Source organism: Oxobacter pfennigii (assembly GCF_001317355.1).
Lineage (GTDB): Bacteria > Bacillota > Clostridia > Clostridiales > Oxobacteraceae > Oxobacter > Oxobacter pfennigii.
In genome coordinates, this window is sequence record NZ_LKET01000024.1 from 1 (window position 1) to 42,524 (window position 42,524).

Below are 42,524 nucleotides of genomic sequence, written 5' to 3' on the forward strand. Positions count from 1 at the left end.
ATGTGTTAGGCACGCCGCCAGCGTTCGTCCTGAGCCAGGATCAAACTCTCATGTTAAGTTTATTTCCTAGCTAGACTTAACTAGCTATTAATTACTGTTCTAGGTTTCTCAAAAGATATTGTGACTAGTTATCGAAGATAACTCATTATCCATGATAATTAGTTTGGGTTGTTTCAGTCTTACCTGAAACGCTTCACACAATCTCTCACACTGTTCAATTTTCAAGGACCATAAAATAAGCTGTTTTGTAACAGCCTATTAATAGTAACATACCTATAAAATCTAGTCAAGTTGTTTATAAAATTTTATGATAATATTTTATTCTACCTCGATATATAATATACAATATTTTTATGGGCCATATAAATTATTATTAAGGTGCGGGGATTGGAACGATATTGGGTACATTGAATCCTCCCGGTGTGGTATTGAAATAACTGCCTGGGACCTTTCCCACTATAAGAGTTTCTGCTATGGGAACTGTAGAGACAACATCTATTCTTTCCTTAACGGTTGGTATGACAATCTGAAGGCTGGTACTTATGGTTATAAAGACCCTGTACCTGGTTTGATTTATCCCCGCCGATTCCAGTTCAGACCTGAAATCTGCCATTACATTTCCTGTAGGTATGACATCTACCTTAAGCTTTGGCCCCATATATGAAAGCAGGCTGCTTTTTGTAAGCACTCCTAAGGGTATACTTATACCCTTACCCCCCAGAAACTTCATTTCATCCTGTACTCTTAATACCACGTTGTTTCCGAATTTGTTCATTTCTATGGTGTTTAATTCAATGGCTATTATCTCACCGCTATTATTGGTTTTCACATTGACAAAATCACTGTATTCAATGTTTTTTGACAGCTCATCCTTTACAGTTTTGCTTATGGCTTCAGTAGCTGCTATTCTTAACTCGCTGTCAGATAGTGCTATAAGAGTAGGCTTTAATTGGCTGTCGACTGTATAAAATGAAAAAATAATAAAAACAAAAAATGAAAAGAATATGACCAGACCTTTTATTGCTCTTCTCTTGGAAGGTAACATAAAAACACCCCCTTTTATTAATTCTATGATACAAGGGGGTGCCAACTTGCAACTATTTTATAATTTAATATTTTAAAATTTAATTATGCAAGACTCTCTTTACCGTTTTCACAGGAATTTTCAATATCTTCAATACTTATTTGACGGGTGTGTATTGTATGGGTCCATTCCTTATTGTTTTTATTCATAATACCTGACAATGCTATAGGTATCCAGGTCAATACATATAAAGGATAGATAATATACCAAAGGCTTATCCTTAAATCCAGTTTTCTGTCCAGTAAAAGCAGTGCCGGCGTATAGAAAAACTGAATAATCATTATTATATTCCACATCTCATCGCCAATTCCCAGCGCGCTGCTTAAAAGGAACTTTATGAGAAAAACATTTAAGGGAATATTCAGGCTGCTCTGGGTAAAAGTCAATATTGTTGAAACTCCAAATACAATTAATATATAGGGCTGTATGGTATATAGAGCACAATCCAGCGCTGTAATATCAAAATCTTTTATGCCCTTTATAAGCAACTTAAAGAAAAATCTTCCTGACACATCTGCAAATCCCTGCATCCATCTTTTTCGTTGTTTCCATGACTGTTTGAGAGTTAAGGGCTTTTCATCGTATATAACAGCATCATGAGCCCATCCTATTTTTTCTCCGTTTAAAATAAGCTTGCAGGAAAATTCCAAATCCTCCGTAAGGCAGGTTGCCCCCCAGCCCAACTGCTTAAGAAGTTCAACATCGACACAAAAGCCTGTTCCGCCTATTTGGCTTGAAAGGCCTAAATTGCTTTTTGCCAGCTGAAACATCCGGTTAGAGCTCCAGAAGGCTATGGAATATGAAGCCGTAATCCATGAGTCATTAGGATTCTTGCTGTCTAAAAATCCCTGAACTACTTTATAGCCTTCGCATAGCTTGTTATTCATTTCCCTTAAGAAATTTTTTGATACAAGATTATCGGCATCAAAGACTGCTATACAATCATACTTCTTTTTCATTGAAAATATATTTTGGAACATCCATTCAAGGGCATAGCCTTTCCCTCGCTGTTTATCATTTTGCCTTTCAAATACGTAAGCCCCATGTATATCTGCAATCTTAGCGGTTTTATCCGTGCAATTATCCGCAATCACAAAGACATCATACATATTATGAGGATAATCTAGATCCATAAGACTATCTATTATATGACCTATTACCATTTCCTCATTATGAGCCGCCACTATTATGGCAAACTTTTTCTGAGGCTCAAATTCTTTATGCCTTTTTCCTTTATATATACCAAAAATGGAAATAATAATGTAATAAAGAGTTATAAAAAAAACCGGAATCTGGATTAATGCAGTGAGGTAAAAAACATATTTCATATTAACGCCTCCTGAAATTATTGTTCCACAAACAAGCTATTATTATCTTTATAAAAAATTTTAGCAATTTACATATGTAAGGATTCTATCCATAGAATCTTCTCAATATACTTATTGGGCTAGTTTTCATTAACATAACACTTTTTTTATGTTATAATGGTTTAGAAGTCTGCCTATACTTTAGATAATTGCTTAACTCTTTTCAGGGAGGTTAACATGAACAACAAACAAAATACAGATAAGAATAGAAAGAAAAAGAAATTTAAGGCATGGAAAGTTGTCTTATTGACAATAGTATTAGCCATGCTGGTTGCTATAGGTGCCACAGGCGGTATTGTACTTGCTTTCATCAATACTGCGCCCCAGGTTAATATTGATAATTTTACCAACCTGGCACAAACCACAAAGATATATGATAAGGACGGAAAATACATAGAAAGTCTTCACGGAGTTGAAAACAGGACATATGTAACACTGTCAAATATTAAAAAATATACTCAGGATGCATTTATAGCTATTGAAGATGAGCGCTTTAGAAGCCATTTCGGGGTGGATATAAGACGTATTTTCGGTGCTTTATGGGCAGACTTGAAAACAGGCAGATATGATCAAGGTGCTTCAACCATCACACAGCAGCTATTGAAAAACACGGTTCTTACGTCCAAAAAGGAATGGCGTAGAAAGATTCAGGAGGCTTATCTTGCTATTAAGCTTGAAGAAAAGCTTTCGAAGGATATGATATTGGAATATTACCTTAATACTATTTTCTTAGGCGGTTCTGCCAATGGAGTTCAGGCCGCCGCAGAATACTATTTTGACAAGGATGTAAATCAGCTTACCATAGCTGAAAGTGCTTTGATTGCCGGTATTACCCAGTCTCCTTCAAGGTATAATCCTTATCTTAATACTGATACCCCTGAAGTTTATAAAGACAGGGCATCCATCGTTCTTTCAAAAATGATTGAGCATCAAATGATAAGCAATGAGGAATATGAAGAAGCCAAAGCAGAATTGATGGCTATGAATGAAACATCTTTTAAAAAGAGAAGTGATAATACCACTTTGAAATATCAATGGTTTATTGAGGCCGCATTATCCAGCGTTGAAAAAGACTTGACAGATAAATATGGTTACACCAAAGATGAAATACAGCAGTTAATTTATTCAGGCGGACTTAGAGTATACACTACCATTGATACCAGGATACAGGATATCGTTGACAGAGTTGCAAATGACCCTAAATTCTACCCTCATTTAAGCGAGGAAATTGCTTATTGGGGAAAAGAAAATATAATACAGCCCCAAATAGGTGTTGTAATTACCGATTATAAAACAGGCCAGGTAAATGCAGTTTTAGGAGGCAGAGGTGACCAGCCCTTAAAATCCCAAAACAGGGCGGCCGATCCTATATACGCAAGGCAGCCGGGTTCGGCTATGAAACCTCTTGCTGTATACGGACCTGCCTTTGACATGGGGTATTCGCCAAGTTCAGTCATTGATGATACTCCCTTCACACCCGAGATGAAAGCTGCAACTGGAGGATGGGAGCCGTTAAATTACGATAGAAAATATTCCGGTTTGACTACATTGAGAGATGCTGTCAAAACATCAAAAAACGTAGTTGCCGCAAAGCTTATGCTTCAAATCGGAACAGGTAACAGCGTTCAGTATTTAAAAAAATTCGGCCTGTCTACGATAGTTACTTCTGGAAAATTGAATGATATGGGTCCTGCAATTTCTTTAGGCGGTCTTACAAAAGGTGTAATTCCCCTTGAAATGGCTTCTGCTTACGGGGTATTCGGAAATAGCGGCGTATATATTGAACCTATTTTATATACAAAAGTCGTTGACAGCGAAGGAAACACCCTTCTTGAAAAAAACTCCGAAAAGCATCAGGTATTATCATCCCAGGCCGCTTATCTTACCGTTGATGTTTTAAAAGGCGTTGTAAACGGAGGTACCGGTTCTAAAGCTAATATTGGTTCCATGCCGGCGGCAGGAAAAACAGGTACTACAAACGATGAAGCCGATGCATATTTTGTAGGACTTACACCTTATTATTCAGGTGCCATTTGGATGGGCCATGATAAACCAAGTATAGCACCAAAACCCGGAGTTAACAGCGACAGAAGACTCACAAGCGGTGAGACAGCATGGATGTGGTCAGAGATTATGAAAGAAGTTCACAGCAATCTCCCTGTTAAAAATTTTGATAAACCAAGCGGAATTGTAACTGCCTCAGTTTGCAAAGACTCGGGAAAAATAGCTACGGATTTATGTGCTCAAGATCAGAGAGGTTCAAGAGTAGTAACGGAAATATTCATAGAAGGAAAAGTTCCTACAGAATATTGTGATGTACATGTAAAAGCAAGGGTAGACATTTTAAATAATAAACTGGCAAGCGAATACTGTCCTCCTGAATTGGTAGAGGAAAGAGTATTTATAAAGAGGCCATATGCTGTTGACAGTTCGGTATTGGATTCTCAGTATCAACTTCCGACGGATACCTGTGACATCCATAATCAAAGTAATGGCGGATATAATCCTGCCCCCGGTTTTGGCGATGATGATGACGATGATGACGATGATTATGAGGATGAAGACTCACCTTATCCCACTCCTCCCATAACGCCTACTAAAAAACCGGCAACACCTTAAAATCAAAGGTCTGTGTCTTTAGAAAAAACTAAAGTCACAGACCTTTTTAATTTCTGTCCCTGGGATTTTTGACTGCTTCCATTAAATCATTTCTTCTTATTATCTCCAGCATAGCTTTAGTCAGAATAGGTGAACCAATCAATATACTGTCATATCCGTCCATTTTCCCAGGGTCACCTATTCCCAGTACAACGGGAACTTTAATATCGTTAAGTATATCTACCGTGTCCCCTTTTATAATCTTATCTCTCTTTTTCTTTCCGAATTTGTCTACGGCTCCCTTTACCAATTTTCCTTTCTTATCTATGGAATGGCCCACTTTTATGCCTCTTATATGATTTGTGTTTGAGGCTACTGCCACCACACCCATAACAAAAATATCAGGATGATTTATAATATAGTTCATGGCCTCCTCGCCAAACCCCATTCCCTGATGGCCTTTATCATCCACCATCAATATCACAGGATCATAGGGAGTCTTTTTTATATGTTCTACTATTTCTTTGCCGGATATTGGTGTAGGATTGCCTGCTGTTTTTGATATGCATCTGCCCCCGATATTTTTAGCAGCTTCTTCAACTGCCTCTCTTGCAATATTATCCCCGTCAGTTACTATAATTACCTTTCTTTTAGCCATTTGCTACCTCACTGTCACTTTTTAGTCTTGGGGCTGAAAATTACTGCTATGATATATCCGAAAGTAATGGCAGCAGATATCCCTGCAGCAGTACCCTTAACACCTCCTGTAAATACTCCTATAAAACCTTTTTCAGTGACTTCCTTTATGACGCCTTTTGCCAGTGAATATCCAAAGCCCGGAAGAGGAATTGTTGCACCTGCTTTACCGATATTTACAATAGGCTCATAAATCCCTATGGCTGTGAGTATTACTCCTGCAGTTACAAAGATCACGAGGATTCTACCTGATGTAAGCTTGGTTTTATCAATTAGAATCTGCCCTATCACGCAAATAATGCCTCCTACAATGAACGAGCTTACATAATCCATAAATGAGCTACACCATCCTTTCAATGGTTACTGCATGAGCTATTCCAGGTATGGATTCGCCCTGCTGAGTGCTTGTAGGACTTAACAGAGCGCCGGTTGATACCAGCATTATTCGGTTGTATTTTCCTTGCTTTAACATTTCATAGAAATAACCGCTAAAAACGACTGCCGAACATCCGCAGCCGCTGCCGCCTGCATGGGTATCCTGCTTTTTAGAATCAAATATCTCAACACCGCAATCGGTGTAAATATCCGATATATTAAAGCCTTCTTTTTTCAGTAAGTCATCCGTAAGTTCCATCCCCAAGCTACCAAGGTCTCCGGTGGCAATTACATCATAATCCTTAGTGCTAAAACCTGTATCTTTAAAATGCTGGCTTATGGTGTCTGCTGCGGCAGGTGCCATGGCAGCTCCCATATTGTTCGCATCCTTTATTCCAAAATCAATTACTTTTCCTGTTGTCACGTGAGTTATATAAGGTCCGTTGCCCATAGTAGAAATTACAGCTCCTCCGGAACCGGTAACCGTCCACTGGGCTGTAGGGGTTCGCTGAGTCCCTAGTTCTAAAGGAAATCTGTATTGCCTTTCAGCAGAGCTGAAGTGGCTTGATGTTATGCATAGTATATAATCCGCATATCCTCCGTCTATTAACATGGAACCCAGGCTTAAGGATTCACTCATGGTTGAGCAAGCCCCGTAAAGCCCAAAAAATGGTACGCCTATGTCCCTCGCTGCAAAGCTGGCGGTAATTATTTGATTTAATAAATCTCCTCCCAGCATATAATCAAGCATATCTTTTTTCAACCCGGCTTTTTCTATGGCTAAATTAGCTGCATCTTTAAAAATGCAGCATTCTGCCTTTTCATAGCTCTTTTGTCCGCATAAATCATCGCCTAAAATTGTGTCAAAGTATTTAGCCAGCGGTCCTTCTCCTTCCTTTGGACCTACTATGGATGCCGTGGATATAATTGAAGGCGGGTTGATAAATTTCACAGTTTGCTTTCCGAGCTTTTTTAATGCCATATTATCCACCCCTTATTTTATCAGATAATAAATCAAACCCACTATAACGGATGAAGTGATGCCATAAACAAGTACCGGTCCAGCTATTAAAAACATTTTTGCTGCTACCCCGAATACATATCCCTCTCTTTTAAACTCCATGGCAGGTGAAACAATAGAATTTGCGAAGCCTGTGATAGGTACAATGGAGCCAGCTCCCGCAAACTTGCCTATATTATCATACACGCCCAACCCAGTCAGGAAAGAACCTAAAAACACCATGATAAGAGACGTATATCCCCGGGCTTCATCAAGAGGCATTCCCGAATTCATCAGCATATTTACAAAAAACTGTCCGATATCGCATATTAATCCTCCTACAATAAATGCCATAAAGCAGTTTTTAAGAAGATTGGATTTTGGGCTGCTCTCCTTAACCTTCTTTTGAAACTCTTTTTTTTGTTTTTCATTATTATTGTTTATGCCGGTTACCCCCTTTACCTTATTTCTTTCCTTTTGCTATGGATGTTTTTAATCAGCATTTTGTCCACATCGTCAAGTACATTGTTTGTAACTTCCAGTCTTTCTTCATTTTCTTCCATATTTTTAGAAGAAACTACATCATATCTTTTATTGCTGATATAAAGTAACATAGGACACCTCTTTTACTTTAGTATTATGAGGCTTAAATCTGCTGAACCAGCCTTTTTGACTTTGATTCCACGAAGAGCGCCCTTACTGGGATTTTGGAATTATTTTTCATTACAAAATATATTCCTCCCGCTACTATTGCCAATATCGCTAAAATCATCATAACATTTGCTGCCGTAAAAATTGCTTTTTTCATAAAAACACCTGCTTAAAGATTTTAAACTTAGTATTTGCAAAATACCTTTTTTAATACAAAATACAGTAATATAAAAAGCAGCAGTAATCTGCCGCTTTAGGTCATTATTTCTTTCATTTTTTCAAGTACTTTTTTCTCAATTCTTGATACCTGCACCTGTGAAATTCCCATCATTTTTGCAATTTCAGTTTGTGTCTTGTCTTTAAAATATCTTAATATAATTATCTGACGGGCTTTAGGCTCGAGCTTATCCAAAACTTCTTTAAGAGCTATTCTGTCCGTTATTTCGCTGTCTACATCTTTTTCTTCGCTGAGTTTATCAATTAGTAAGACCGGAGAACCGTCGTCCTGATGAATGACATCGTAAAGATATTCAGGGCTTATAGCGGAATCCATGGCTACGACCAAATCTTCTGTAGTAATACCAAGCTCTTCTGAAATCTCGGCAATTGTTGGTTCCCTTCCCAGTTCCTTTGCCATTCTCTCTTTGGCTACCTTAGCTTTTTTAGCCACATCTTTCATGGATCTGCTGACTTTGATTATTCCGTCATCCCTTATAAACCTCTTTATCTCACCCATTATCATAGGCACCGCATATGTAGAAAATTTTACGCTGAAAGTTGTGTCAAAATTTTTTATGGCTTTTATTATTCCTATGCTTCCGATTTGAAACAGGTCTTCAAATTCATATCCCCTGTTCATAAACCTTTTGGCAATGGAAGATATCAAGCCTACATTTCTTTTTATAAGTATTTCTTCGGATAATTTATCGCCTTTCTGGCTTTTGCTGATAAGTTCAAGAGTCTCTTCATGACTTAGTATTTCTGAAATGCCTTTGCTATTTGCCTTTGAACTCATAATAGTTCTCCCATCTAAGCTACAGAGTTGAATTTTTTAGTCATCAATACTCTTGTACCCTTTCCAAGCTCAGAAATGACGTCTACGCTATCCATGAAGGTCTCCATAACGGTAAATCCCATGCCCGACCTTTCTAATTCAGGCTTTGATGTGTAAAGTGGCTGTCTTGCCGCTTCTATATCCTCTATGCCCTTTCCGTTATCAATTACTTCCACAGTCAATAAATTATCCTTTATATCGGCTTTTACTGTAATTATGCCCTGAGTATTTTCATATCCATGTATTATTGAATTTGTCACGGCTTCAGATACTGCGGTCTTTACATCGGATATTTCATCTAATGTGGGATCAAGCTGCGATGCAAATGCAGCCACGACTGTCCTTGCAAATGCTTCATTCTGTGATAAACTGATTATTTCAAGTTTCATGCTGTTTTCAAAATCCATTATTTTCCCCTCCTCATTACATCTCGGTTATTGCAGTGTCCATTTCTTCATACATGCCTACAATTTTATGGACGCCCGATATTTCAAGAAGTTTCTTAACATGAAGACGGCTGTTTACAATCGCAACCTTTCCATCCATATCCGAAACCTTCCTGTACCGGCCTATAATCACTCCTATTCCTGCGCTGTCCATAAAATTTACATTGGTGAAGTCAAATATTATATTCCTTATGGAGTGATTATCAATAAACCTGTCTATTCTTTCCCTCATTTCGTCTGATGAGTGATGGTCAATGTCACCGAAAACTGTTATAACCAGTGTTTTATTTATAGTTTTTAAATTAAGCCGCATACAAAAACTCCTCCTTATTCCCTAAATATCAGTATGCAAATAAAGTATTAAATGTATTATTCTACAATTAACATTTTTTTCCTTCTATTTACAATTAAATAATTAATGAAGTTTTTGTGAAAAAATGCAGATTGTTCATAGACATTTTAAGCTTAAGCCCTTTATATTCTTGTCCAATTTACAATATATTATAATATTATTCCCTATTATATTTTTACTTATAAATTTATTTTATAGTAATGTGAAATATTATGTTGAGAGCTTATGTTGATTTGAAGCAGTCATAAAATGCATAAGAAATAGTATAGATTTATTAAGGAAGTCCATATATGGAGGTTAAAATATGAAATCACAGCTAAGCGAAATTCTTAAAATGCTGGAAGAAGGCAAAATAACGGCTTCCCAAGCCCAAGCTATGATTGAAGGTTTAAATGATAAACAAGATTTATATAAACAAAATCAAGATTCCAAGACTCCAAGGGACCCAATAAACAAAACCCTTGAGGAATTTATGATAAAAAGCTCCTCTGTTACTAAAGAAATAAATGAAAGCCTTAATAAAATTCATGAATCAATGGAGAAAAATCTGCAATTTGATACTAAGAAATATAATGAAATTTTTAAAGACTTGGAAGTAAATTTGGAAGGTAAAATTAATAAGATTGCAGGAGATTTAAATAAAAATACTGAAATACTGGATACAAAAATTGCTGAAAAGGTTCCTCATATTAAGAAAGCTTTTGAAGATACCAGGGAATTCAATGATATAGCTGACAGCCTTAAGACTTCCTTTGGGAATATTTCATCCAATGTTCCTGAATTTGATGATTCCCTTATAAAGATGATAAATAACTTCAATAATATAAATAATGAGGAAAGAGCTTTGGTATCTGTCATTAGTAAAAAGACAGATAATTTGCCCCTATTAAGCTTAAGCTTTGAAAATATGTACGGCAATATATTCTTAGACGGCTATGATGAAGACATAATAAAGATCCGTATTTATTGCAGTCCGAAAGAAAACAAAATGGATAAACTGCTTGATATTGTTGATAGGCCTAATTTTTATTCTATTAAAATTAAAAAAAGGAATAATACAAATGTGAATTTTAAGATTGAGATTCCGAGGGAAAAATTCAACAAGGTTAAATTAATAACCTCAAAGGGTAAGATAAACGCATCTTACCTTCAATGCAAAGAGCTTTCATGCATATCCAATAGCGGAAAGATATCAATAGCGGGTACGGAATTTGACTCAGGGGAAGCCTTTACATCGTCAAATAAGATAGAGTTCTGTGATATTACCTGCAACAAACTTTATGTGAAGGCTTCAAAGAGCCCTGTTATAATTGAGAACTTAAATTGCAGCAATTGCGAGATCATTACCTCGTCGGAGAGAATTGACATATCCTTATCAGACGAATGGAAGGATTATTTAGAATTGAAGCTTAAAAACAGTAATGGTACAATTGAAGCAGATTTGGCATTTCAGGATGGCACCGCAGTTTTTATTGAAGCTTCCACTAAAAACCACAATATAATAATAGATATACCCAATTTTATTTATTCAAATGATTACTTAAGTTCAGATGAAAGACACAGACAGATAACAGGGAAAAATTCATGCTATGATTCATCAGCCAGAAAGATAGATGTATCGGCATGTACGGAAAATGCGGCAATAGAGATAAGATAGGAGGTTTATCCTTTGCTTAAAATAATTAAAGATATTGAAGTATACAGCCCGGAGTATTCAGGAAAAAAAGATGTGCTGCTGATTAATGACAAAATAGGAAAGATTTCAGATAATATTGATTTGCCTTCTGTGAGCTTTTATGATATTGAAGTAATTTCAGGCGAAGATAAAATACTTACACCCGGCTTTATTGACGGCCATGTTCACATAACAGGCGGAGGCGGTGAAGGCGGCTTTACCACCCGCACTCCTGAGGCCATGCTTACAGATATAACTTCTTTTGGCATAACGACCGTCGTAGGGTGCCTGGGTACCGACGGTACTACAAGGCACATGGCCGCCCTTCTTGCAAAGGCAAGGGCATTAGAGGAAGAAGGCATAACAACTTATATATATACCGGTTCCTATGAAATCCCAACCAGGAACATAACTGACAATTCAAGAAATGATATCATACTAATAGATAAAATAATTGGAATAGGGGAGATTGCCATATCGGACCACCGTTCGGCTCAGCCCACAACTCAGGATATACTAAGGCTGGCAGCAGAAGCACGTGTCGGCGGAATGCTCTCAGGAAAAGCCGGGGTACTGCACCTTCATGTAGGCGATGGCAAGAGAAAGCTTTCACAGCTTTTTGAAATCACAAATATAGGCGAAATACCGCCGGAACAGATGGTACCCACACATATAAACCGTACTCGTGAACTATTGTATGATTCTATAAAATATGCAAAATCAGGGGGCTATGTTGATATAACTTCCAGCATAAAGCCTGTATTAGATGGCTCTATTGTAAAACCCAGCACCGCTTTAAAAATGATGCTTATAAACGGCGTTCCTCAAGAAAAAATAACCATGAGCTCTGACGGCAACGGAAGCTCACCTGAATTTGACTCGAAGGGAAATCTTTTAAGGCTTGGAGTTGGTTCCTTAAGGGATAATCACAGTGAATTCTGCGATGCCGTATTTAAAGAAAACATCCCGGTTGATACAGCGCTTATGCCTTTGACTTCAAATCCGGCAGACGTTTTAAAGTTAAGTAATAAAAAAGGCCGCATACAGCCTGGCCTGGATGCGGACATAATTTTGATGAATAAAGAGGACCTGTCCATCGATACTGTAATTGCAAAGGGCAAAGTCATGGTAAAAGAGGGAAAGCCTGTCGTCTTCGGTACCTTTGAAAAGCTGATTTAGTTCGTGCTTTTTTCAATTAATGCAATTTCTCCATCTGTAAGTTTAAAGTAATCATATACCAATTCATCAATGCGCCTTATATATGTATTAAGAGCCCCTTCATCCTTTGAATAAATTATTTTATTTACAAGTTCTTCTATATCGCAGTTTGCCAAACAAGGGATTTTAAGGCGCATTACTGTATTGGGATAATAATCATATAGGTTTTCTCCAAGCTTTTTGGCATAGCTTTTAAAATAAAATTCATATAATTTGCTGTTTAATAGCCCCAGTAAAAATTCATATGATATTTTATCCTTAAATTCGTCTTTTATAATAATACCGTAGATGTCAGCGCTGCTATAGCTTCCTTCATCTAAAGCAAATCTGTTATTTGAGGACTTATACGGGAATATAATCTTTTTCCCGTCAAAACGCTTTGCTTCCCTGCCCCACTGCAGTTCATACCACTTTCTTACACCGTTTTTGCATTCTCTTCTTTGCATAAGCTTATCCTTATATTGTTCAATATGTGATATGGCGCCTTTGAATTCTTCAACATTCTTGATATCATTCGCATATATCAGGTACTTGCTATTATTATCAGTAACATATTTTTTAATATTGCTGTTCTTAATCCATCTTTTTAACAGAGCTTTTTCAATGTTAAACTTATTTATAATGTTTTTGTCCACTATAAAAGCTTTATCACAACCAGTTATTATCCCCTGAAAGCTTATACAAGCCTCTGAAAGATTACACTTTAATTGGGATTGGATTTTTTCTATTATTGATGCACTTTCATCGTTTATCAGGGACCATCCTGAATCAAGGAGGGTGTGTTGATTAACAGTAAAAAAATCATAGTATCTAGCATCTTTGATGTTAATGGCAGTGAATATAAGTTCACCGTCTAATTTTTTAAGCTGCGGTTTTGCTTTAGCTACATTTATCTTATTAGATTGAGTGCTTTTCTCTTTTATGATTTCAATTATTACAGGGTCTACTGAGATACCCTTTATAATTCTGACACCGTAAAAATCTATTATTTCATTTAATTCAGTGTTTTCTTTTAAGAAATTTCTTAAAGAAAAGCCGCTGGGAGACTCCATGAAATATCTTGATGTTATAAAGTTCAGCACTCCTTTTTCATTTAGCCTGTCTATGGAGCTCTTGATAAAGCAAAAGGAAATATCGGCTTTGTCTTTGAATATATCCTCATATATGCCGTTTAAGAGTTTTCTGTATTTCCCCCCCATTTTCTTATGACCTATATAGGGAGGATTTCCTATTATCAAATCAAACTTATTGCTCCAAAAATCTCTATGTTCTAAAAAAGTATCCTCCCAGTTTAATAGGCTGTCACAGCATATAATTTTAGGCACAGCAAGGGATTTCGGACTTTTCATTATCAGATTGATTACAGAAAGTTTAACTCCATATTCATCTGCATCGGCAGCGAAAATATTATTATTTATTATATGTTCATGTATGGTGTTTTTCTTTAAGTTCAACTCCGGATTTTTTTCATTTATAATATCAAGATTATCTTTATATATACACCTAAGCCTGTTATATATCTCATCTAAAAAGTATCCGCTTCCGCAGGAAGGATCCAGAATTTTTATGTATGGATTTTTAGATAAATCATATTGGCTAAGTGCTTTATCCACCATATATTTTATAATGAATTTTGGAGTATAAAAGCTGCCTGAGGCCTTTTTTCTCTCTGTTTCCATCAAGTCTTCATATTCTCTCGCAATGCCATTTACATTATGTTCTTCTGTTAAGACACCGTTATTTTGAATGAGTTTATTATAAATTACATCTATTTTTTCTTTGTTATTGCCCATGTTAATCCCCTTATATTGGTCTGTAAACTTAGAATGCTTTCTAGCAAAATATTTTTTTCATATATACATTATAATAAAATTCAATATAAGAATACATTTTTAATTATTTTCCTACAATATAAAATGGAAATAACGTTATAATATAATTATAAAGTGAAAATGGAGTGATAATATGAAGAAAGCTGCGATAATGATTTTAGCACTTTTTACATTATTGAATTCAGCATCCTGCGGTTTAATCGGTCAAGATAAAATCGTTTCGGAAAAGAATCCTGATTTTGTATTTGATGATGAAATTTCATCGGTAAGCAATGAGGATAATGAAGATATAAAAGAAACTGCAAATGAAGATACAGTTACACCCACCACACCTACTGTCCCTACTCCTAAGGATAGTATAGATTATCCTATAGTGGATATTTCAACTTTAAGCAATGAAAAGATTGTTAATTGGATGCCGGGTAGGAATAAGGAACATAAAGTGCCTATTTTGAGTTCCAAATTTAAAAATATTCTTGATAAATATGAAGGCTACTTTACTGGAGATACGGAAAACAAGGTAATATATTTAACCTTTGATGAAGGGTATGAGAATGGCTATACAGGTGAAATTCTTGATATTTTAAAGCAAAAAGGAGTCACAGCAGCGTTTTTTGTGACTTTGCCATATATAAAGAAAAATCCCGAGCTTGTAAAACGTATGGTAGATGAAGGTCACATTGTGGGAAATCACAGTGAAACACACCCTTCCATGCCCGATGTTTCCGATGAAAAGGTATTAAGCGAGATTAAAAATACAGCTGATTATTTCAAAGAGATTACAGGCAAAGACATGCCCGGCTTTTTCAGGCCGCCAATGGGGGAATGGAGCGAAAGGACCCTTTATCTCACCAATTCCTTAGGCTATAAAACAATACTTTGGAGCATGGCTCACAAGGACTGGGATACTAACAACCAGCCAGGCAAGGCTGCCACTTTGGACTTTGTTAATACTTATTACCACAATGGCGCCATTTTACTTTTGCATGCTGTATCTAAAAGCAATACAGAAGCTTTAGGAGAAATAATACAAAATCTCCAAAACAACGGATACCGTTTTGCTCCCCTTGATGAATTAAAAAAATAAAGCTTTTGTTATTTTGAGCCTTCTCCTGAGTTGACTTTGGAACCCCACTTAGCCAATTGATTCAGTATTGGTATCAGATCGTCACAGGCCGAAGTTAACGCATATTCTACTCTTACAGGCATTTCATCATATTGTCTTCGGCATACCAAGCCATCGTTTTCCAGCTCCTTTAATGAACTGGCCAGCATGGTATTGGTTATGCCGTTTATTTTACGTTTAAGCTCATTATATCTGGTTGTCCCATCCTGATGCAAAGCACATAGTATTGGTATCTTCCATTTGCCGCCTATTAGTTTCAAAGCACTTCCCAAAGGGCAGTATTCTTTGCAGGGACATTTATTGGCACATGAGTTTTCGCAGTAACTTTTTTCTTCTATAATCATAATTTTCTTACCTGCTCATTATATTCTGCGTAATTGTATATGAAATATCGCAGTAGTATTATTATACCAGGTAGTAATTACATAGTGAAGAGCTGCCAAATAACTTTTTCAGGGGGTAAAAAAATGATTATCAGTGAAGATGTAAAAAAAGTACTTGAAGGTTCGGCATTTCTGTCAATTGTTACTGTGGATTCAAACGGAACGCCACACCCGATTATAGTGGGAAAAGGTGAAGTCTCTGACGACAAAGTAGTTTTCGGCATTTATAAAATGGAGGAAACCCGTAAAAATCTTGAAACAAACAGCAGTGCCTGGGTTGTAGGAGCAACTAAAGACGGCGGTCCAAAGGGCTATCGCCTTGCAGGTACTGCAACAACACAGGACAAGCAGCTTATATTCACAGCAGCAAGTGTAGAAGCACTCATTTAAGCTTTAATGGACAATAAAAATCACGCGTAAAACGCGTGATTTTTATTTATTTCAAAACACCTATCTTATCTTCAACAACTTCAACAACCCGATTTGTTATGATAAGTTCAACACACTTGTTGATATCAATATACATGATCCGGTCTTCCTTAAGAGGCGGAACTATACTGCGAACCAATTTATAAGCTTCGTCTACACCTTCTCCTCTCTTTCCTTCCTTGCGGTATTCCAGAGCCTGGGCTGCTGCTAAAAGCTCTATTGCCAGCACTCTTTGAACATTTTTCAATATTTCCCTCGCTTTTCTTGCGGCAATTGTTCCCATACTGACATGATCTTCCTGATTCGCAGAAGAAGGTATGGAATCCACGGATGCCGGATGCGCAAGTACTTTATTTTCAGATACAAGGGAAGCAGCAGAATATTGAGCTATCATAAATCCTGAATTCAATCCCCCCTGCTCCGTTAAAAATGGAGGCAAATCGTTCAATTGATAATTAACCAGTCTCTCTAATCTTCTCTCAGATACATTGGCAAATTCAGATAAAGCTATACCTAAAAAGTCCATGACAAGGGCTAATGGCTGGCCATGGAAATTACCTCCCGATATAATCTCGCCATCATCGGGAAATATCAGAGGATTATCCGTAGCCGAATTAATCTCTATATCAATTACACCTTTTATATACTCAATTGAGTCTTTACCTGCACCGTGAATTTGAGGTATGCACCTTAACGTATAAGCATCCTGTACCTTTAATTCACCCTGTTCTGTTATAAGCTCACTGTATCGAGTTAGTCTTGCCATGTTTTCCATAGTATTAATAGAACCCTTATGGGGCCTCACCATTCCGATTTTATTGTCAAAAGCGGTTATTATTCCCCTTAGAGCTTCAAAGGTCATTGCAGACACTATATCTGCTGTCTTTGATAAATTTAAGCTGTCGTATATAGCCAAAGCTGCAATAGCCGTCATAACCTGGGTGCCGTTTATAAGGGCTAAGCCTTCCTTCTCAACCAGCTCAACGGGCTCAATTCCAGCTCTCTTAAGAGCCTCCTTGCCTACAAGCCTTTCACCTTCATAAAAGGCCTCACCTTCTCCCATCAAAACCAGAACCATGTGGGATAAGGGCGCCAAATCTCCGCTGGCACCTAAAGAGCCTTTTTCAGGAATTACAGGATGCACTTTTTTATTAAGCATTTTTATAAGAGTCTCTATCGTTGACAACCTTATACCCGAATAGCCCTTTGAAAGCGCATTTATTCTTAAAAGCATTATGGTCCTGACAATTTCAATATCCAGTGGGTCGCCTACACCGCAGGCATGGGAAATTATAAGGTTTCTCTGCAAAGTCCTGGTTTCTTTTTTTGAAATGACCACATCGCTGAATTTTCCAAAGCCTGTAGTTATACCATATTGAACTTTTTCAGCTTTAACCATATCATCAATAAGAGCTCTTGATTTATTTATTCGCTCCTTAGCCTCATTTGAAATTTCTACGCTATAATTATTTCTCGCTACATTTACCACATCCTCAACTGTCAGGCTATTTCCGTCTATGATTACTCTTTCCATTAACCCTTCCCCTTTCGATACTTAGTAATATTCTTTGAAAAAATAAATTTATTATTATATAATTGCCTTTTTAATTATTCACACATTTATCAATTCACAGGTTTATTACAGTAAAGCAAATTAAAAACACCTGGCAAATTGCAGGTGTTATTCTCTCATCCCTATTTTCCTTGCCGGCACGCCGCCGACTATTGAATATTCTTCAACGTCTTTGGTTACTACGGCCCCGGCGGCTATAACCGCCCCATTTTTAATATTGACTCCCGGAAGTATGATGGCTCTTGTGCCTATCCATACATCGTCGCCTATTCTTACATTTTTCACTTTAATCCCCTGATTTCTTATTAATTCATTTCTTTTCATTTCATGATTGGAGGTAAAGATCATAATCTCAGGCGCCATTAAAACATCATTTCCTATTATGATTTCTCCTATATCCTGCAAAAAGCTGCTATCTCCTATGCCGGAATTATCTCCTATGGAAATATTATAACCCTTTGCAAATTTAATGCCCGGCCTTATGTTCACGTTTTTGCCCATGCTTTTAAATATACCCTTTAGTATATGATATTTAATTTTATTGACAAAGCCCCGGCTGCTGTTTGTTGTTGGGATATTATTAACTGCAGCCATAAAAATAATTTTTCTTATATTCATTTTATCCCCTTCGTTTAAAGCTATTATGAACCCCTGTTATAATAATTTGCGCTATTTAGCCAACTGGTATATAGCCTGGCTGTATATCTCGGTACATTTTATAAGATTATCTATATCCATGGATTCATCCGGCTTATGAGAGGTTTTGATTTCGCCTGGGAACAGCGGTCCAAAGGCTGCCATATTGTTAAATGCCTTTGCATATGTTTGGCCATTTACAGAAACAACGCTGCCTTCTTCACCCACAACAGAATTATATGTATTTAAAAGTGTGGAAATCAAAATACTGTCTTCGGGAATATAAAGAGGTGCTCTATGCCTTAAAATATCCATATTTACCTTTTTGCTGGCAGCATCATTGGTTATAAATTCCATTAATTTATCATAGCTTGATTCAATCGGATATCTTATATTAATAACAGCTTTTGCAGTATCCTCATCTATATATAATCCAGTCAAATAAACAGTATAATTCAAATTATGTGAATCGGCATATTCTATATGCACCTTCTTGCCTGAATTCTCTGAAGTAGAAAATTTCGATATATACTTAATAAAATCCGATACATCATTTTGGCCAAGGCTGAATTGTGCAAGGAATTCAATTAACTGGCCTATGGCGTTTTTGCTCATGCTGACATCTTTATTATTGGATGCATTGCTTTTTGAAATTATTGTATACATATCAACAATCTCGTTTATTATCATATTTGTCTTTTTAGTTTCATCGTAAAGCTCCAATATATCCTTTAACATATATTTAGCCATGCCCTTTAGCTTTAACTCACAGGTACATTCATTGGGGATTGTATTTACATTATCGTCACATTTAATGGATTTTATTTCAATCATTCCCTTTGACTTTCTGGCTATTTCCTTACTAAATTCAATATCAATGGACCCTATTTCCGAATTTACCGCGGGAAAGAATCCATCAGGGACAAAACCAATGTCCGGAGCTTTTTCCTGCTCAAGGTATTTTTTTATATCTTCCCAGCCATTTTCTTCATCGGTACCGAAGATTATTCGAATCTTTTTGCTTAATGAAACTGCCGAATCTTTAATCGCCTTTAATGCGTATAATGCTGCAATAATGGGTCCTTTATCATCAATTGCTCCCCGGCCGTAAATCCTGTCAGCATGAATCTCCCCGGTAAATGGAGGATAAGTCCATCCGCTTCCTTCGTGAACTACATCAAGGTGACCTATTATACCTACAGTCTCCTCACCTTGTCCATATTCTGCATAACCTATATATCCGTTTAAATTCTTTGTCTTAAAACCCATGGAGGCTGCAATATCCAGTGCATACATAAGAGCCCTGTTTATACCTTCTCCAAAAGGTGCATCGTCTTTGGGCTCATCCTTTACACTCCTTATTCTTACCATATCCTGTACTGATTTAACTATATCCGGTTTCATTGAATGTATGTATTCATTAAAATTCATATACTATACTCCTTAATAAGGATGCCAAGCTTTAACCTTGTATCCTTTCATGAAAAACATAGCTAATGTATATTATATAGATATTTTCTGATAATTTCTATATAAATTGAATATAATGCATTTCCGCCAAATTAAAAAGGCATTCATTATGAAAATGAAGCCTAATTTATACCACAAAGATTTCAAATATTATTAAACCCAATATTGCTTTCCCATTTATTATAGTAGGTTATATCCTTAATTCCTACCTTCTCCTTATCTTCCGGCATTTCATCTCCGTACCCTAAAGGCGTTATTCCAACAATCCTAATCTGGGAAGGGATTTTTAGAATTGATTTTATATTATCCTCATCAAACAGCCCTATCCAGCAGGTTGCAAGACCCTCATAAGTTGCTGACAGCATTATATGTTCCATGGCTATGCCGCAATCAGCCATGTAATATTCCTTATCATCTATTTCCTCCGTATCCACAGGGTTGGCACAAATTATAACTATCATGGGAGCATGTTTTAATGCATCCTGAGCCGGATTAGACTCATCCACGGCTTGAGATATCATAAGCTTGGTCTCAAGTTCGTCTACTATTATAAATCTCCAGCAATGTTTGCATGACCAGGAGGGTATCAGTGTTGCTGATTTAAAAATTCTATAAAGTTTTTCCTTTTCGACCGGTATATCCTTATACTTGCGTATACTCCGTCTTTTTTCAATAATGTCGTACAATTCCATACATACCACCTTCCATACAGCAAGTCTATAAAAATAGTATGTGCGGAAGATAGTAAATAATTACACAAATGCTGAGTTTTAAAAAATTAATTAGTGGAAAATGCCTATTTCCCTCTCTTTCGGATCTTGTCAATTATGGTTTTAACCTCATCAACTTTAAATAATATAATCAATGCAAAATAAACTGATACCCCTGCTAATATCAATATTGCCACTGTAATTGTATGAGAGGATATTGAAATAATATTATTTAAAACTGTAATTACACCAGACATAACTGCAGCTGCTGCACATATTTTTATAAGGTTTTTTAATAAATACGTACCCATGGAAATGCTTATTTTTTTCTTCAGCATCCAATATGCCATACCAAACTGGAATACCGCCACCAATGAAGTGGCAAGGGCTAATCCCAAATGCCTCATAGTTTTCATGAAGAAATAATCCATGAGAGCATTAAGAAATATGGTAAAGAGGCTTATGTACATCAAGGTTTTTGTGTCCCTCATGGAATAATAGACCTTTGAAATAACTGCCGTTCCTCCATAAAGTATAATAGTGGGGCTGTATCCCAATAATGCCAGTGATGTATTAATGGTATCTGAGCTTGTAAATACATTTCTCTCATATAAAAGCTTTACTACATCCATCCTTAATGTTATAAGCCCTGCAAAGGATGGTATAAGAAAAATAAGACTTATTATAAGGGCTTTATTTAAATAAATTTTAAGATTTTCTCTGTCTTCCTTGTTAATATAATCAATGAGGTCAGGAAAAATAATAGTTGATATAATTCCGGCAAACAGTGTTATGGGAAGCTCAACCACTTTGTTTCCATAGCTCAAATAAGACATACTTCCTTCAGCAAGGTATGATGCAAAAATTCTGTCTACAAAAACGTTTACCTGGCTCATGGATGTAGCTATCAATATTGGAAGGAGCATTCCAAAGAATTTTTGTGTAAATTCAGGATACATTTTTAAATTAAGACTAAATCTCTTATCAATGCTTTTAAGCTTCATAAATTGGAGTATAAGCCCGATGGCTGCACCTGTCATGTAACCGTAAGCTATTGAGTTAATATTAGTACTTCCACCGAACAAAAAAACCCCTGCAATTATGCCTGCAGATAAAAGGCTTATTGCAATCAGCGGATATATAAACTGCCTGTAACAATTTAAAAGGGCTCCTTCTATGATTGTACCGCTGTATATAAACACTCCTATAAAGAATATCCTGGATATTGATGCTGCAGCCTCTATGTTTTCCGGAGTGAACCCGGGATATAAAAGCTTTATTATTTGTCCGGAAAACACTATACCGATAACCGTCATAAATAAAATCAGTATCAGCAAATATGAAGATATGCTGTTTATTTTTTCCCAGGCCATATCTTCGTCGGCTTCCTTCTCCGATAAAAACAATGGCGAATATACATTAACCAATCCGGCATATAATAGCGCCATTATAAAATACGGTACAAGATATCCCCCAATATATGCATCCGTCAGACCGGTGGCTCCAAACTGGCTGGCTATTACCATCTCTCTTCCGAATCCCAATGCTTTTTCAATTATTGTAGCTAGGACCATCAATATTGCGGCCCTCTTTATACTATATTTACTCATATAATTTCATCCTCAATTCTTGGTAGTATCGCTTGAGATGGCTCCATTCACTGCTCCATGACCTAGAGTTATGCATCATCTTATTGTAAAGGGCTCTCCGGCCCAAAACCATCCTGCTTTTGACGGCCGCTTATGCTCGCTTGACGCTTCTTTACAATAAGATGCTCAGAGTTCTTCGGATATCACCTCTACGGTCGCTCCGCAATGTCCCTGTCATCATCCCAAGCTTATGCTATGAAAAGTAAATTGACTAACACTAATAGTCCCTAACCTTACTCCACATAAGGCTTATAAACAGCAGCAATATGAAGTTGCGCCAGTGGTAGAAAGTTGCCATGGTGATGTTCGTAATAAGTACTGCCAGTACCGATAGATTTACTGACATAGCATAGTGACGGACCATGGTGCTTGTGCTTTTTCTTATAATGTCTTTTAATGTTGCAACAAAAATATAGATGTATAATGATAAATGTGCCAGCAAGCCTAATGCACCGTAATTTCTCAGTATGTGTATATATTCATTATCAACGGATGAATAATATACTCCTATAACCGGTCCGATACCTACAATTGGATGAAACTTGAATAAGTTTATTGCCTCTATCCAGTGTTTAATACGGTCGTTTACGCTGTTTACATCAAATTTATATTTTATTATATCAAAAATATAATACAGGTCCATATATTTGACTGCCAGTGCAATTACTATAAGTATGACCAAAAATGCAATCAGATACTTTATTATATTTTTTCTGCCGCCTTTTATAGTCTGAACAATCATAAAATAAAAGAATACCATAATAACTACGGCAATGCCTGTCCTTGACTGGGTAAATATAAGTGATAAGAAAAGCATTATATCTATAATCAGGTTTACAGCTTTATGTTTCAAATCATCTGCATGTACGATATTGGAAGTAATACAAGCCATTAATACCATAAGCTGGAGAGAATAAAAATTGGGATTTGACAGAGTCCCTAGTACCCTCCTCCACTCCTGCTTTTCAATGAGGGAATCGATTACCGCTCTTCCGCTTTCGCTTGATATATAATATCCTGTGAACCACTCATTAAAATTAAACAGATTTGTTCTTTGCATTATCCCGACAAGAGCTATTAAAAAAGCCAGCGCAGGCAGGAATTTATAAAGAAAAAATCTATGATTATCTTCATCTATACCTGCAGGCAAAATAGCAATGGCTAATAGAATATACAATCCCACTTTGATATTAGGTACAATATTTGAAATTATATTTACAAAGCCATTATGTATTATGAAATTTACTATGGAAATCGTATCCGTTAAAAATATAGCCGATAATAGCAATGCAATGATCCTTATGCTCCTGTTTTTCTCATAAAAGCTTTCCTTTACAGCATAAGGCAGAAGAAAAACAAAAAGAATGGTGAGTATAAATGTCACTTCAAAATTCTCTCTTCCTGCTATTTTTATATAAGGTGTAAAAATCACAAGTGTAATATAAATCAATAATAATATAAAAAGAATCCCGTTATTTTTTATGTTTTTAATTATGCCCATCATAAAAAAGCATCTCCTCTAATAGGCACCCTGGCCTCGTAATACTACCGATATAGTTTTAAAAAGAATTTTTATATCCAGCCATATGCTGTAATTTTCAATATATTCAATGTCATATTTAATGGTTTCATCAAGTTCTATTTCTCCTCTGCCGCTGACCTGGGCAAGACCGGTAATACCCGGCAAAACTTTAAGGCGCAGCTTCTGCGTTTTGTTATAATAATCGGCTACGGAAGGAATTTCAGGCCGCGGTCCCACGAGGCTCATATTTCCGATGATTACGTTCATAAGCTGGGGCAGTTCATCCAGGCTGGTTCTCCTTAAAAAAGCACCTATTTTGGTCACCCTTGAATCACCTTTATCCTGAAATACCAGGCTTCCTAAATTGTCCTTGTCAATATCAAGCTTGAACAGCCTTTCTGCATTTTTTACCATTGTCCTGAATTTATAAATTTTAAAAGGCTTTCCGTCAAGTCCTACTCTTATCTGAGTAAATATTGCAGGACCTTCAGAATCTTTTTTTATGGCAATCGCAATTATAAGCAATGCGGGAATAAGCAATATAAATAATATCAAGGACGCTGTTAAATCCATAATTCTTTTCAATATCAAATCAAAAGACTTATTTTTAAGCCTTTCATTTATTTTAAATTTGTGTTCATTCCATTCCATGGAACAATTCCTCCACTAGCATGTTTATTTCTTCATAATATCTATAAGCAGTGATTCAAATCTTTTTGTTATGGTCTGTCTTGAATAGTTTTCCATTACATATTTTCTGCCGTTTTCCCCTAATTCTTTGCAGAGCTCAGGATTTTCATAGAGCTTTAAAACTGCATCTTTAACTTCCATGTGATTTTCCGGCTCAACACAAATACCGGCCTTTGCCTTTTTTATCAATTCCTCAGCTTCACCTTCAACGGATAAGATGATGGGTAGCTCTGATGACAAGGCTTCAAACATCTTAGAAGGCAAAGCGCCTTTGAATAAATCAAGCTTTTTCAAAGGTATTATTGTTGCATCCATTGATGCTATTATGTTTGGCATATTCTTTTTAGGCTGTAAGGGATAAAACTGTACATTATCAAGTTCAAACTCCTTGACCATGGACATGAGCTTTTCCTTTTCCGGGCCTTCGCCTATGAATACAAAGGATATATCCTTGTAACCTTTAAGCTCTTTTGCAGTATTTATGATTATTTCAAGTCCTTGGGCAATGCCGTGGATGCCTGCGTAACATACTGCAAACTTTCCTTCTATGTTAAACTGTCTTCTTGTTTCATCATTTCTGTTTTGAGGCTTGAAAAGCTCCGAATCAACACCGTTAGTAATTAAGTGTACCTTTCCATTTCCAAAGCCCCTGTCTATAATATTATTTACAATTCCCATGGTCTGGCCTGTTATCAAATGGGATTTTTTATAGCTGAATTCCTCCAGCCAGGTAGACAATCCTATTAAAAGCTTGTCATTTAGCACTCCAAGCTTTATTGCCGATTCCGGCCACAAATCCGATACATTGAATACATATTTAGCCCCTTTAAGCCTGGATATCAAGAATCCGGAATATCCTAAAAACAAGGGCGGGGATTCGGTTATTACAACATCCTGCTTTCCTGTCATGGGAAGTCCAAATATTACAGAGGTTATGGTAAACGACAAATAATTTATTATCCTCGGGATAAAACCGGTATTTTTAGTGGCATATATCCACGTCCTTATTATATCAATACCTTCTATTGTTTCCCTTAATGTTAATTTGCCTTTGTAGCCTTCAAATATTTCACCCTTTGGATAATTAGGCATTGCAGTTAATATAGTAATATCATGACCTAACTTTTTAAGCTGCTTTGCAAATTCAAATATTCTGTTTTGAGGTGCACCCACCTCCGGCGGGCAGTATTGGGTCAAAAATAAAATTTTCATGATTTTAGCCTCTATTGCAGCGTATTATAAAGTATCTCACTTATTTTTTCACTGGCCTTGCCGTCACCGAAGGCCTCTTTTTGTTCCATAGCCGGTGTGAAATTTTTTATGGCATCAACTATCTTTTTTTCATTGCTTCCAACGATTATGTTCCAGCCGTTTTGTACCGTTTCCACCCATTCGGTTTCATCCCTCAATGTAATGCAGGGAACCTTCAGGAAAAAGGCTTCCTTTTGAACACCGCCGCTGTCTGTTATAATTTTTAATGCATGGCTTTCAAGGCGGATCATATCAAGATAGCCAACAGGGTCGATTATTTTTATGTTGCTGCTAGTTTCAATGCCGTATTCCCCTAAAAATTTACGTGTACGGGGATGAAGAGGAAGTATTATTTCTTTTTGACAGTTATTCAAAGCATTTATAATACTTTGAAGCCTTTGCCTGTTGTCGGTATTTTCAGCTCTGTGAATTGTTGCAAGTATGTAATCCTTGTTTTCTATACCCCATTCCCTTAAAAATTCAGTATTTTTAAGGGCCAGGTTTTTAAAATGCAATGTGGCATCCAGCATAACATCTCCCACATTGTAGATATTATCTATGATGCCTTCCTTTTCAAGATTTTTAACAGCAGTATACGTAGGACAAAACAGCACCTTTGATATATGGTCTGTCAATATTCTGTTCTGTTCTTCGGGCATAGCCATATTAAAACTCCTAAGTCCCGCTTCTATATGTACGACGGGTATATGCAGCTTGCTGGCGGCAAGAGCACCTGCCAGAGTTGAATTTGTATCACCGTATACCATTAATGCATCCGGATTTTCCTTCAGAACTATCTCTTCGATTTTTATGAGCATCATGCCCGTCATATATCCGTGGTTTCCCGAGCCGATATTCAAATTATAATCTGGTGCCGGAATGTTGAGCTCTTCAAAAAATATCTTTGACATATTATCATCATAATGTTGTCCCGTATGTATAATAACTTCATCATGTTTTTTTCTTATGGCCTGTGACACCGGTGCAGCTTTTATAAATTGAGGCCTTGCCCCTATTACTGTAAGTATTTTCAATTTTAATACCTCTCTACTCTATTACGTAATATCCCAATATGTTTATGTCGGTGTCTTTTAAATTGGACGTCAGCTCTTCTGCGTTTTTAATATTTGTGGAATTTTTCTCTGCTGCCGCTATGATTGAACCAAAGGAATGGGACAATAAAAGCATTTTGTCTGCTCCTGTATCCTTTGAAAGGGATAAAAGTATCAAATCGTAGCAATCCTTAACGCTTTCAAGCTGGCTCTTTATATCAAGCTTGATGATGTCTGAAGCTGTTATATTATCCTTAGGGTCAAAGGACACATAATGAATATTTTTATCTGCTTCCTCAATAAGTTTTGATATATCGCTGTTTTGTATTGACAGCGAACCTTCAGATGATTTTTTATTATATAAGTCCTTGCCTATGACAAGAACCTTTCTTCCCATGGAAGCAAGGGTCTTTACCAATTGGTTTATGTGCTTTTTATCATCCTTCACATCCAAGGGTATGATTGCAGCTGTTTTTGTATCATTGTTCTTAGCTTTTAATATGAGCTTGGTACTAAGTATGGATGTATCATCACCTTTTTGTTTTAAAGAACCAAGGTAATCCAAATTGTAAAGCCTTTGCAATGCTTTTTTCTCCCACAGCTTTTTATCAAAGGTCATGAGCAGAAAAATAATCATAATTCCTATGCCTAATCCGGCAACTGAACCGCTTATGATGTTTTGTCTGTAACTTTTTCCGTTAATTACTACCTTCTCACTTTTTACTATCATCAGATTGTCTATGCCAAAGAGCTTCATAGCGGCATCCGAAATAATATCCGGGATTTTATCTGCCACTACCCTTACTGCCTCTTGATCGCTTCCTGTCACAATAAAGTATATCCTTTGATGCACATCATTTGCATCAGTGCTTATCATTGTTTTTAAGGTTTCCTTATCCATATTAAGTCCAGTCTCATTTAACAGCCTGTCAAGTACCTCATCATTGGTTGTCAACTCAGCCAATACATTAACTATATTGCTGACGAATTTGGTGTCCCGGTTCACCTGGGTCTGAGGCCCCACAATTATCTTAGGGGTGCATAAATAGCTGTATTTATTAAAATAGGAAAAAAATCCGCTCACTGCAGTACACAATACAATTGATATTATTAAAATCCATATTGATTTTTTAAAATAATAAAGGACATCTCTTAAATCCATTACTATACACACCCTTCTATTATATTTTCATATAGTTTATACATCTCATCTACATTGGCTTCCCAATTATAGCTGTTCTCGACAAAAGCCCTTCCGCGCCTTCCCATTTCATTCCTGATTTGGCTGTTGTTTATAAGATATTCCATTTTTTCTGCCAGTTCATCGGTGTCCGCTGCTTTAAATAGCAGCCCCGTTTCACCGTCAATTACAACCTCCGGTATTCCGCCTACATCTGAGGCAATTACCGGCACCCCGCAGGCTTGAGCCTCTAAAGCTGCCACGCCGAAGGATTCACGTATTGAAGGCATTACGAAGATATCCATTTCATTTAAAAATATTGGCACTTCCGTATTTAACACCTTGCCTGTAAAGGTTACGTAATCTTCTATCTTAAGCTCAGCGCACATAATCTTAAGCTTATCGTAAAGGTTTCCTCCTCCTACGATGAGAAGCCTTAAATTACCGTATTTTTTATATATCTTTTCAAAGGCTCTTATCAGATACTCGATTCCGTAAACCTCCTCCAAGGATTTTACTATTCCGAAGGTAATTACAGTATCATCCTTATGTCTTTCTACATTGAATTTTTCAATATCTATTCCAAATGGTATTATTTCCAATTTCTTGTCAGTATAAAGCATTGTTTCATCAGCCAATGCCTTGCTTGTTGCAATTATGTAATCTGCCTTTTTCAAATTATATCTTACTATATTTTCAAATATTTTATTTTTCCTTGGAGCATCGAAAATATCCGTCCCCCAGGTGGAAATTATAAGGGGGTGTATATTGCATAAGGCTCCTGTAAGTCCGTAGCCTGTAGCATAATGAGCATGGACAATATCCGGCTTGATTTTTTTAATAAGTTCCCTTACTTTTAAGGCTTTTGCTATGTAAGTAATGTTCTTAGGCTCATAGGGCAATCTGTTTCTTTCCCTTTTTACCGGCTCAATATAATGAACTTTAATCCCCTCTATTTCTGCCTTATCAAAGGATATAATTTCAATATCACGGCCCCGTGAACTTAATGACTTTGCCCACCTTTGGGTATGAATGCTTGTTGCGTTAGCCAGATAGCATATCTTCATTCATTGCACCCCCATCATTGCTGTTTTTAAACATTACCTCCAAAAGCGCGGTAAATATAAAGAAATATCCACCCGTAACGCTTAAGCCTCCTAAAAGCATGGTCTCAAATACCTGGGTAAACAAGGAACCGGCAATTATGGCAACCATAGTATACATCATCAGAGATTTCTTTCTTGATAACAAAAATTGTCGCAGCATATTGAATAAGAACACTATATAAATTATCAATGTAAAGATCCCCATCTCCACCCACATTCTTAAAAATGTGTTATGGGGAGTCCTTCCCATAATGTTTATTGAATATGTGCTTATGGCTCTGACAGAATTACCTATTCCAAAACCCGTAAAAGGTCTTTCCTTTATTGCCTGTATTGCAGCATTCCACAATATTCCTCTGCTGCTTAGAGAGAATATGCCCTTGCTTAAGTTTTTAAAGTCAAAGTCAACATCGATGACAAGAGGAAGCAATGTTATTATTGCAAATATTATCCCTATCCATAGATATTTGTATTTCCTGAACTTATAAAGGAATATTATCATCACCGAAATACCCACCGCTCCCCAGGCGCTCCTGGAAAAGGTTAATAAAAGATTAATGCCCATAAACATCAGGCATATAAAATGATATATCTTTGATGATTTTTTAAAAAACAGATAAACTGCACATGGTATGGTAAAAGTCAATAGCACTCCCAGAGAATTTGGATTGGGAAAGACCGAGCTTATTTCATACATCCGCGTTCTTGTATAAGCGATATGATATGTAATATTTACCCCCATATAACCTAATACAACTATACCAAGGCCTATAACACTGTAAAACAAGCCAATGAAATTTATAACTTCAAATATGTTTTCAATACTCTTTTCGGTGTTGAAATTCTCTATTACCCAATCCCATAAAAAAATTATAATTGGAAAGCTTATGATATAAGTCATGCTTGTTCTTAAATCAATTGAAAAAGGCAGCAATGCAAAATTCAATAAAACGTACATAACAAGAAGCCTGCCGTTTTGGGTTTCTATCATGCCTTTTACCGTAATCTTTCCTTTAGTCAGCATTACAATAAAAAAGACCATGATGCAAATTCCAAGGGGCAATACATATTTCAAACTGAATCCTAATATATTCATGTAAGGTATTACGAAAAGAAACAAATAAAATAGCTTATCTGCATTTAATAAGTTCCTGATGAAATAACCAAACATGCATGCTATGACACAAATCCAGAAAACTAAAATCAGGCCTTTTTGGTAATCCCTCGCAATATATATTCCTGTCAATGTTGTTATTAAAATTATTAAAGCTAAAACAGAAACCTTCTTTTTCAAACCTAAGCCGGCAATTGTATTCATCAACCTTCACTACCTTTAAATATTAATGCTGTTATTTCTGATTTTTCAGAAGCTGATCCTTCGGAACATCGCGAAGAACCTTTGCAGGATTCCCGGCTGCAATCTTACCCTCTTCTATGTCCCTGGTAACAACGCTTCCTGCTGCGGCAAATCCATCTTCATTTATTACTTTTCCTGGTAGTATTGTAGCCTGTGCTCCTACCCTTCCGCCCTTTTTAATTGTAACACCCTTAAAATGATTAAAGCGCTCTTTTGATCGTGCGGCAAAATTATCGTTGGAGGTTACAACTCCCGGTGCTATAAATACAAAATCCTCGACTAAAGAATAAGCAGTCAAATAGGCATTGGTCTCTAGTTTGCAGTTACTTCCTATGGTGCAAAAATTTTCAACTGCAACTCCCCTGCCTATTATTGTCTTATTTCCTATTTTAACGTTTTCCCTTATGGTGGCCAAATCGGCAACCAAAACCTTTTCACCAATTTCACAGCCACAATAAATTACAACACCAGCACCAATCAGGCATCCTTCCTTTATAGCTGCAGGAGACAATTTATCTTCATCATTGAATATGCTGTTTACAGACCTCATAGGAGTTTTGCCTATTACGGCATTGTCATCTACTCTGACATTGGAGCCTATTATGGTTCCTTCATGTATTACAACATTATGTCCTATTATAGTATTTTCCCCTATTTCAACATTATCTTCAATTACAGTAAAGTACCCTACCTTTACATTATGTCCTATTATAGCCTTGTCTGACACATAATTCATAAATAATACCTACCTTATCATATCAATGGTTGAGAAATCCCCTATGGGAAATTTTACAGGCATACCCGTCTTTTGAGATTTATATGCCGCAAGTATTATCTCCATAGCAACCTTGCCGCTTTCTCCGGATATAAGGGGCTCTTTATCACTTTTTATACTGTCAATCATATCTTTGAAGAGAGGAGTATGGCCAAATCCATAAACTGAATCCGGATCTCCTTCCTGCCTCTTCAAAATCTCAGCTTCGTTATCCAAGCCATCGGCAAATCTCCAGGTTTCAATTTTGTTAACGGCAATGCCTCCGATGCATACAGTCCCTTTTTCACCAAATATGCTTAAAGTTTCTTCAAGGTTTTTAGGATATACACAGGCTGTACCTTCGACAATACCTATAGCTCCGTTTTTAAAACGAATGATTATTGCCCCGAAATCCTCGGCTTCTATATCCCTTATAAAGGTTCCGCATTGTGCATAAACGGAATCCACTTCTCCGCCCATCATCCATTGAAGCAAGTCTATGTTATGGATGCACTGGTTCATCAAAGTTCCGCCGTCTAATTTCCAGGTACCTCTCCAGGGTGCCTGGTTATAATATTCCATATTTCTGTTCCATAATATTCTTGCAGTACCGTTTACCAATTTACCAAATCTGTTTTTTTCAACAGCACTTCTCAACATTGCAATTGACGTATTAAACCTGTTTTGATGGCAGACGCAAAGTTTTTTATTATTTTTTCGGGAAGCTTCAATCATTTTTTCCGCATCGGCAGTTGATAAAGCCATGGGCTTTTCAACAACTACGTGTATGCCGGCATTTAAGCACTCAATGGCTATTTCGGGGTGATAACCGCTTTCTGTGGCTATTGTTACCACATCTATTTTTTCATTTTTTAGCATCTCTTTATAGTTCTGATACAGCTTTATACTGGCTTTCTTATAGCCTTTTGATTGGAGATAATCATTATATAATGCGGATTTTTCCTCGGCATTCCTTAATATGATATCGCTTACGCAAACCAATTCGGCTTCTTCAAAATTGTTTGCCAGGGCTTCCATGTGCTTCTTTGCTATTCTGCCGCAACCGATGGTTGCAAATTTCAATTTATCCAATTGTTATTCCTCCTGGATATAATCATTGACTAGGATTATAGTTTATATATTTTGTCTCTTAAATTTTTAATATGACCCATGGCATTCCTGGTATCATATATTACTTTTGCATCTTTCAATATTTTTTCGTAGTCATAAATTGAATGGTCGGTGGTTATTACCACTATATCGGCATTTGATACCATATCATCGTCCATTTCCACCGTCTTATAAAGCTTTCCGCTGCACTTAAAGGTTGGAACATGGGGGTCATTTATAATGATTTGTGCTCCCTGTTCCTCCAATAATTCAATTATTTTTAAAACTGGGGACTCCCTGTAATCATCTATATCCTTTTTATATGCAACGCCTAAAAGCAGCACCTTTGCACCGTTTAAGGCCAGCTTGCTCTTGTTTAATATCTTCATTATATTTTCAACGACGAATTCTGGCATGAAATTGTTTATCTCCCCGGATACTTCAATTAACTTTGTGTGGTAATTGTACTCCCTCGCCTTCCAGGTCAAATAATAGGGGTCTATTGGAATACAATGGCCGCCCAGTCCCGGTCCGGGATAAAAAGGCATAAATCCGTAAGGCTTTGATGCTGCAGCATCAATAACCTCCCAAATATCTATGCCCATTCTTTTGCAGAGTATTGCCATCTCATTTACCAGAGCTATATTTATATTTCTGAAAGTATTTTCAAGTATTTTTTCCATCTCGGCTACTGCCGGTGAGGAGACAGGAAATATCTCGCCTTCCAGCACATTTCTGTATACTGCAGCGGCGATTTCCGTACAGCACTTAGTCATGCCTCCCACAACCTTGGGAGTGTTTTTAGTCTTGAATTTCTTGTTGCCCGGGTCCACCCTCTCAGGTGAAAATGCCAGAAAAAAGTCAATACCGCATTTTAAGCCGCTCTCTTCCAATATAGGTTTTACGACCTCTTCTGTAGTGCCGGGGTAGGTAGTGCTCTCTAGAACAACAAGCATACCTTCATGAAGGTTTTGAGCTATGCTTCTAGTGGAGTTTACTACATAAGATATATCAGGCTGCATATATTTATCAAGTGGCGTAGGCACGCAGATAAAAACAGCATCCACTTCTTTAATAAAGCTGTAATCCTCCGTTGCCTGCAATTTTTTCTCCTTTACCAGCAAATAAAGCTCTTCATCAACCACATCACCTATGTAATTGTGTCCGGAATTTACATCATCAACCTTCTGCTTTTGAACATCGAAGCCCGTTACGTAATATCCTGCCTTGGCCTTCTCAACAGCCAGAGGCAAGCCAACATAGCCTAATCCCACCACTCCTATTTTGGCGGTTTTATTCATTATCTTTTCATATAGTGCTTTTCCAGTTGAGCTGAATTCAATATCTTTATTCATAGCGCATATAATCCTTCCTTTATGATTCGATAGTATGATAAGTAGGTACAATATCCATAAGTGCCTGCTTTACTTCTTTCGGGTTTTTATTAATTATGGTTTCAAAATCTTCAAGCTTAGACAGCAATGCATAATAATCGATGTTGGATAAGGTTCCAACCATAATCTTCTCGTGGGCTGTCTTATTCAAGCCCTCTTCTGCCATCAAAACCTCTTCGTATAGCTTTTCCCCCGGTCTTAAACCGGTAAATACTATTTTTATATCCTTTTCAGGCTCAAGACCTGAAAGCTTTATAAGATCCCTTGCCAGATCAACTATTTTAACAGGCTGACCCATATCAAGGACAAATATCTCTCCTCCTTTAGCCATCGCTCCCGCTTGAATTACCAGCTGGGCGGCCTCGGGTATGGTCATAAAAAACCTGTTTATTTCAGGATGGGTTACGGTAATGGGCCCTCCGCTTTGAATCTGCTTTTTGAACAACGGAATAACAGAACCGTTGCTGCCTAAAACATTTCCAAACCTTACGGCAACGAATTCGGTATTGCTTATTTGATCAATGGCCTGTATTATCATTTCACATACCCTCTTAGTAGCACCCATTACATTTGTAGGGTTTACGGCTTTGTCCGTGGATATCATGACAAATCTTTTGGTTCCGTATTTGTGGGCGCATTCAACCATATTCAAAGTACCGTAAATATTGTTTTTAACCGCTTCCAAAGGATTGTCCTCCATCAAGGGGACGTGCTTATGGGCTGCAGCGTGAAATACAACATCAGGCCTATATGTACTGAATATTTCATCCACTCTCTGTTTATCCCTTACCGAGCCAATCAGCACCTTAATTTTAAAGCCAACATTTAATTTATCCAGTTCGTTTTGTAAATCATAGACATTGTTTTCGTAAATGTCCAAAACAAGCAAGGTATCGGGAGAGAATTTTGCAATCTGCCTGCACAGTTCCGAGCCAATGGAACCGCCTCCGCCCGTTACAAGTACAGTTTTATTATTAAGATAATCTGCTATATTGTCTATATCAAGCATAACCGGAGCTCTGCCCAGCAAATCCTCTATATCAATATCTCTTATGCTTCCTAATGGTGAGTCGGTATCTAAAAGATAGTTGACTCCCGGCTGTATCCTGACTTTGCATTTAACGTTTTTACATATATCGATTATGCCCTTGATTTCGGACTGTGAAGCCGAAGGCATAGCTATAATTATCTCGTCCACCCATTTTTGTTTTACTATTTTTTCAATATCGTTTCTGTTTCCTAATACTTGCACATTGTTTATGTATTTCCCCTGCTTATATTTATCATCATCTATAATGCCTACAGGGTAATATCCCAGCTCTTTGTTCTTTTGCATTTCCTTAACAACTTTGGCTCCGGATGCGCCTGCTCCTACAATGAGTATATTCTTAAATGCTGATCGCTCCTTCTTATTATAGAAATAAGCCATCCAGAATATCCTGTTTGAAAATCTTATACCTCCCACCGACAGCATGATAAGCATCCAGGATATTATGTATATGCTCCTCGGAAGATAAACATTAAAGGTTATACCATATATGTAGCTTAGTATTGTGGCTATAACCGTGGCAAAAAATATTGAAACTATTTCATTTACGCTGGCATAACGCCAGAGGCTGGAATACAGCCTGAAAATATAAAAAATCACAATAAAAATTGCTGTTATAACCACAGCAGTATTGTAATAACGCGTCATGTAATAGACGGGTATTTGAAGGTAGTGTTCATCCAGAGAAAATCTAAGAAACAACCCTATAACTATAGAGAGATTTATTAATATAATATCAAGTAAAACCAGTACTGATATTTTAAAATTTCTGATTACGTCCAAATTATCACCTTATTCTCAATTTTTGATAGGTGTTTTCGATAACTTATGCTAAAATTTCATATTTATTTTACCAATAAAACAGTAGTATTTCAACAATTCATATATACTGGCATTTATTGGATAATACTGACTTATCTAAATGACACAGTTATATATTAAGCTTCATCCATCTTATGCATTTGACGATAATTTCATCATTTGGTTCAAGCTCTTTTGCCTTTTTTAAATATTCCTTTGCTTTTGCATCATCACCTGCATAATAATAGGCTATTGCTAAATTACAGTTATATCCGCCGCTATCCTTATTTAATTCTACAGCGGTCTTAAGATTTTTCAGAGCGTTATCAACGTTCCCTAATTCCATACAGCAAAGCCCCAGTTCATTATATATTTCATGGAAGCTTTCTCCTGCTTTAATAAGCTCATTTAAAAGAAGTTCGGCTTTTTTGTAATTTTGTATTTTTCTATATCCCAAAGCGGTGAAATACTTAGCCTCGCTCCAATCATCATGTCTTCCGATAAGAGGGATGATCATTTTTAGTCCCTGCTCTGCTTCGCCATCTATTATTTTTTGCTTAGCTTCCATAAATATAAGCTTATCATTTTCATTTTGAATTAATTTTTCTATTTCAGCCTTTGTATTGCTGTCAGCCGACAGTTCATAGGCTTTTTGCCATGCTAAAATAGCCTCCTGATATTTTTCCTCATTCGAATAATAAAATCCCATTATATAATATGCCTTTGAAAAATGAGGATAAATTTCTGAAAGCTCTTCAAATATTTCAAAGGATAATTGATAGAATAAATCATGCTCTTCCGTGCTGCCCTTTTCATTTTTTATAAATACCATTTCCTTTAGTATAAGACCTATGTTATACCATATTATCATATGGTTGTCTGATATTTTTTCGAGTGTAATCAAATATGTAAGGGCATCGATAAATTCACCTTTAGAAGCCAGCTCCATAGACTTGCTTAACAGATAGCTGTCTATTTTTTCTGTCGTGCCTTTTAAGATATTTATATAGTCTTCATTATATTTGAAGTCTTTATCGCAGGCTATAACACATACCATGCCTTCTGCCAGCAGTTCAAAATCTATTCTTTCTTCGTATTTACTGGCTTTTATGCCCTCAATCAATCCATCAGTTTTAATTGGAAGGGGTAAGTTATCCGTAAGCTTGAATTTATTATCAATAATAAGGTCCTTATTCAACTCCAGAAAAACTATGGTTTTCAGCTTGTTTTTAAAGCTTTTATCCAGTTTATCCTGGATATATCCGGCACTTAATATATTTTCACTCATACAAATACACCTGCCTTTTATATGAACACTTTTTATTGCACAGAATTCATTATAACATTCTTTTATGAACATGGCATTAAAAAACAGCCCTCAGGCTGTTTTTATTAAATAATATCCTCTTCGCTTGTTGTTGAAGGCACAGCTAACGGAATCTGTGACGGTTCGATTGCTGAAGTCGTGGTTGTGTCTTCTTTTTCCGAAGCATAAGTAATTGTTGCAACTATTGAATTTATATCGGATAAGATGCTTATTTCAGAAGCAAATTCCATATCGGCAACAGTTATCTTATCTCCTATTTCCAAACGCGATACATCGGCTAATATAAACTTAGGTAATTGATCCGGAGTGGCTTCTACTTCAACAGTACCTAACTGTTTTTGCACAATACCTCCCTTTGACCTTATAGCCCCTTCGCCTTTAACCATAATAGGAACTTCGGCATGTAACTTTTCGTCTTCACGAATGCATTTTAAGTCTATATGTACCGGTCTTCTGTCGACAGGGTTCCTCTGTATTTCCTTTATCATAGTCTTTAAAACAGAGCCATTAACATCTATATTAATTACTGCATGCTCACCCTGATTTTTTATTATATCATTCAATTCCATTTCGGAGAATTCCACCAGCATATTATCTATGCCTTTTCCATATAAAACTCCCGGTACTTCTCCTTGCCTTCTCAGTGAATGACATACTCCCCTGCCTGCTTTTTGCCTCAATTTTGCCTTTAATTGGGCTGCTTCCATTAAAAAACTCCCTCCTTATAATCGGTTAGTAGAATGAAAACAATTTTTCATTCTAAAAGGAGTATGTACAATTTTCATAAATTTAATCATATTTTATACGATTTGGTGCAAAGGCCTTGAAAAAGCTGTTTTTAAAGGTGCAAAAAATATTTTTTATAATCATTGCATTTCTATACCATATAACTTATAATGATATTGTTTTGAAAAAAATAATACTTAAGCCTGAGATCGCTCTGCAGAAGCCTGAAACTTTATGCATCGAAGTTTCGGGCTTTTTATCTGAAATTTTTGAAAGAAGGTGTTGATTAAGGTGTACAAATTAGATCAACTGCAAACTCCCTTATTTGATGCTTTGATGCAGTATGTAAAAAGAGATACGATACCTTTCCATGTTCCCGGTCACAAAAAAGGTGACGGCATGGACAGCAAGTTTAAAGATTTTATTGGTACAAATGCATTGTCTATTGATGTTACAGTTTTCAAATCAGTTGACAGCCTTCATCACCCTACCGGAGCGATAAAACTAGCGCAGGAATTGGCTGCCGATGCTTATGGTTCCGACAGGGCGTTCTTTTCCATTCATGGCACTTCCGGTGCCATACAGGCAATGGTATTAAGTGTAGTTTCGGAAGGAGAAAAAATTATAATACCCAGGAACGTTCATAAATCCGTTACTTCGGGTATTATATTAAGCGGTGCTGTGCCGGTATATATGCAGCCTGAGATTGACAGTACAATAGGAGTTGCCCTTGGTGTTACCCCTGAAACTGTGGAACAGACTCTTAAAGATAACCCGGATGCTAAAGCGGTCCTTATTATAAACCCCACTTATTACGGAGTGGCGACTGACATAAGAAAGATAGCAAACATCGTGCATTCATACAACATACCGCTAATCGTTGATGAGGCCCACGGCCCCCACTTGGGATTCAACGACAGACTTCCTGTTTCAGCTATGGAAGCCGGTGCGGATATGTGCGCACAAAGCACTCATAAGATAATTGGCTCTTTGACTCAGAGCTCCCTTCTTCACGTTAAGGGACACAGAGTAGATGTTAACAGAGTTAAACAAATAATGAGCCTTCTTCAGACAACCAGCCCATCATATATATTGATGGCTTCGCTGGATGTTGCAAGAATGCAGATTGCCACAAAAGGCAGAGAGCTTTTGGATATGACAATAGACCTATCACATTATGCCAGAAACGAAATAAACAATATACACGGTTTCTACTGCTTCGGGAATGAAGTCCTCAATAAGAAAGGCGCCTTTGCAGTGGATCCCACAAAATTGGCCATATGCTGCAAAGATTTAGGGATTACAGGATATGAATTGGATCAGATTCTTGCTGATGAATATCACATCCAGCTTGAAATGTCTGATTTGTATAATGCCCTTGCAGTAGGCTCCTTTGGCGATACAAAGGAGAAAATAGACAGTCTATTGCATGCATTAAAGAAAATAAGCTTAAAATATTGCGGAACAACCGAAAAACGCGGAGGAGTTCTTGAAATACCCGAAATTCCTGAACAGGTTCTTGTTCCAAGGGATGCCTTCAACAGGCCTAAGGTCTCCATGTCGCTAGAACAAAGTATCGGTCAGATAAGTGGTGAATTCCTTTTGGCTTATCCTCCGGGAATACCTGTTCTTTGCCCCGGTGAACGAATTACCGCTGAGATTGTGGAATACGTAGAAGAAATGAAAAACGCCGGTCTTTACGTTCAGGGAACTGAAGATCCGGATGTTAACTTCATAAAGGTTTTAAGAGATTCAAACTCAATGAGTCTGGATATTACAGCATAATTTATAAAAAATTAAGGGTGTCACAAACTGTATTATAGCAGTTGTCGGCACCCTTTTATTTACCCGCACGGTCTTGCCATGACATATAAAAATTCCTCTCTGTCTTTTACAGAAACAAAAATCTTTTTGTTCTTAGGATATTCAATAACCATACCGTTTTTACTTAATATGGGATGGACCCAGACTATACGGTCATTATTATTTATATACCGGACATTTTCTATATCACGAAGAGGAATTTTCCTTCGGAAAAGCAAACCGTTATTGATTGTGATATATTCCCTATCAACTATTATTTTTGCAAAAAATACTCCTGTACAATGTGTTATAAAAAGTGTCCATCCAAGCACCATGAAAATTTTTAGTATTATTGCTGCATCCGACGGCAATACAATGAAAAATACGCAGAAAAGAGCAACAAAAATATTATAAATATAGATCGCTTTATTTTTATCGGATATTTCAACATCAAATCTGTACATTTCTATTCACAAACACTCCGTTTTTTTCATTAGTATGCAAGTATTTGCTCAAAAGGCATGCTTTTCCTATTACTATTTTGTCCATTATGTTTATGGTGTATTCTGCAATAATATATACTATCTTTCATTTTTACGTTTTATATAATCCTAATTTTAATAGTTCCCCTATTAAAATAAACATAAAATTATTTTTAGCTATCATTATCTTCCTTCAAATCTCTAAACAGAAAAAACATTATACCTATAATTACCGATATATTTATAGTACAGGCTATTGAGAATATAAAATATTTTTCCGGATTAGCAAAATAATAAAGAAATAATACAATGCTTATTATTTGCAGTATCAGAGTCTCAACCAAAAATTTTCTTACTTTTTTATACATTTTTCTACCTCCTATGGTAATATATTTAATACCGCAAACTAACTATCTTGTCCCATCTGGTTTTCCGGGCAGTTGGATTAGTTAACCTGCCCGCTACCTTTTTGTACCAAATTAACGGCATCTGAATCGTAGCATATATCAACTAATTTTATACTTTTATTTTCCTTAACTTTATCATGTTCTTTTACTTTTGCCCTTGTTGTTAAAGCAAATATACCATAGTTACCTGATTCTATCTTTTTAATATTTTCAAGCCTTACCGATCTTGCTCTTCAACACTTTCCTCTACAATATAAGACTTATAAAAAAAGAAATGTTACAATTTTTTTATTAAATATTTTAAAAAAGATGTAACATTTACACAATTTTTGAGTCTTATATTATAAAGATAATTTATTCCATTCTTTAAGGAGTTAATTTAACTATTATGGAGGCTATATGATAAAGAGTATTCAATTGCAAAATATACTTAATAAAAAAACAAAACGTCATGTTATATTTCAATCTCTATTGCTGATATTTATCATTATATTGACCGGAGAATTAATAGCATGTGAAAAACCAAGTTCAATCAGCGATGCTTCCGATGTGGTGATACAATATCTGGAGGCGCTTAAAAACAATGATAATACTACATTGCAATTATTAAATAATGAAGACTCAGATATCATAACTGATTCAGAGGTAACTCTTGGCGTAATTAGTCTTACCATTGACAAAGTTGAGGTTTCTGATAATCGAACTCAGAGGATTAAAGAACAATATACCGGAAGCGATCTGGCTAAAAGTTATGGATGGTCGGATAACTATATCCATGATAACTTAATTGCAGTCTACGCAGAATACACGGTAGATTACGATAATACAAAGGTTCCGTATGATGAAGGGAAAATCACCCAATATTTTTATTTAGTAAGAACCAACAGCAACTCACCATGGCGTATTTGGGCATCTAGTTACGATATTAGCGATTAGTGTCTATTCCAAATAAATTTGTATATCACAATAATTAAAGAGGGGTGATATTAAAATGATACGAAAAAATAAGCTTATTGCTATTCTTGTGCTTTGCACTATAAGTGCTATGACAATAGTAATTAATTCATATAACATTAATAAACGAACACTTAAAGCATCTGATGCTGATAAAATCCATATAAATAAAGTTGAGGATTTGAATAAATCACCCATCGTACAAAAAATGCTTACAGCAAATGATAATTATACATTCTTATCTGGAATCGTAGAACTTGAAGAATTTACACCTATAAAAAGTATGACCAAAGTAAATATCTCTGTAAAACAACCTGATAAGTATATAGTTGAAGTATTTGATTTGTATGATGATAAAGCTAATACATCTATTGCGGTAAATAACGGAAAGGAAATTCAACTCAAAGAACCAGACACAGAAATTAAAAAATATAAACCATTCACCGAATCAAATAAAACTCAAGCTGATCCTAACGAAGGGATAGTTCCTGATTTCAATGGTACATACTTGGCTTTATCAGGTCCGGTTAACTCGATGATTCATCCGGAATTTTATGTACACGATGCCTTCAGGAGAAGCACCGTAACAGTACTTGGTGACGATAAATTTTTGGACAGAGCCGCTACAGTAATAAATTTAAAGTATGTAGAAAATAAAGGCGGGGACAGCCAAACATTCTGGGTCGATAAAAATACCGGTGTTATACTTAAAACGGAGCTATATGACGAAGAAGGTGAAATTCTCTTCAGAGATGCATTTACAAAGTAAGCGCTTGATAAAATAGTGTCTTGAATCAATATGACAGTTTATGTGAGAATCTCAATAACACACTTTTTGCACTTTTCACACATTAGTGGAAAAAGTGAGAATTAGGGGGTTCTTATGAGCGAAGCGAAAAAACTGACTGACAAATACCGCATAGAACAATGGGCAATCATTATTCGGGAACGAATTAACAGTGGCAAACAGGTTAACGAGTGGTGCGCCGAAAATAACATTTCAAGAGATAGCTACTATTACTGGCTCCGGAAAGTAAAACTTGCAGCAGCCCGGGAAAAGGCATTGACAGATGAACCGCAGCTTTCTAAGATTGTTCCGATGGTTCCGCTGTAGATTAGCATTTTAAACAAGGGAAATTAGCCTCAATTTTTTCAAATTAAATAATACAGCGCTAATTTAATCCTATAGGAATTTGAGAAATGGATTTTCTAATTAAAATATATTTGAAATATGAT

The 42,524-nt window shown here is 36.4% G+C and carries 41 protein-coding genes and 1 pseudogene; 9 read left to right on the forward strand and 33 right to left on the reverse strand.

What is annotated here, in order from left to right:
- Positions 1-373: 373 nt before the first annotated feature.
- On the reverse strand, positions 374-1,045 hold the full coding sequence (gene yunB / locus OXPF_RS05125; protein ID WP_054874140.1) for a sporulation protein YunB: 672 nt from the start codon (positions 1,043-1,045) through the stop codon (positions 374-376).
- A gap of 83 nt (positions 1,046-1,128) precedes the next feature.
- On the reverse strand, positions 1,129-2,412 hold the full coding sequence (locus OXPF_RS05130; RefSeq protein ID WP_054874141.1) for a glycosyltransferase family 2 protein: 1,284 nt from the start codon (positions 2,410-2,412) through the stop codon (positions 1,129-1,131).
- 216 nt (positions 2,413-2,628) lie between these two features.
- On the opposite strand from OXPF_RS05130, the gene OXPF_RS05135 reads away from it, so the two are divergent.
- Positions 2,629-5,070, forward strand: coding sequence for a transglycosylase domain-containing protein (locus OXPF_RS05135; protein WP_054874142.1), 2,442 nt, complete (start codon positions 2,629-2,631; stop codon positions 5,068-5,070).
- A 46-nt stretch (positions 5,071-5,116) separates the two neighbouring features.
- Here the strand turns inward: OXPF_RS05135 and spoVAEA are convergent, their stop codons facing one another.
- The 9 genes from spoVAEA to spoIIAA all read right to left on the reverse strand — a co-directional run bounded on the left by spoVAEA (position 5,117) and on the right by spoIIAA (position 9,584).
- Positions 5,117-5,707: a stage V sporulation protein SpoVABEA gene (gene spoVAEA / locus OXPF_RS05140; protein WP_054874143.1), complete on the reverse strand. Its 591-nt coding sequence runs from the start codon at positions 5,705-5,707 to the stop codon at positions 5,117-5,119.
- Positions 5,708-5,721: 14 nt separating this feature from the next.
- Positions 5,722-6,078, reverse strand: a complete 357-nt coding sequence (gene spoVAE, locus OXPF_RS05145; protein WP_054874144.1) for a stage V sporulation protein AE — start codon at positions 6,076-6,078, stop codon at positions 5,722-5,724.
- Positions 6,079-6,085: 7 nt separating this feature from the next.
- Complete coding sequence (spoVAD, locus tag OXPF_RS05150) at positions 6,086-7,102, reverse strand: stage V sporulation protein AD (RefSeq protein ID WP_054874145.1); 1,017 nt, start codon at positions 7,100-7,102, stop codon at positions 6,086-6,088.
- Between the two features lie 12 nt (positions 7,103-7,114).
- Positions 7,115-7,564 (reverse strand): stage V sporulation protein AC, encoded by a 450-nt coding sequence (gene spoVAC / locus OXPF_RS05155; RefSeq protein WP_054874146.1) that lies wholly within the window; start codon positions 7,562-7,564, stop codon positions 7,115-7,117.
- Between the two features lie 14 nt (positions 7,565-7,578).
- A complete protein-coding gene (locus tag OXPF_RS22360; RefSeq protein ID WP_160317153.1) occupies positions 7,579-7,734 on the reverse strand; it encodes a hypothetical protein in 156 nt (51 codons plus the stop codon).
- Between the two features lie 32 nt (positions 7,735-7,766).
- On the reverse strand, positions 7,767-7,928 hold the full coding sequence (locus OXPF_RS22365; protein ID WP_160317154.1) for a hypothetical protein: 162 nt from the start codon (positions 7,926-7,928) through the stop codon (positions 7,767-7,769).
- Between the two features lie 96 nt (positions 7,929-8,024).
- The gene (gene sigF / locus OXPF_RS05160; protein ID WP_054874147.1) at positions 8,025-8,786 is read right to left on the reverse strand and encodes an RNA polymerase sporulation sigma factor SigF; all 762 of its coding nucleotides are present in this window, start codon (positions 8,784-8,786) and stop codon (positions 8,025-8,027) included.
- A gap of 14 nt (positions 8,787-8,800) precedes the next feature.
- Positions 8,801-9,232 (reverse strand): anti-sigma F factor, encoded by a 432-nt coding sequence (gene spoIIAB / locus OXPF_RS05165; RefSeq protein ID WP_054874148.1) that lies wholly within the window; start codon positions 9,230-9,232, stop codon positions 8,801-8,803.
- Positions 9,233-9,248: 16 nt separating this feature from the next.
- Entirely contained in the window at positions 9,249-9,584 is a 336-nt protein-coding gene (gene spoIIAA, locus OXPF_RS05170) for an anti-sigma F factor antagonist (protein WP_054874149.1), read from the reverse strand.
- A 343-nt stretch (positions 9,585-9,927) separates the two neighbouring features.
- Between spoIIAA and OXPF_RS05175 the strand changes: the two genes are divergently transcribed.
- On the forward strand, positions 9,928-11,280 hold the full coding sequence (locus tag OXPF_RS05175; protein WP_054874150.1) for a DUF4097 family beta strand repeat-containing protein: 1,353 nt from the start codon (positions 9,928-9,930) through the stop codon (positions 11,278-11,280).
- Between the two features lie 12 nt (positions 11,281-11,292).
- Entirely contained in the window at positions 11,293-12,477 is a 1,185-nt protein-coding gene (gene iadA / locus OXPF_RS05180; protein WP_054874151.1) for a beta-aspartyl-peptidase, read from the forward strand.
- Here the strand turns inward: iadA and OXPF_RS05185 are convergent.
- Positions 12,474-14,309 carry an Eco57I restriction-modification methylase domain-containing protein gene (locus tag OXPF_RS05185; protein ID WP_054874152.1) on the reverse strand — a complete coding sequence of 612 codons (1,836 nt, stop codon included), beginning with the start codon at positions 14,307-14,309 and terminating at the stop codon, positions 12,474-12,476. The two genes, iadA and OXPF_RS05185, sit on opposite strands and share 4 nt — an antisense overlap.
- A gap of 172 nt (positions 14,310-14,481) precedes the next feature.
- Between OXPF_RS05185 and pdaA the strand changes: the two genes are divergently transcribed.
- Positions 14,482-15,435: a delta-lactam-biosynthetic de-N-acetylase gene (gene pdaA / locus OXPF_RS05190; protein WP_054874153.1), complete on the forward strand. Its 954-nt coding sequence runs from the start codon at positions 14,482-14,484 to the stop codon at positions 15,433-15,435.
- Positions 15,436-15,443: 8 nt separating this feature from the next.
- Here the strand turns inward: pdaA and OXPF_RS05195 are convergent, their stop codons facing one another.
- Positions 15,444-15,818, reverse strand: coding sequence for a winged helix-turn-helix transcriptional regulator (locus OXPF_RS05195; RefSeq protein WP_054874154.1), 375 nt, complete (start codon positions 15,816-15,818; stop codon positions 15,444-15,446).
- Positions 15,819-15,941: 123 nt separating this feature from the next.
- Here OXPF_RS05195 and OXPF_RS05200 point away from each other — a divergent pair, with 123 nt between their 5' ends.
- On the forward strand, positions 15,942-16,247 hold the full coding sequence (locus OXPF_RS05200) for a pyridoxamine 5'-phosphate oxidase family protein (RefSeq protein ID WP_054874155.1): 306 nt from the start codon (positions 15,942-15,944) through the stop codon (positions 16,245-16,247).
- 46 nt (positions 16,248-16,293) lie between these two features.
- Here OXPF_RS05200 and hutH read toward each other — a convergent pair whose 3' ends face one another.
- The 18 genes and pseudogenes from hutH to OXPF_RS05290 form a co-directional block, all read right to left on the reverse strand.
- Positions 16,294-17,820: a histidine ammonia-lyase gene (hutH, locus tag OXPF_RS05205; protein WP_054874156.1), complete on the reverse strand. Its 1,527-nt coding sequence runs from the start codon at positions 17,818-17,820 to the stop codon at positions 16,294-16,296.
- 153 nt (positions 17,821-17,973) lie between these two features.
- A pseudogene (locus OXPF_RS23595) lies at positions 17,974-18,129 on the reverse strand (DapH/DapD/GlmU-related protein); the annotation flags it as partial.
- 399 nt (positions 18,130-18,528) lie between these two features.
- On the reverse strand, positions 18,529-19,926 hold the full coding sequence (gene pepV, locus OXPF_RS05215) for a dipeptidase PepV (RefSeq protein ID WP_054874157.1): 1,398 nt from the start codon (positions 19,924-19,926) through the stop codon (positions 18,529-18,531).
- 182 nt (positions 19,927-20,108) lie between these two features.
- Positions 20,109-20,657 carry a nitroreductase family protein gene (locus tag OXPF_RS05220; protein WP_054874158.1) on the reverse strand — a complete coding sequence of 183 codons (549 nt, stop codon included), beginning with the start codon at positions 20,655-20,657 and terminating at the stop codon, positions 20,109-20,111.
- A 104-nt stretch (positions 20,658-20,761) separates the two neighbouring features.
- Positions 20,762-22,285: a murein biosynthesis integral membrane protein MurJ gene (gene murJ, locus OXPF_RS05225; protein ID WP_054874159.1), complete on the reverse strand. Its 1,524-nt coding sequence runs from the start codon at positions 22,283-22,285 to the stop codon at positions 20,762-20,764.
- 256 nt (positions 22,286-22,541) lie between these two features.
- Positions 22,542-23,828, reverse strand: coding sequence for an O-antigen ligase family protein (locus tag OXPF_RS05230; protein WP_054874160.1), 1,287 nt, complete (start codon positions 23,826-23,828; stop codon positions 22,542-22,544).
- Positions 23,829-23,843: 15 nt separating this feature from the next.
- Positions 23,844-24,497, reverse strand: coding sequence for an exopolysaccharide biosynthesis polyprenyl glycosylphosphotransferase (locus OXPF_RS05235; RefSeq protein ID WP_054874161.1), 654 nt, complete (start codon positions 24,495-24,497; stop codon positions 23,844-23,846).
- A gap of 24 nt (positions 24,498-24,521) precedes the next feature.
- The gene (locus tag OXPF_RS05240; protein WP_054874162.1) at positions 24,522-25,748 is read right to left on the reverse strand and encodes a glycosyltransferase family 4 protein; all 1,227 of its coding nucleotides are present in this window, start codon (positions 25,746-25,748) and stop codon (positions 24,522-24,524) included.
- Positions 25,749-25,759: 11 nt separating this feature from the next.
- On the reverse strand, positions 25,760-26,821 hold the full coding sequence (wecB, locus tag OXPF_RS05245; protein WP_054874163.1) for a non-hydrolyzing UDP-N-acetylglucosamine 2-epimerase: 1,062 nt from the start codon (positions 26,819-26,821) through the stop codon (positions 25,760-25,762).
- A gap of 13 nt (positions 26,822-26,834) precedes the next feature.
- Positions 26,835-28,001 (reverse strand): YveK family protein, encoded by a 1,167-nt coding sequence (locus tag OXPF_RS05250; protein WP_054874164.1) that lies wholly within the window; start codon positions 27,999-28,001, stop codon positions 26,835-26,837.
- A gap of 2 nt (positions 28,002-28,003) precedes the next feature.
- On the reverse strand, positions 28,004-29,086 hold the full coding sequence (locus OXPF_RS05255) for a glycosyltransferase family 4 protein (protein ID WP_054874165.1): 1,083 nt from the start codon (positions 29,084-29,086) through the stop codon (positions 28,004-28,006).
- Positions 29,064-30,443, reverse strand: coding sequence for an O-antigen ligase family protein (locus tag OXPF_RS05260; RefSeq protein ID WP_054874166.1), 1,380 nt, complete (start codon positions 30,441-30,443; stop codon positions 29,064-29,066). Before OXPF_RS05260 ends, OXPF_RS05255 begins: the two co-directional genes overlap by 23 nt.
- Before the next feature lie 31 nt (positions 30,444-30,474).
- Positions 30,475-31,218, reverse strand: coding sequence for an acyltransferase (locus OXPF_RS05265; protein ID WP_054874167.1), 744 nt, complete (start codon positions 31,216-31,218; stop codon positions 30,475-30,477).
- Between the two features lie 9 nt (positions 31,219-31,227).
- Complete coding sequence (locus OXPF_RS05270) at positions 31,228-32,328, reverse strand: Gfo/Idh/MocA family protein (protein ID WP_054874168.1); 1,101 nt, start codon at positions 32,326-32,328, stop codon at positions 31,228-31,230.
- A gap of 35 nt (positions 32,329-32,363) precedes the next feature.
- Entirely contained in the window at positions 32,364-33,701 is a 1,338-nt protein-coding gene (locus tag OXPF_RS05275; protein WP_054874169.1) for a nucleotide sugar dehydrogenase, read from the reverse strand.
- Positions 33,702-33,720: 19 nt separating this feature from the next.
- Positions 33,721-35,571: a polysaccharide biosynthesis protein gene (locus OXPF_RS05280; RefSeq protein ID WP_054874170.1), complete on the reverse strand. Its 1,851-nt coding sequence runs from the start codon at positions 35,569-35,571 to the stop codon at positions 33,721-33,723.
- Positions 35,572-35,719: 148 nt separating this feature from the next.
- On the reverse strand, positions 35,720-36,877 hold the full coding sequence (locus tag OXPF_RS05285; protein ID WP_054874171.1) for a tetratricopeptide repeat protein: 1,158 nt from the start codon (positions 36,875-36,877) through the stop codon (positions 35,720-35,722).
- Between the two features lie 104 nt (positions 36,878-36,981).
- A complete protein-coding gene (locus OXPF_RS05290; protein WP_054874172.1) occupies positions 36,982-37,623 on the reverse strand; it encodes a 50S ribosomal protein L25 in 642 nt (213 codons plus the stop codon).
- Between the two features lie 310 nt (positions 37,624-37,933).
- Here OXPF_RS05290 and OXPF_RS05300 point away from each other — a divergent pair, with 310 nt between their 5' ends.
- Positions 37,934-39,427, forward strand: coding sequence for an aminotransferase class I/II-fold pyridoxal phosphate-dependent enzyme (locus OXPF_RS05300; protein ID WP_054874174.1), 1,494 nt, complete (start codon positions 37,934-37,936; stop codon positions 39,425-39,427).
- A 59-nt stretch (positions 39,428-39,486) separates the two neighbouring features.
- On the opposite strand, the gene OXPF_RS05305 is transcribed toward OXPF_RS05300, so the two are convergent.
- Both OXPF_RS05305 and OXPF_RS05310 read right to left on the reverse strand, forming a co-directional pair.
- Complete coding sequence (locus OXPF_RS05305) at positions 39,487-39,909, reverse strand: PH domain-containing protein (protein ID WP_054874175.1); 423 nt, start codon at positions 39,907-39,909, stop codon at positions 39,487-39,489.
- A 191-nt stretch (positions 39,910-40,100) separates the two neighbouring features.
- Complete coding sequence (locus OXPF_RS05310) at positions 40,101-40,295, reverse strand: hypothetical protein (protein WP_054874176.1); 195 nt, start codon at positions 40,293-40,295, stop codon at positions 40,101-40,103.
- A 510-nt stretch (positions 40,296-40,805) separates the two neighbouring features.
- On the opposite strand from OXPF_RS05310, the gene OXPF_RS05315 reads away from it, so the two are divergent.
- The 3 genes from OXPF_RS05315 (at position 40,806) to tnpA (ending at position 42,402) form a co-directional block, all read left to right on the forward strand.
- A complete protein-coding gene (locus OXPF_RS05315) occupies positions 40,806-41,270 on the forward strand; it encodes a DUF4829 domain-containing protein (protein WP_160317155.1) in 465 nt (154 codons plus the stop codon).
- A 55-nt stretch (positions 41,271-41,325) separates the two neighbouring features.
- Positions 41,326-42,057, forward strand: coding sequence for a LolA-like protein (locus OXPF_RS05320; RefSeq protein ID WP_054874178.1), 732 nt, complete (start codon positions 41,326-41,328; stop codon positions 42,055-42,057).
- A gap of 114 nt (positions 42,058-42,171) precedes the next feature.
- Positions 42,172-42,402 carry an IS66 family insertion sequence element accessory protein TnpA gene (gene tnpA / locus OXPF_RS05325; protein WP_054874179.1) on the forward strand — a complete coding sequence of 77 codons (231 nt, stop codon included), beginning with the start codon at positions 42,172-42,174 and terminating at the stop codon, positions 42,400-42,402.
- Positions 42,403-42,524: the final 122 nt, after the last annotated feature.

What these genes read in the sequence shown, in the direction of transcription:
- OXPF_RS05235 (WP_054874161.1), bottom strand. Translation starts at nt 24,497, where the DNA reads ATGGAATGGAATGAACACAAATTTAAAATAAATGAAAGGCTTAAAAAT.
- spoIIAB (WP_054874148.1), bottom strand. Translation starts at nt 9,232, where the DNA reads ATGGATTTTGAAAACAGCATGAAACTTGAAATAATCAGTTTATCACAG.
- spoVAE (WP_054874144.1), bottom strand. Translation starts at nt 6,078, where the DNA reads ATGGATTATGTAAGCTCGTTCATTGTAGGAGGCATTATTTGCGTGATA.
- OXPF_RS05135 (WP_054874142.1), top strand. Translation starts at nt 2,629, where the DNA reads ATGAACAACAAACAAAATACAGATAAGAATAGAAAGAAAAAGAAATTT.
- OXPF_RS05265 (WP_054874167.1), bottom strand. Translation starts at nt 31,218, where the DNA reads ATGAATTATGTGTCAGACAAGGCTATAATAGGACATAATGTAAAGGTA.
- OXPF_RS05185 (WP_054874152.1), bottom strand. Translation starts at nt 14,309, where the DNA reads ATGGGCAATAACAAAGAAAAAATAGATGTAATTTATAATAAACTCATT.
- yunB (WP_054874140.1), bottom strand. Translation starts at nt 1,045, where the DNA reads ATGTTACCTTCCAAGAGAAGAGCAATAAAAGGTCTGGTCATATTCTTT.
- OXPF_RS05275 (WP_054874169.1), bottom strand. Translation starts at nt 33,701, where the DNA reads ATGAATAAAGATATTGAATTCAGCTCAACTGGAAAAGCACTATATGAA.
- OXPF_RS22360 (WP_160317153.1), bottom strand. Translation starts at nt 7,734, where the DNA reads ATGTTACTTTATATCAGCAATAAAAGATATGATGTAGTTTCTTCTAAA.
- OXPF_RS05310 (WP_054874176.1), bottom strand. Translation starts at nt 40,295, where the DNA reads ATGTATAAAAAAGTAAGAAAATTTTTGGTTGAGACTCTGATACTGCAA.
- OXPF_RS05195 (WP_054874154.1), bottom strand. Translation starts at nt 15,818, where the DNA reads ATGATTATAGAAGAAAAAAGTTACTGCGAAAACTCATGTGCCAATAAA.
- murJ (WP_054874159.1), bottom strand. Translation starts at nt 22,285, where the DNA reads ATGAGTAAATATAGTATAAAGAGGGCCGCAATATTGATGGTCCTAGCT.
- OXPF_RS05130 (WP_054874141.1), bottom strand. Translation starts at nt 2,412, where the DNA reads ATGAAATATGTTTTTTACCTCACTGCATTAATCCAGATTCCGGTTTTT.
- OXPF_RS05175 (WP_054874150.1), top strand. Translation starts at nt 9,928, where the DNA reads ATGAAATCACAGCTAAGCGAAATTCTTAAAATGCTGGAAGAAGGCAAA.
- OXPF_RS05290 (WP_054874172.1), bottom strand. Translation starts at nt 37,623, where the DNA reads ATGGAAGCAGCCCAATTAAAGGCAAAATTGAGGCAAAAAGCAGGCAGG.
- tnpA (WP_054874179.1), top strand. Translation starts at nt 42,172, where the DNA reads ATGAGCGAAGCGAAAAAACTGACTGACAAATACCGCATAGAACAATGG.
- OXPF_RS05250 (WP_054874164.1), bottom strand. Translation starts at nt 28,001, where the DNA reads ATGGATTTAAGAGATGTCCTTTATTATTTTAAAAAATCAATATGGATT.
- sigF (WP_054874147.1), bottom strand. Translation starts at nt 8,786, where the DNA reads ATGAGTTCAAAGGCAAATAGCAAAGGCATTTCAGAAATACTAAGTCAT.
- pdaA (WP_054874153.1), top strand. Translation starts at nt 14,482, where the DNA reads ATGAAGAAAGCTGCGATAATGATTTTAGCACTTTTTACATTATTGAAT.
- OXPF_RS22365 (WP_160317154.1), bottom strand. Translation starts at nt 7,928, where the DNA reads ATGAAAAAAGCAATTTTTACGGCAGCAAATGTTATGATGATTTTAGCG.
- OXPF_RS05305 (WP_054874175.1), bottom strand. Translation starts at nt 39,909, where the DNA reads ATGTACAGATTTGATGTTGAAATATCCGATAAAAATAAAGCGATCTAT.
- OXPF_RS05255 (WP_054874165.1), bottom strand. Translation starts at nt 29,086, where the DNA reads ATGAAGATATGCTATCTGGCTAACGCAACAAGCATTCATACCCAAAGG.
- hutH (WP_054874156.1), bottom strand. Translation starts at nt 17,820, where the DNA reads ATGGAAAGAGTAATCATAGACGGAAATAGCCTGACAGTTGAGGATGTG.
- spoVAEA (WP_054874143.1), bottom strand. Translation starts at nt 5,707, where the DNA reads ATGGCTAAAAGAAAGGTAATTATAGTAACTGACGGGGATAATATTGCA.
- OXPF_RS05200 (WP_054874155.1), top strand. Translation starts at nt 15,942, where the DNA reads ATGATTATCAGTGAAGATGTAAAAAAAGTACTTGAAGGTTCGGCATTT.
- pepV (WP_054874157.1), bottom strand. Translation starts at nt 19,926, where the DNA reads ATGAATTTTAATGAATACATACATTCAATGAAACCGGATATAGTTAAA.
- spoIIAA (WP_054874149.1), bottom strand. Translation starts at nt 9,584, where the DNA reads ATGCGGCTTAATTTAAAAACTATAAATAAAACACTGGTTATAACAGTT.
- OXPF_RS05285 (WP_054874171.1), bottom strand. Translation starts at nt 36,877, where the DNA reads ATGAGTGAAAATATATTAAGTGCCGGATATATCCAGGATAAACTGGAT.
- OXPF_RS05260 (WP_054874166.1), bottom strand. Translation starts at nt 30,443, where the DNA reads ATGAATACAATTGCCGGCTTAGGTTTGAAAAAGAAGGTTTCTGTTTTA.
- spoVAD (WP_054874145.1), bottom strand. Translation starts at nt 7,102, where the DNA reads ATGGCATTAAAAAAGCTCGGAAAGCAAACTGTGAAATTTATCAACCCG.
- OXPF_RS05240 (WP_054874162.1), bottom strand. Translation starts at nt 25,748, where the DNA reads ATGAAAATTTTATTTTTGACCCAATACTGCCCGCCGGAGGTGGGTGCA.
- OXPF_RS05320 (WP_054874178.1), top strand. Translation starts at nt 41,326, where the DNA reads ATGATACGAAAAAATAAGCTTATTGCTATTCTTGTGCTTTGCACTATA.
- OXPF_RS05220 (WP_054874158.1), bottom strand. Translation starts at nt 20,657, where the DNA reads ATGGAATTGTACGACATTATTGAAAAAAGACGGAGTATACGCAAGTAT.
- OXPF_RS05230 (WP_054874160.1), bottom strand. Translation starts at nt 23,828, where the DNA reads ATGATGGGCATAATTAAAAACATAAAAAATAACGGGATTCTTTTTATA.